The organism is Streptomyces sp. NPDC050416 (genome assembly GCF_044458845.1).
In the GTDB taxonomy this organism is placed as follows: Bacteria; Actinomycetota; Actinomycetes; order Streptomycetales; family Streptomycetaceae; genus Streptomyces.
In genome coordinates, this window is the sequence record NZ_JBITII010000012.1 from 1 (window position 1) to 55,189 (window position 55,189).

Sequence of the window (55,189 nt, forward strand, 5' to 3'; positions counted from 1 at the left end):
GCCCGGTTACATTCCGAACCCGGAAGCTAAGCCTTACAGCGCCGATGGTACTGCAGGGGGGACCCTGTGGGAGAGTAGGACGCCGCCGAACAATTATTGAAAAGGCCCACACCTTACGGTGTGGGCCTTTTTGCGTTTCTCGAGCGTGTTTCATGACGGCTGTACCAGCTTTGTGTCGTACGCCAGGATCACCGCCTGAATGCGGTCGCGGGAGCCCGTCTTCGCGAGGATGCGGCCCACGTGCGTTTTCACCGTCGACTCGGCCAGGTGGAGGCGCGTGGCTATCTCCGTGTTCGTCCAGCCCTGGCCGATGACCGTGAGGATTTCGCGTTCCCGGTCGGTGAGGGAAGCGAGACGGGGATCCTCCTGCGGCGGGGCTTCGGTTCGCGACGGGTCCGTCGGCAGGTGGTGGACGTAGGCGTCGAGGAGGCGGCGGGTCAGGCTGGGGGCGACCACCGCGTCTCCCGTGGCGACCGCGCGGATGCCGGCCAGGAGTTCCTCGGGCTGGGCGTCCTTGACGAGGAAGCCGGAGGCTCCTGCGCGGAGGCCGGCGTAGGCGTACTCGTCGAGGTCGAAGGTGGTGACGATCAGGATGCGGGTGCGGTCGCCGGCGGCGGTGATGCGGCGGGTCGCCTCGATGCCGTCCAGGCCGGGCATGCGAATGTCCATGAGGACGACGTCGGGGTGGAGCTCGGCCGCCAGGCGGACCGCTTCGCTGCCGTTCGTCGCCTCGCCCACGACCGTCATGTCGTCCTGGCTCTCCAGGAGCATGCGGGAGCCGAAGCGCTGGAGGGGCTGGTCGTCGGCGATGAGGACCGTGGTCACTGCGGGTTTTCCTCCGGGAGGTGTAGGCGGACGCGCCAGCCCTGCTCGGGGTGCGGGCGGGGGCCGGCCTCAAGTGTGCCGCCGTAGAGGGATGTTCGCTCGCGCATTCCGGGTAGTCCACGACCGTCTCGGGATGGGCCGTGAGTTCGGGTGGCGGTGCCTGTGTCCGTGATCGTTACGGTCACGGCGCCCGTGTCCTCGTAGGACAGCTCTATCTGCGCTGTGGCGTCGGGGCCGGCGTGTTTGAGGGTGTTGGTGAGGGCTTCCTGGATGACGCGGTAGACGGTGAGCTGGCGGCCTGGAGGGAGGGTGGGGCTGCCGTGGGTGGTGGCGTGGACGGGGAGGCCTGCGGAGCGGACGCCGTCGAGGAGGTGGCCGAGGTCCGTGAGGCCGGGTTGGGGGGTCAGGTCCGCCTGGTTCCGTTCGTCCTCCCGCATGACGTCCAGGAGGCGGCGGAGTTCGGTGAGGGCCTGGCGGCTGGTGGTGGCGATGGCGTCGAGGGCCTGGGCGGCGCGTTCCGGGGACTTGGCGGCCGCGTATCTGCCGCCGTCGGCGAGGCCGGTGATGACGGAGAGGTTGTGGCCGATGATGTCGTGCATCTCGCGGGCGATGCGGGCGCGTTCCGCGGCGGTGGCGAGGCGGGCCTGCTGGTCGCGTTCGGTCTCCAGGCGGCGGGCGCGGTCCTCCAGTGCCTCGGTGTAGTTGCGTCGGGTGCGGACCGTGATGCCGATGAGGGCGGCCACGGTGAGGGACATCAGCTGGGAGCCCAGCTGCTGGTCCCAAGTGCCCTCACCGTGGCGGGCGACCGATACGAGGACCGGTGCGATCACCAGGGCGGTCACCCACCACAGCTCGCGCAGGGGCCGGCGCAGGGCGATGTGGTAGACGACGGCGAGCTGGAGCAGGGCTGCCTGGAGTGCCGCGCCTGTCCAGGCGTTGAGGAGGGCGAAGAGGGCCATCGCGGCGAGGACGGCCCGGGGGTGGGTGCGTCGCCACAGGAGGGGGACCGAGAGACCGAGGCTCAGGGTGAGGAGGAGCCAGTTGGGGACGTCGAGGTTGTGGGCGTTGTGGCGCCAGCCGCCGCCGACGTAGTCGATCAGGGCCGCTGTCACCCAGAAGCCGGTGATGTGCGCGTCCCACAGCAGGGGGTGGCGTCGGTCGAAGGCGCGCAGCCTGCGGGTGAGGCGGTGTGCGTACTCGGTGAGGGGCTCCGGCGCCCGGTCTTCCGTCACGGGGTTCATCGTGCGGGTTTCCGATGCCGCTTGTCAGACGTCTCGGCGTCGTAGGACCGCCGCGGCCAGCATGAGGGTCACCGTCGTCCAGAGGATCATGGCGAGGAGGGCGGCGCCGGGGGAGGCCGTGCCGGGCAGGGGCTGGGCGGTGGTGAGGGTTTCCAGGGCCTTGCCGGGGAAGTAGCGGACGGCGTCGTCGACGATCTCGTACGGGAGCATGGCCAGGACCTCCGGGACGATCATGATGAGGCCGGTGAACGCGCCGATGGCCATCGGGACCGAGCGGAGCAGGGCGCCGATGCCGAGGGCGAGGACGGCGAGGAGGGTGAGGCCGGCCGCGTTGCCGGCGAGGGCGCGCAGGACGCCGGGGTCGCCGAGGGAGGCCGCCTGGTCGGTGCCGGTGAGGAAGGACTGGGCCAAGGGGAAGGTGACGAGGTTCGTCAGCAGGGCGAAGGGAAAGGCGATCGCGGCCAGGACGGCCGCCTTGGACCAGAGGACGGGCAGGCGGCGCGGGACGGCGGTCATCGTGGCGCGGATCTGACCCGTGGAGTACTCGCCGGCCGTGGCGAGGATGCCGAGCACGCCGAGGTTGATCGTGGCGAACTGGGTCCCGAGGAGGATGAACAGGACCGTGTCCATCGCGCCTTCGCCGGTGCCGTCGTAGGCGGCGGCCAGGCCCATGCCCATGGCGACGGTCAGCAGGCTCGTGGCGACAAGGGTGATCCAGGTGGAGCGCAGGGTCCGGAGCTTGTGCCACTCGGAGCGCAGGACGCGGGCCGGGGTCACGCGGTAGGGGAGGGTCGCCGTGATCATGCTGTCGCTCCTTCGAAGGTCGCCGTGTACTCCACCGCGTCGCGGGTGAGGTCCATGAACGCCTCCTCCAGGGAGGCGGCGTTGGGGGTCAGTTCGTAGACGGGGATGCCGTGGGCGGCTGCCGTGCGGCCGATGTGCTCGGCGTCCGTGCCGCGGACCTGGAGGGTGCCGGGGGTGTCGGTCGTGATGTCGACACCGGGCGCAGTGAGGAGGCGTAGGAGGTCGGGGGCGCGCGGGGTGACGACCTTGACGGTGCCCGTGCCGGAGTCGCGGACGAAGTCGGTGACCGTGGTGTCGGCGAGGAGGTGGCCGCGGCCGATGATGACGAGGTGCTCGGCGGTCAGGGCCATCTCGCTCATCAGGTGGGAGGAGACAAGGACCGTGCGGCCCTCGGCGGCGAGGGACTTCAGGAGGGTGCGGATCCACAGCACGCCCTCCGGGTCGAGGCCGTTGACCGGCTCGTCGAGGATGAGCGTGGCCGGGTCGCCGAGGAGGGCGGCGGCGATGCCTAGGCGCTGTCCCATGCCGAGGGAGAATCCCTTGACGCGGCGGTGGGCGACGTCGGTCAGGCCGGTGAGGGCGAGGACCTGCTCGACCCGGGTGCGGGGGATGCCGTGCGTGAGGGCGAGGGCGCGCAGGTGGTGGTAGGCCGTGCGGCCGGGGTGGACCGAGCGGGCCTCCAGCAGGGCGCCGACCTCCGTGAGTGGCGCGGGGTGGGTGGCGTAGGAGCGTCCGGCCACGGTGGCGTGGCCGCGGGTGGGGGCGTCGAGGCCGAGGATCATGCGCATGGTCGTGGACTTGCCGGCGCCGTTGGGGCCGAGGAAGCCGGTGACCGTTCCGGGGCGGACGGTGAAGGACAGGTCCGTGACGACCGTCCGGTCGCCGTAGCGTTTGGTCAGTTCGTGTGCCGTCAGCATGCTTCGATGCTCGTGCGTGCGGGGGCGGCGGGCGTCGGACCGGCGGTGGTAATCGGGGTGAGGGGTGTCGTACCCGGGTACTACCGTTGCCGGCATGAGCTATGTGATCCGGTCCGTCCGTGCTGATGAGTGGCCTGCGGCGAAGGAGCTGCGGCTCGCGGCGCTGCGGGATCCGGTGGCGCACCTGGCGTTCCTGGAGACGTACGAGGAGGCCGAGGCCCGGCCGGACTCCTTCTGGCAGGAGCGGACGGCGGGGGGTGCCGAAGGGGCCGATCAGGCTCAGCAGATCATCGCGGAGGGGCCCGACGGGCGGTGGGTGGGCACGCTGACCGTGCTCGTGGAGGAGCCCGGGACGACCGACTGGGCCGGGTTTCCGGTGGAGCGGAAGCAGGGGCACGTCGTCGGCGTGTTCGTACGGCCCGAGGAGCGCGGGAGCGGGCTGACCGAGGTGCTGTTCGACGCGGCCCTGGAGTGGGCGTGGGGGCGGGGTCTCGAACGGGTGCGTCTCATCGTGCACGAGGAGAACGGGCGGGCGCAGCGGTTCTATCGCCGGGCGGGGTTCCTGCCGAGTGGGCTGACCGTTCCTCTGGGGGACGCCCGGGAGCTGGAGTTCGTGCTGGAGCGGAGCTCCGCTGGGGTGCCGTTCTCAGACCGGTAGTTCGTCGTGCGGCCAGCGGGCGCGGCCCTGTTCGCGGGAGCGGAGCAGGGCCAGGGCCGGCATGCCCCGGTCCGCTCCGGTGGCCAGCAGCTCCGGGAGCTGCGGCAGCGGGGCCACGGCGGCGACGTCGTCCAGGACGAGGGTGAATGGTGGGTCGAGGCGACCGGAGGATGACCGTTCGGCCATGCGCCGGCCGCGCTCGACCACGCTGGAGACGAGGGCCGTCAGGAGGGGCATCGCGCCCGGGTTCGTCCTGGGGTCCTCGATGGATTCACCCACCACATAAAGCGTGCCCCCTTCGTCGACGAAGGAATCCAGGGCGAGGGCATCATTTCGGTTGGGAGTGCAGGCCTCGCGGATGTTGACCGTGGAGAGGGCCGCGAGGGCACGGGTCGTCAGATGCTGGGCCATGTCCCGGCGTTCGGGGTGTGCGGTGAGGGCGCCCTCGAGTTCGCCCGCGGAGCCGGGGGCGGCCTTGGGGTTGGTACGGAGGATGCGTACGGCGTCCTGGATCTGGGTGCCCTGGGACCAGCGGTGGACGTGTCGGATGGTGCGGCCGTCGATGGCTGCGGCGTGCAGGTAGCTCCGCAGGAGTGTCTCGGCGGTGTCGCTGAGGGCCTGGTCGAGTTTGGCGGTGGGGCGGACGGGGGCGAGGAGGGCGGTTGCTCTTCCCGTGGCTGTGGCCTTGTCCTCGCAGCCGGCGGTGGGGGACCAATGGAGGCGGGCGGGGGTGGCGCAGAGGTGGGTGGGGTCGTAGAGGTGGGTGGGGCCGAGTTTGGCGCGGGCGTCCTTGGTTTCCTGCCAGACGGCTGGGTTGGAGGTGACGATGAGGGCCGGGCCCTCGGCGTCGCGTACGGCCTGGGTGGCGGTGGTTTGGCGGGCTTCCCTTGGGGCTACGAGGATTTTTTCCCACCCGCCCACCCGTTCCTGCCCGAATGGAGAAGCAGGGCTCGCGGCCGCCGGCGTCGGAGCGAGGGGTGCCGTCGGCTCCGGGAGGTGCGTGGGTGCGGGGTCGGGGGCTGCGCGGCGGGGGGTGGGGACGTCGTGCTGCGCCGGCATGGGGGTGGGGTGCTGCGTCGATGCGGGGGTGGTGGTGTGCTGCGCCGGGGTCGGTACGTCGTGCGGCGTGGGTGTTGGTGCCGTGTGCTGCGTCGGCGCGGGGGCGTCGTGGTGCGTGGGTGTCGGCGCCATGTGCTGCGCCGATGCGGGGGCGTCGTACTGCGCCGGCGTCGGTGCCCTGTGCTGCTGTGCCGTCGGCATCTCGTGGTGTGTGGGGCCACCTGCCCCGTACGCGACCCCCGTCGGATCCGGCGGGGCCATCCTCTCCGCCCGGCGCCTCGCGCGGACTGCTCGCCATCTGGCCAGCGTGCCCATCACGAACACCGTCACGACGATCAGGATCATCAGCTGGCCGATGAACAGGCCCCAGAACAGGCCGTAGCCCGAGAGTTCGCCGGGGGGTGTGTCGGGCCAGGCGCCGGGGATGTCGTGGGGCTGGGCGATGAGGCCGCGCATGGCCAGGGGCGTGCGGGTGAAGGTGACGCCGGACGGCCAGGAGCCGTGGGCGAACAGGGCGGCGAGGCCGGTGGCCGTCCACACCAGCAGGGTCATGCCGAGGAGGAACGCGAGTATGCCGACCAGCAGGCCGTCGGGGATGCCTCCCTGGCTGTCGCGCTGTGTGCGGCGGTCGTCCGGTCTCACGCGTCCTCCCCCTATGCCACCGTCGATTCGGAGTCGCCCAGGTGGTGCTCCACGAAGGCCGCCGCCCGTTCCTCCGCCTCGAGTTCGGCGGCGCGCAGGGCGTCGTCCTCGAGTTGGGCGGAGGACTCGGTCATCGCACGGTCGGTGAAGACCAGGGGGCGTTCGGTCTCCGTGACCAGGTGTTTGACGACCTGGACGTTGCCGTTGACGTCCCAGACGGCGATGCCGGGGGTGAGGGTGGGGATGATTTCCACCGCCCAGCGGGGGAGGCCCAGGACGCGGCCCGTGGCTCTGGCCTCGTCGGCTTTCTGGGCGTAGATCGTTCTCGTCGAGGCCATTTTCAGGATCGCCGCGGCCTCCTTGGCCGCCGCGCCGTCGACGACGTCGGAGAGGTGGTGGACGACCGCCACGAAGGACAGGCCGAGCCGGCGGCCGAACTTCAGCAGGCGCTGGAACAGCTGGGCGACGAAGGGGCTGTTGATGATGTGCCAGGCCTCCTCGACCAGGAAGATGCGCTTCTTCCGGTCGGGGCGGATCCAGGTGTGCTCCAGCCAGACGCCGACGATCGCCATGAGGATGGGCATGGCGATGGAGTTGCGGTCGATGTGGGAGAGGTCGAAGACGATGAGCGGGGCGTCGAGGTCGATGCCGACCGTGGTCGGGCCGTCGAACATGCCGCGCAGGTCACCGTCGACGAGTCGGTCCAGGACCAGTGCGACGTCCAGGCCCCAGGCCCGTACGTCGTCTATGGCGACGTTCATCGCCTCGGCCGACTCGGGCTCGGGGTGACGCAGCTGCTCGACGATGTCGGTGAGGACGGGCTGGCGGTCGACGATGGTCTCGTTGACGTAGGCGTGCGCGACCTTGAGGGCGAAGCCGGAGCGTTCGTCCAGGCCGTGGCCCATCGCGACCTCGATGATCGTGCGGAGCAGCGCGAGCTGGCCCGTGGTCGTGATCGCGGGGTCGAGCGGATTGAGGCGGATCCCCATGTCCAGGGCGGCCATCGGGTCCAGGCGGATGGGAGTTATCCCCAGCTCCTGGGCGATGAGGTTCCATTCGCCCACGCCGTCCTCGCCCTGGGCGTCCAGGACGACGACCTGGCGGTCGCGGAAGCGGAGCTGGCGCAGGACGTACGTCTTCTCCAGCGCCGACTTGCCGTTGCCGGACTCGCCGAGGACCAGCCAGTGGGGGGCGGGGAGCTGCTGGCCGTAGAGCTGGAAGGGGTCGTAGATGTAGCCCTTGCCGGAGTACACCTCGCGGCCGATGATGACGCCGGAGTCGCCGAGGCCGGGGGCGGCGGTCGGGAGGTAGACCGCCTGGGCCTGGCCCGTGGACGTGCGCACCGGGAGCCGGGTCGTCTCGACCTTCCCGAAGAGGAAGGACGTGAAGGCGTCGGTGAGGACGGACAGCGGGTCCCGCATCAGGTCCTACCTCCGAATGCCGGTGGCGAAGGGAAGGGTGTTCACGAAGGCGCGGTGGTGCTCGCGGTCGCACCATTCCAGCTTCAGGTACGACTTGCCTGCTGAGGCCCTTATCGTGCGCTTGTCGCGGGCGAGGGCCTCGGGGGAGCGCGAGGAGCGGTGATGTAGCCGACGAGGTTCACCCCGGCGGCGCCGCTGGCGAGGTCCTCGCCGCGCTGGTCGAGCCGGGAGTTCGCGGCCACGTCGCGCGGGTCGATGGTGCGGTTCATCTTGGCGGCGCGGGACGCCTCGGCCTCGTCGTTGGTCTTCTCCGTGAGCATGCGCTCGATGGCGACCTCGGTGGGTTCGAGGTCCATGGTGACGGCGACCGTGCGGATGACGTCCGGGGTGTGGACGAGCAGCGGGGCGAGGAAGTTGACGCCGACGGGGGTCATCGGCCACTCCTTCACCCAGGCCGTGGCGTGGCACCAGGGGGCGCGGGTGGAGGACTCGCGGGTCTTGGCCTGGAGGTAGGTGGGCTCCATGGCGTCCAGCTCGGCCGGCCAGGCATTACGTTTCGTCATGGCCTGGATGTGGTCGATCGGGTGGTCCGGGTCGTACATGGAGTGGATCAGTGAGGACAGTCTGCTCTGGCCGAGGGGCTGCCGTACGCGGATGTCGGCCTCCTGCAGGCGCGAGCAGATGTCGGTGAGCTCGCGGGCCATGACGACGGCGAGTCCGGCGTCCCGGTCGACCTTGCCGCCGTGGGCGCGGGCGGCCCGGGCCATGGCATTGGCCTCGGCGGCGAGGTCGCGGGTGTAGTGCATGCAGGCGACGAGGTAGGCGCGGTGCTGCTCGCTGCTGGTGGACACCATCGACTGGAGCTGGTCGTACGACTGCTGCAGCCATGCCGGGGCTTTGTCGTCCCCGCGTACGGAGACGTCCTTGGCGTGGGCGTCCGGGTCGGCGGGGAGGGTGCGGGCGAGCATCTGGAGGCGGGTGACGAAGCCGTCGCCGTTGGCCACGTGCTTGAGCAGGGTGCCGAAGCGGTCGACGAGGGCCTCCTGGTCCTCGCTGTCGCGCAGGCCGACGCCGGGGCCCTCGATCTCGATGGCGGCGGTGACGGTCTTGCGGTCGGCGTGCAGCAGGACGGCGATCTCGTCGGGGCCGAAGGGGGCGGCCAGCCAGGTGATGCGGCCGATGCCCGGGGGCGGTCCGACCTCGATCTCCCGCCCGTCGAGCCGGGTGCCGGCCTCGATGACGGAGGAGCGGTAGGTGGCGCCCTGCTTCAGGGTGCGCTTGTAGCTGCGGTTGATCTCGAACCACTTGTAGAACGTGCGGTGCTTGTACGGCACGTACACGGCGGCCAGCGCCAGCATCGGGAATCCGGCGAGCAGCACGATGCGCAGGGACAGTACGGGGACGAGGAGCCCGCACATCATGCCGAGGAACGCGCCGACGACGATCAGGGCGATCTCGCCGGTCTCGCGGTTGCGGCCGATGATCGCGTTCGGCCGGGCGCGGCCGATCAGATACGTACGGCGGGGCGTGACCGGATGGGACACGTGGGACTCGGTCGTCAACGCCCTTCACCTCCCGTGCGGTTGGTACTGCTGTTGCGGGTGCTGCTGGCGTGGGGAGTGTTGACGGGGCTGCTCGAACGGGGTGCGGGTGCGGCGGAGGGGATAGATCCGCCGCCGCCGTCCGAGGGGCGCGCGCTGTGCGCGGCGACGCCGCCGGAGGCGGGGTTGCTGGGGCGGGGGGCGGAGGACTGGCTGCCTCCGCCGTTGTTGTCGGCGCGGGTGCTGTGGGTCTTGATGCCCTGCGCGACCAGGGACGCCGGGGAGCTGATGACGGCCGCGGCCTTGCCCTCGGCGCCCTGCATGATGCGGTTGTTGCGGGAGCCGGCGATCTCGTCGCCGAAGCCGGGGACGAAGCGGTAGATCATCGCGCTGGCGAAGATGGCGAGCAGGATGATGGCCAGGCCGGAGACGACGGCGGAGAAGGCGTCGGGGCCGTCGTCGGCGGAGAGCGCGCCGGCGAGGCCGAGGACGATGACGATGACCGGCTTGATGAGAATGACCGCGATCATGATGCCCGCCCAGCGGCGGACGTGGCCCCAGAGGTTCTTGTCGACGAGGCCGGCGTAGACGACGGTGCCGAGGAGGGCGCCGACGTAGAGGAGCGCCGCCCGGATGACGAGCTCCAGCCACAGCACTCCGGCGGCGAGGATGCTGACCAGGGAGACGACGATCAGCATGATCGGGCCGCCGCCGATGTCCTCGCCCTTCTTGAGGGCCTCGGAGAACGTGCCGAAGAAGGCGTCGGTCTGGTCGCCGGTGGCTTTGGCGAGGACCTCGGTGACGCCGTCGGTGGCCGATACGACCGTGTAGAGGATCAGGGGGGTGAAGGCGGAGGCCAGCACCGTGAGCCACAGGAATCCGATGGCCTCGGACAGGGCGGTGGTCAGGGGGACGCCGCGGACGGCTCGCTTGGCTACGGCCAGGAGCCAGAGCAGGAGCGTGAGGATGGTCGACGCGGCGAAGACGACGGCGTACTGCTGGAGGAACTTGGGGTTCGTGAAGTCGACGTTCGCCGTGTCCTTCACGGCGTCGCTGAGTTTGTCGACGGTCCAGGAGGCGGCGTCGGCACAGCCCTTGGCGAGGGAGGAGAGGGGGTCGAGGGTGGAGGTGGGGTCCAGGCGGGAGGTGCCGCCGGATCGATTGGCGCCGCTTCCGGTGTCTCCTTCGCAGATCTCCCTGGCCCTGCCGGAGAGCAGGGAGCAGTTGTCGTTGCTGGGTGTGGGCGACGGCGTGGGGGCGGCGACGGCTCGGCCGGCGAGCAGGACGACGGAGGCCTGTACGGCTGTGAGGGTCGCGGCGAGCTTGGCTGCGCGGCGTGGGCTACCGGGCATACGTGAACCCTCCGAACTCCTCGACGGCCTTGGAGATGTCGTCCGACGTCGACACCTTGTTGTCGCCGTTGACCGGCGCGGGGCCTTCCTTCTGGGAGAAGCTGTCGACCTTCCAGTCGCCGTCGGTCCAGCGCAACTGGAGGGTCATGGTGAACCAGTCGCTGGTGACCGGGTTCTGCGAGCTCTCCCCCGTCATCCCGTAGACGCCCGTGCACCAGACCTCGACGGTGGCGGTGCTGCCCCCGTAGTCGGTGACCTTGGTGCCGACGGGCATGGTGCGGGAGACATAGGTGCTGCCCTTCGGCGCGTTGCCGTTCGCGTCCAGGCCGACCTTGTCCAGGAACGCCTTGTCGTACACCTGGTCGAGGTTTCTCTCCAGCTCGGAGACTCTGCCGGCGTCGAACACCTGACGGACGATCTCGGGACGCCGTGCGGGCTTGAGGATGTCGGCCGAGACGAGCACCACCGCATAGTTCGCCGCCGCGCTCTCCGCCCCCTCCTGGTCCTGGGCGAAGCCCGACGGGATGCCGGCTGCCGACTTGGACCGGACGGGGCGTTGGCCGGAGGGGGCCGTGGCCGTCGTCTCCGGCTTGTCGGCGTTGGTGCCTGCTGATGAGGAGCCGTCGTCGCCGCGGTTCGCGAAGGCGATCGCGGCGATGAGGAGGACCACTACGCCGACCACCGTGACCAGGCTGCGGGACGACGAGCGGGGACGGCGGGTGCCGTAGGGGTCGGCTCCGGTGTCGGGCAGGCGGGTGCGGGTCTGGCCCGTGCCGCCGTAGCCGCCGGAGGCCTCGTGCTCGTCACCGAGACTCATGCCGCGTACGCCCCTTCGACGTCGTACCGCTCGTACTCCTCGTACGACGGTAGCCGTGCTGGTTCCCGCGCGGACGCGGTGTGGTGACTCGACATCAGGGAAACGCAACCTTCGCCGGTGGGCACGACGGGCGGGTGGGATGGAGGGGGAGCCGGGCGTGCCCGGCCGGGGCGGGTGGGGCCCGGCCTACACGGCCATGCCGTACACGATGGTGAAGAGCGTGCCGAGCGAGCCGATGATGAAGACTCCGGTGAGGCCCGCGATGATGAGGCCCTTGCCCTGCTCCGCGCTGAAGGTGTCCCGCAGGGCGGTGGCACCGATGCGCTGCTTGGCGGCGCCCCAGATGGCGATGCCGAGGCAGAGCAGGATGGCCACCGCCATCACGACCTCGATCATCACCTTGGCCTCGTTGCCCAGGCTGCCGAAGGGGCCCCAGTCCGGAGCGATCCCGCCGATGATCGTGTTGATGTCTCCCTTGTCGGCCGCAAAGAGCATGTAAGTCACCGCCCCTGTTGGGTAGTTCCGCATCCTCTGCGGTCGTGCAGAGGTCAGGCCTCATTCTCGCCGACAATGACGCTGCCGGATGTCGACTTGGCGTCATTGATTGGCGGGTTTCGTACGAATACCTTGCCACCGTTCCGCGCCGGCCCCTAAGGGAGGCGACGGACGGTGTACGAAGGATCGTATGGTCACTCTGTGTATCACGGCGTGTCACGCCGGGCAATGAGGCCTGAGCGAAACCTGTCGTGAGGTTCCGTCGTTGTGCCCTTCTACTGCCTGCGTCACCTTGCCGGGCCGTTTCTGACGGTCGGTCGGGTGGGCGGTCGTCCCGGTGTTCTCCGGGTGAAGGCTACCTGGCGCGGTGAACGGGCCGCGGCTGGGCTGCCGTGGCCCGTTCCTCCCGCGTTACGTCCGTGACGGTCTGTCACGAGGGGGAGGCCTCGGCAGGAGACGTCTGACGTTTCTCTCACCTTCGTCGGACACAGTGGCGCCGATGAAGCGCGTCCTCTCCCTTGCCGTGGTCCTGGTCGCCCTCGTCTCCGCGTCCAGTGCGGTGGCCGATGACGGGGCCGGGCCCTTCGGGGTGACCGTCGCCGCGGGGGCGGATGCGGGGAGCGTGCGGGTCGGGGTGTTCGTCCCCGCCGGGCGGGCCGCCCGGCCGGCCGGTGCGCACTTCTGCACCGCGTCCGTGGTGCGGGCGCCGCATCGCGATCTCCTCGTCACCGCGGCGCACTGTCTGGACGGGCGCGGGGCGCTCGTGTTCGTGCCCGGGTACCGCGAGGGGCGTGCGCCGTACGGGGTGTGGAAGGTGAAGCGGCGGTTCATGCCCCGTGGGTGGGTCCAGGGGCGGCGGGAGGACAGTGACGTGGCGTTCGCCGTGGTCGCGCCGCGGGGCGGGAAGGGTGTCGAGGATGTCGTCGGCGGGTACCGGTTCGCCGCCGGTACGGCCACCGGGGCGACGGCCGTGACCCTCACCGGATACCCCGACTCCCGCGAGACGCCCGTGAGCTGCACCAACAAGCCGACGGCGCACAGTCCCACCCAGCAGCGCATCGCCTGCCCGGGGTTCGCGGGCGGCACCAGCGGAAGCCCCTGGGTGAACGGGGACGGGCAGGTCGTGGGGGTCCTCGGCGGCCATGACGACGGCGGGACGACCCCCGACGTCTCCTACAGCGTGGTGCTCCGTGCGGAGGCGGAGCGGCTGTACCGGGAGGCGGCGGGCGGTGACGCGTGACGGGTGACGGGTCGGTGCGCCGGGTGCCCCCGGCGTGCGGACCCGTGCTGTCGGCCGTCCCCCCTCCGCCCCGACTCTCCTCCCCGTGATCATTCCGGCGTACGGCGGCCGCCTCTACACTGACCAGGCGACGGACTCCTGGCCGGCGAGGGGCGGTTGACGGTGCGTAAGGCATGGATCGTGGCGAGTGTTGCGATCAGCTCCGCCCTGGCCTTCGTGATGCTGCTCGTCGTCGGGGTCTACATCGTCGCCGGGAACCTGGTCAACGGGGCCGCCGGTGGGGCGAAGGCGCTGGCCAAGGGGGCGGTGCCCGCCGCGTACGCGGATCTCGTGAGGAAGTGGGGCAATCTCTGTCCCGCCATCAGTCCGGCCCTGCTCGCCGCCCAGCTCTACCAGGAGAGCGGGTTCAACCCGAGGGCCCAGAGCCACGCGGCCGCCCAGGGCATAGCGCAGTTCATCCCCGGCACCTGGGCCTCCCACGGCATCGACGGCGACGGGGACGGCGACCGGGACGTGTGGGACCCGAAGGACGCGATTCCCTCCGCGGCCTCGTACGACTGCGAACTCGCGTCGTACGTGAAGAAGGTGGGCGGGAATCTGACTGAAAACATGCTGGCCGCGTACAACGCGGGGGCATACGCGGTGATCAAGTACGGGGGCGTGCCGCCGTACACCGAGACCCGGAACTACGTGAAGAGGATCACGACGCTCTCGGAGAGCTTCGCGGCGCCCGTCGGGCGGGTCGACCCCTCCGAGCAGGCCGCCGGTGCCATCGAGTACGCGCAGAAGAAGCTGGGCACGCCCTATCTGTGGGGCGGCACCGGCACCGCTGAGCAGGGCGGACGCTTCGACTGTTCGGGACTGACCCAGGCCGCCTACGAGACCGTCGGCATCAAGCTGCCGCGCGTCGCCAACGACCAGTACAACGCCGGGCCGCACCCCGCGCGGGACGAACTGCTCCCCGGCGACCTCGTGTTCTTCTCGGACGACCTCACCAATTCGCGTGCCATCCGGCATGTCGGCATTTATGTCGGAGGTGGGTACATGATCGACGCGCCGCGAACGGGTGCGGTGATCCGGTTCGACCCGATCGACACCCCCGACTACTTCGGGGCCACCCGGGTCACCGAAGATGGCGCGAAAGCACTGCCCACAACGGTGTGAGCCGAGCGTGAACCCGCCCCCTGAGCTGCGAAGACGTGTCTCTCTTCGATAACGTCTGCGTGATCATTCGGTGGAGTGTGGAACGTATCGACGGGGACCATGCGTTCCTGGTGACGTAGCCGAGCGGACGTGAGTCGGCACGTGTCAGGGACGCGTGCAGCGGAAGCGGATCTACAACCACGGGGGTGGGAGGAACGGCGCACACTCAGGTGCGCCGGGAGAGACGACGAAGGGGCCGCAGCATCATGGCTGGACTCGCCGCATCCGGGTCGAACCCCGACGTCGACCTGCTCTATGACATCAATGGCCTGGCCAAGGACGCGCCGCCGTGGTTCGACCGGGTCATGGAGTTCGTCGGCGAGTACGGGTTGTTGTTCGCCATCGTCCTGCTCGTGCTCTGGTGCTGGTGGTCCGTGCGGCGCCGGGGCGAGGAGGACGCGGCGTCCTCCGTCGCGGCGCTGGTCTGGGCGCCGCTCGCGGCGGGGATCGCCGTGCTGGTCAACGTGCCGATACGGGGGTTCGTGGAGCGGCCCCGGCCGTTCCTCGACCATCAGGGGCTCGAGGTGCTCGTCAGCGGCAAGAACGACTACTCGTTCGTGAGCGACCACGCGACGATCGTCATGGCGATGGCGGTCGGACTGTTCGTGGCGAACCGGAAGTTCGGGCTGGTCGCGTTGGTGCTGGCCGTGTTCGGCGGGTTCATTCGCGTCTACATGGGTGTGCATTACCCGACCGATGTGGTGGGCGGGTTCGCGCTGGGGACGGCTGTGGCGTTGCTGTTGTCGCCGGTGGCGATGGCGTTGCTGACGCCGGTTGTCCGGGCTGTTGAGCGGTCGCCTCGGGTGGGGTGGCTTGTGCGGAGTCGTGGGCGCGGCGACGCCGGTGACGGGCCGGACGCGGTAGCTCCTGGGGCTCGCAGTGAGCGGGCCGGGGCTTCTGAGCGGGACCTTGCCGCTTAGTTCTCGGCGTTGGTGCCGGGGCGGGGTGCGCTCCCACCCCGGCCGCCTGGGGGCACTTCCCAGGCCCTTAAGGCACTGGGGGAGGCACGACTGCCCGCAGCTCAGCGGGTCCTAGAGCGCCTGCGGGTACGTGAAGAAGCGGGTCGGGTCGTACTGCTTCTTCAGTTTTGTCAGGCGGGTTGCCGCGTCGCCGTAGTACGCCTTGCGCCAGTTGGTCAGGGTCGGGTCCGTGTAGTTCTGGTAGGCCGCTCCTGAGGCGTACGGGCGCATGGACTTGTGGGCAGAGGCCAGCCAGTCGCGGGCCGTGGTGCCCGTCGTGCCCGGGCGCCAGGCGGCGATGTACTGGGCCAGCATGCGGGAGCGGCGGTGGACGAAGGCCGTGGAGGTCGGGGAGACCCGGTTCACCGCTCCGCCGAGGGCCGTGAGGGCGATGCTGCCCGTGCCGCCGCGTACCGACCTGATCTGGGACAGCAGGGTGCGGATGCCGGCCGCGGACAGGGAGCGGTCGAAGAAGTCCGACGCCGCGGCGTACGTCTCGCGCCCCAGCGCGCCCTGCGGGGAACGGCCCGGGGTGGAGCCGGGCAGATGGCACTGGGCGTCCGTCGGGAACGAGGAGCAGCCGGCGTACACCTCCATCGACTCCTCGTACGAGCGGCGCCGCAGGGAGACGCTGCTCGCCGGGGCGCCGACGCGGTCGGCGAGGCGGTCGACCGCGTTCTTCAGCTCGCCGTAGGTGCCCAGGGAGAAGGCCGCGACGGAGACGGTCGGGTTGCCGCCGGCGGCGTTCGCCAGGTGGAGGGAGGACCAGATCTCGTCGGGCTGTGAGGGGCCCCACTCCTGCCAGGCCTTCACCACCGCGGCCGCCTTCGACCCCGGCCAGGACAGGTACGCCGAGACGCCCTGCGGGGCCGGGTGGGTCTTGAAGTGCAGTTCCGTCACCACGCCGAAGTTGCCGTTGCCGGCGCCGCGCAGGGCCCAGAAGAGGTCCTTGTGCTCGCGGGCGTCGGCGGTGAGCTGCTTGCCGTCCGCGGTGATCAGGGTGGCGCGGGTGAGGCTGTCGCAGGTCAGGCCGTAGGCGCGGGAGACCACGCCGTGTCCGCCGCCGAGGGTGAGGCCGGAGACGCCGACGGTGGGGCAGGAGCCGGCGGGGATCGTGACGCCCTTGGCGGCCAGCGCGCGGTAGACGTCGATGAGTTTGGCGCCGGCGCCGACCACCGCCGTGTTGCCGGAGGCCCGGACGCGGTTGAGCTTCGAGACGTCGATGATCAGACGGCCGTCGCCGGAGGACCAACCGGCGTAGGAGTGGCCGCCGTTGCGGATCGCCACGCGCAGGGAGTGGCCGCGGGCGTAGGCCAGAGCGGTACGGATGTCGTCCGGGTGGGACACGTACGCGACCGCGGCGGGCTTGAGCGTGTCGAAACGGGTGTTGTAGAGCTGCCGGGCCGTTTTCCAGTCGGCGTCGCCCGGCCGGACGAGGGGGCCGTCGAGGTCGCGCGCGAGGGCGGACCAGTCGGCGGCGGTGCTCTTGGTGGCGGCGGTTCTGGCGGTGGCCGTGGTCCTGGCGCGGGTGTCCGATGTCGTGCAGGCGGCGGTGAGGGGGGTTGCGGCCGCGGCGATGCCCGCCGTGCCGACTGCGAGGAATGTACGCCGTTCCATGGGGCCTCCCGGTGGTTCCGTCGTGGGAGACGGGGTGGTGGGGGCGAGGGTTCCATACGGAGCCCGTCGCCCGGTGACGACCGCGTCAGCCGGACCGGTGGTTCTCCGCGTCCGTGCGTGCCTGGCTTCTCGCTCGTCTGGCCGGGCCGTACCAGCCGCAGGTGCAGCGGGCCATGCAGAAGCGGCCTTTCTCCTGTGTCGTCGTGCGGTGTTCCGGGAGGTTGGGGGGAGCTTCCAGCCCTTCCTGCTGCGCCACGGCGACCACGTTACCCAGCGCGGGTAAAGGCTTCGTATGCCGGCTGCCGCGGGCTCGCGTGACGGGGGCACATACCGGTCGTTAACCGGAACAACAAGGGGGCCCGTGACGGACGTACCGGCTGGGGGTAGGCAGGCGATGACTGGGCGGCAGCGGGAACGGCGGCGCGGGCGGACGGGTGCGGCGGTCGTCGCGGCCGGCGTCGTGGCCGGGGTGGGGCTGGGGGCCGGAGGGTGCGCGAGCGGTGACGCGCTGGCCGGTGACGCCCGGGGCGGGGACGCGGTCGTCGTACTGCACCGGGCCGCGGACCGGCTGGTGGAGGCGGGGAGTTCGAAGGCCCGGACGTCGATGGAGATGGCCGCCGGCGGGACCCGGGTGACCATCCGGGGCGCGGGGGGCTACGACTACCGGCAGCGGATGGGGCGGCTGAAGGTGCTGCTGCCGCAGGATCCCGCGGGGGCCGCCGAGCGCCGGCCCATCACCGAACTGCTCGCGCCGGGAGCGCTCTTCATGAAGAACCGGGGCGCCGGTGTGCCCCCGGACAAGTGGGTGCGGGTGGAGACGCGGGCCCTGTCCGACGGGAACCTCGTCACCGGCGGGGCCACCGATCCGTTCACGGCGGCCGAGGTGCTGCGCGGGACGCGGGCGGCGAAGTTCGTGGGCCGGACCGAGGTCGCGGGCACCGGGGTGCGGCACTACCGGGGCACGGCGGATCTCGGCGCCGCCGCGAAGAAGGCCTCCGACGGCAACAAGGCGTCCCTGAGCGCGGCGGCGAAAGGGTTCGCCACGGCCGAAGTGCCGTTCGACGTCTACCTCGACGACGAGGGACGGATCCGCAAGGTCCGGCACCGGTTCAGCTTCGTGAGCGGGCAGCAGAAGAGCCCCGTGGCCGTCGCCTCGACCACGTTGCTCTACGATTTCGGGGCCCCGGTGCGCGTACGGCTGCCGGACACCGACGACATCTACACGGGCAAGATCGCCGAGGAGTGACCGGCGCGAACTAGCCCGTCCGTGCCATGCGCGGTGTGTAGGCCGCTCCCTACTCTAGGAAGTCGGTAACGGCAGAGACGAGGTGATGCACGTGGCTCCGGTCGGCGGTACGGCAGTTCAGGACCACGTGGCCCTCGCCGAGATCGAGCTGTGCGGAGAGCTGATCATCGCGGCATCGGCCGCCGACGAGGAGCGGCTCAGCCTGGAGAGCATCGACGAGGTGCTGAAAGTGGCCGAGGAGCGCGACACCTCCAGGCGCTGAACGGGGAGAAGCCCGGCTCAGGTCCGCAGCATGCGGGCGATCGCCTGGGTCGCCTCCTTCACCTTCGCGTCGATCTCGTCGCCGCCCTTGCTCGCTGCGTCGGCGACGCAGTGGCGCAGGTGCTCCTCCAGCAGTTGGAGGGCGAAGGACTGCAGGGCCTTGGTGGAGGCGGAGACCTGGGTGAGTATGTCGATGCAGTAGACGTCCTCGTCGACCATCCGCTGCAGGCCGCGGATCTGCCCCTCGATGCGGCGCAGGCGCTTGAGGTGCTCGTCCTTCTGCTTGTGGTACCCGTGCACGCCCCGGTCGTGGTCGGTCACGACATCCGCTGCGGCGGTGACATCCGTGACATCCCCGGCATTCGTAACGTCGGTCACGTCCGTCATCGCGTCCTCCTGGTGGGCTGTGCGCCGACATATGTGGGCTGTGCGCCGACATATACCCCTAGTGGGTATATGGTACCGAACTTTGCGGGGTATACGGCCCTTGGACCGCCCCCGTGCTCATCACTGTGCCTGATGGGCGACACTGGTGGGCGGCCCGATAGCCGTGGCCGAATGATGCGCCTAGCATCAGCCTGACCGAAACCGAAGCAAGCCGAGGACCCCACGTGCGCTTTCGTCTGACCCCCAGGGAGACGAGCTTCTACGACATGTTCGCCGCATCCGCGGACAACATCGTCACGGGCTCGAAACTCCTGATGGAACTGCTCGGGGCGGACGCTTCCGCCCGGGCCGAGATCGCAGAGCGTATGCGGGCAGCGGAACACGCAGGTGACGACGCCACGCACGCGATCTTCCACCAGCTGAACTCCTCGTTCATCACGCCGTTCGACCGCGAGGACATCTACTCCCTCGCCTCGTCCCTCGACGACATCATGGACTTCATGGAGGAGGCCGTCGACCTGGTCGTCCTCTACAACGTCGAGGAACTGCCCAAGGGCGTCGACCAGCAGATCGAGGTGCTGGCGCGCGCGGCCGAACTGACGGCCGAAGCGATGCCGCACCTGCGGACGATGGAGAACCTCACCGAGTACTGGATCGAGGTCAACCGGCTGGAGAACCAGGCCGACCAGATCCACCGCAAGCTGCTCGCGCACCTCTTCAACGGCAAGTACGACGCCATGGAGGTCCTCAAGCTGAAGCAGATCGTGGACGTGCTGGAGGAAGCGGCGGACGCGTTCGAGCACGTGGCGAACACGGTGGAGACCATCGCCGTCAAGGAGTCCTGAGCCCTTCATGGACACCTTTGCTCTGGTCGTGACCATCGCGGTCGCGCTCTTCTTCACGTACACCAACGGTTTCCACGACTCGGCGAACGCGATCGCCACGTCCGTGTCGACGCGGGCGCTGACGCCGAGGGCCGCGCTGGCCATGGCCGCGGTGATGAACCTCGCCGGTGCGTTCATGGGCTCCGGGGTCGCCAAGACCGTCAGCGAGGGGCTGATCCAGACGCCCGTGGGGTCGAAGGGGATGGGGATCCTCTTCGCCGCGCTGGTGGGTGCGATCACCTGGAACCTGATCACCTGGTACTTCGGGCTGCCGTCGTCCTCCTCGCACGCGCTGTTCGGCGGCATGGTGGGGGCGGCGCTCGCCGGTGGGACGACGGTCTACTGGCACGGGGTGCTGGAGAAGGTCGTCATCCCCATGTTCATATCCCCGGTGGTCGGTCTGCTGGCCGGCTATCTCGTGATGACCGCGATCATGTGGATATTCCGGAAGGCGAACCCGCACAAGGCCAAGCGCGGGTTCCGCATCGCGCAGACCGTCTCGGCGGCCGGGATGGCGCTGGGGCACGGCCTTCAGGACGCGCAGAAGACGATGGGCATCGTGGTGATGGCGCTCGTCATCGCGGATGTCGAGGACTACGGCGATCCGATTCCGGTGTGGGTGAAGATCGCCTGTGCGGTGATGCTGTCGCTGGGCACGTATGCCGGTGGATGGCGGATCATGCGGACGCTGGGGCGGAAGATCATCGAGCTGGATCCGCCGCAGGGGTTCGCGGCGGAGACGACGGGGGCGTCGATCATGTTCGCCACGGCGTTCCTGTTCAAGGCGCCGATTTCTACGACGCATGTCATCACGTCGGCGATCATGGGGGTCGGGGCGACCAAGCGCGTGAATGCCGTGCGGTGGGGTGTCGCCAAGAACATCATCCTGGGGTGGTTCATCACGATGCCGGCTGCGGCGGCGGTGGCTGCGGCTTCGTACGGGATCGTGAGTCTGGCGTTTCTGTAGGTGCTGCTCGGCGTTGGTGCTGGGGGCGGGGCGTTGCGCAGCTCGGCGCGACGAGGTTCCGCTGCGCCCACCCGTGCCGCCTGGGGGCACCTCCCAGGCCTTTAAGGCACTGGGGAGGCACGTATGCCCGCAGCTCAGGAACACGAACGGGCCCGCCCCTGGGAGAGGGGCGGGCCCTTTTCGGCCTCGCGGTGGCACCGCCATGCAGCACCGCGAGGGGTCTCGGCGAGGGGCGGCTCAGCCGAAGCGGCCGGAGATGTAGTCCTCCGTGGCCTGGACCGACGGGTTGGAGAAGATGCGCTCCGTGTCGTCGATCTCGATGAGCTTGCCGGGCTGGCCGACCGCCGCGAGGTTGAAGAACGCCGTGCGGTCGGAGACGCGCGCCGCCTGCTGCATGTTGTGCGTCACGATGACGATCGTGAAGCGTTCCTTCAGTTCGCCGATCAGGTCCTCGATGGCGAGGGTGGAGATCGGGTCCAGGGCCGAGCAGGGCTCGTCCATGAGCAGGACGTTCGGCTCCACCGCGATCGCCCGCGCGATGCACAGACGCTGCTGCTGACCGCCGGAGAGGCCCGAGCCGGGCTTGTTCAGGCGGTCCTTGACCTCGTTCCAGAGGTTCGCGCCCTTGAGCGACTTCTCGACGATGTCGCTGAGCTCGCTCTTCTTGTAGTTGCCGTTCAGGCGCAGGCCCGCCGCCACGTTGTCGAAGATCGACATCGTGGGGAACGGGTTCGGGCGCTGGAACACCATGCCGACCTCGCGGCGCACCGACACCGGGTCGATGCCCGTGCCGTAGAGGTCCTCGTCGTCGAGGAGCACCTTGCCCTCGACCCGGCCGCCGGACGTCACCTCGTGCATACGGTTCAGCGTGCGCAGGAACGTCGACTTGCCGCATCCGGACGGGCCGATGAACGCCGTCACCGAGCGCGGCTCCACGGTCATCGAGATGTCCTCGATCGCCTTGTGGGCGCCGTAGTAGGCGGTCAGTCCGCTTACGTCGATTCGCTTGGCCATGATTACTTCACTTCCAGACAGTCAGATCGGTCGCTGTGGTCGCCACGCGGCGGTAGCCGCACATGGATGCTTTAGCGACCGGTCTTCGGGGCCTTCCAGCGGGCGATGCCGCGGGCCACCAGGTTCAGGATCATCACGAAGGCGATCAGGGTGAGCGACGCCGCCCAGGCGCGGTCGTACGCCGTGACCTCGCCCGATCCGTACTGCTGGTAGATGTACAGCGGGAGCGACGCCTGCGCGCCCTCGAAGGGGTTGGCGTTGATGAACTTGCTGCCGAACACCAGCAGCAGCACGGGCGCGGTCTCACCGGCGATGCGGGCGATGGACAGCATAATGCCGGTGGTGATGCCGCCGAGCGAGGTCGGCAGGACGACCTTCAGGATGGTGCGCCACTTGGGCACGCCGAGCGCGAGGGAGGCTTCGCGCAGCTCGTTCGGGACGAGCTTGAGCATTTCCTCCGTGGAGCGGACGACGACCGGCATCATCAGGATCGCGAGGGCGAGTGACCCGGCGAAGCCGAAGGGCTCCAGATCGAACATCAGCATGAGGCTGAGGATGAACAGGCCCGCGACGATCGACGGGATGCCGGTCATGACGTCGACGAAGAAGGTGACGGCCCGGGCGAGGTTGCCGCGCCCGTACTCCACCAGGTAGATCGCGGTGAGCACGCCGACCGGCGCGGCGATCAGCGTGGCGAGGCCGACCTGCTCCAGCGTGCCGAGAATGGCGTGGTAGATGCCGCCGCCCGTCTCCGAGTCGGCGACCACGCCCATGGAGTGGGTCAGGAAGTAGAGGTCGAAGACCTTCAGGCCGCGCTTGACGGTCGACCACACCAGCGAGGCCAGCGGCACCACGGCGAGCAGGAACGCGACCCACACCAGCGAGGTGACCACGCGGTCCTTGGCCTGGCGGCGGTTCTCGACCCGGGCCGCGATGACGTACGTACCGAGGACGTACACGATCGCGGCGATCAGTGCCCACTGGACGCTGCTGTGCAGGCCGGCGGCGGCGCTGACGCCGAGTCCGAGGGCGACGGATCCGGCGGCGATGGCCCACGGGGCCCACTTGGGCAGGTGGCCGCCGCGCAGGGTGCTGGGGCGCTTGGCGGCGAGGGAGGGTGTGGTGCTCATGCGTTGGCCCCCGAGTACTCCTTGCGGCGGGCGATGATCGCGCGGGCCGCGCCGTTGACCAGCAGGGTGATGACGAACAGGACCAGACCGGAGGCGATCAGCGCGTCACGGCCGAACTCGGTGGCCTCGCTGAACTTGCTGGCGATGTTCTGGGCGAACGTGCCGCCGCCCGGGTCGAGCAGGCTGGTGTGGATCAGGAAGTCGGGCGAGAGCACGGTGGCGACGGCCATCGTCTCGCCGAGGGCGCGGCCGAGGCCGAGCATCGAGGCCGAGATGACACCGGAGCGGCCGAAGGGAATGACCGCCATGCGGATCACTTCCCAGCGGGTGGCGCCGAGCGCCAGGGCGGCCTCCTCGTGCATCTGCGGGACCTGGCGGAAGACCTCGCGGCTCACGTTGGTGATGATCGGCAGGATCATGATCGCGAGCAGGATGCCCACGGTGAGCATGGAGCGCGGGGCGCCGTTCTGCCAGGAGAAGATGCCCGTCCAGCCGAGGTAGTCGTTCAGCCAGCCGAAGAGGCCGTTCATGTGCGGGACGAGGACCAGGGCGCCCCAGAGGCCGTAGACGATGGACGGCACGGCGGCCAGCAGGTCGATCACATAGGCGATGGGGCCGCGCAGCCGGCGCGGGGCGTAGTGCGTGAGGAACAGCGCGATGGCGACCGAGACCGGGACCGCGATGACCATGGCGATGACCGAGGAGACGATCGTGCCGTAGGCCAGGACCGCGATGCCGAAGACCGGCGGGTTGACACCGGTGTTCCACTCGAAGGTGGTCAGGAAGTTGCCGTCGTCCTTGCTGATGGCGAGGACGGCGCGGTAGGTGAGGAAGCCCGCGATCGCGGCCATGATCACCAGCAGCAGGATGCCCGAGCCACGGGACAGACCGAGGAAGATCCGGTCTCCGGGCCGGGTGGCGCCACGGGCCGCGCGCTTCTGCTCGGCCGTGGGCGGCTGCGTGGGGGGAGGTGCGTCAGCTATCTGTGTTGTGTCCATCGGGTTCTCCGGTCTGCGGAACCGCACGTGCTGTGCGGCCCTTGGCGGCGGTGCACCGGACGGTGCGGTCCGGTCCCGCTGGGGGGACCGGACCGCACTCAGGTCAGCTCAGGCTCTCGACAGTCGTGCGAACCTTGGTGATGATCTCTTCGGGCATGGGCGCGTAGTCGTTCTCGGCGAGGATCTTCTGGCCGTCCTCCGAGGCCGCGTAGCGCAGGAACGCCTTGACCGCGGGCAGGGTGTCGGCCTTGTTGCCCTTGTCGCAGACGATCTCGTACGTCACCAGGACCATCGGGTAGGCGCCGTCGGCCTTGGTCCCGTAGTTCAGCTTCAGCGCGAGGTCCTTGCCGGTGCCGACGACCTTGGCCTCCGCGATCGCCTTGGTGGCGTTGTCGACGGTCGCCTCGACCGGCTTGTCGGCGCCGGTGTCGATGGCGACGGTCTTGATTCCGTCCTTGGCGTACGACAGCTCGAAGTAGCCGATCGCGCCGGCGGTCTGCTTGACCTGTGCGGCGACACCGGAGGACTGCGGAGCGGACTGGCCGCCCTGGGCCTGCCAGGCCTTGCCGCCCTCGTAGGGGAAGTCCTTCTTGGCGGTGGCGATCAGGTACTTGGTGAAGTTGTCCGTGGTGCCGGACTCGTCCGAGCGGTGGAACGCCTGGATCTTCAGGTTGGGCAGCTTCGCGTCGGGGTTCAGCCTCGCGATCGCCGGGTCGTTCCAGTTCTTGATCTTGCTGTCGAAGATCTTGGCGATCGTCGCCGAGTCCAGGACGAGCTTGTCGACGCCCGGGACGTTGTAACCGACGGCGATGGGGCCGCCGACCATCGGCAGGTCGATGCCCTGGCCGCCGGAGCAGATCTTCTTGGAGGCCTCGACCTCGTCGGGCTTCAGCGCCGAGTCCGAACCGGCCCAGGGGACCTGGCCCTGCGTGAACGCGGTGACACCGGCACCGGAACCGCCGGCCTTGTAGTTGATCTCCACCTTGCAGGCCGCCGAGAACTGCTTGACCCACGCGTCGACCGCGTTCTTCTGCGCGGAGGAGCCGTCGGCGAGTACCTGGCCCGAGGCGTCGTCACACTTGATGTTGCTCGGCGCGGCGGCGTTGGAGGAGCCTCCGCCCGGGTTGCCGGTCTCGTCCGAGCCGCACGCCGTGAGGGCCAGGGCGCCGGAGACGGCGAGAGCACCGAGAGCGAGGGCCCGCCGGTTCATGCGCTGAAGCTTCACTTGAGTTCCTTCCAGGAGCCGCCGTCCTGATCGGCGGCGTGCGAAGTCTGGGTGTGGCTGGACGAGCCCGCGCACAGCAGGCGCGGCTCGCATCTGTTACGGCCGAAATTAGGCAGATCAGATGAAGGCGCCGAAGGACACAAATGAACTAGGGGTGAACCCCTGCCTAAGGTGCGGTTAGGTCACGGAATGCTCACGGGGAGAGCACGTGCGGGTTCCGCTTTCCGGAACTGAGGGGTTCAGTCCGCTTTTCCGGCCTGTTGCGGCCGGTCCAGCACGGCGAGCAGCGCGTCGACCAAGGTGCGGTCGTGGGGCTGGGTGAGGCGGGCGCGGGCGGCGACAGGTGTCAGCCACAGCACGCGGTCCACCTCGTCGGTCGGGGTGAACGCGCAGGACACCGCCTCGGCCGCCCAGTAGCGGACCTGCTTGGGGCGGCCGTCCGCCCGATAGCGCTGGGTGGGCAGCTCGGCGCCCGGCTGGGCCCGGCAGCCCGTCTCCTCGGCCACCTCGCGCAGGGCGCCGGCGAGCGGCTCCTCGCCGCGCTTCAGCTTGCCCTTCGGCCAGGACCAGTCGTCGTACTTCGGCCGGTGTACGAGGCAGAGCTCCAGCTCGCCGGTGGCGGGGGAGCGGCGCCACAGGACGCAGCCGGCCGCCTGCACGGTGGTGTCCCCGGACCCGGGGGAGCCGGAACTCGGACTCACCGCGTGCTCACCGCCTCCGCCGCCTCTTCCTCCTTCTGCCAGGCCTGCTGGAACGCGAAGCGCGCCGCCTCCACCTCGTGCCGCTGGTCGGCGTGGAGCACGCCGAGGGCGTAGGCCGTGGCCGGGGCGATCCGGGGCGTACGGGCCGCCTGGGCCGCCGCTGCCGCCGCCTCCGAGGCGTCGCGGTGGCGGTTCAGGGCCTGGCCCGCGGAGAGCAGGCGCAGGTCGACGACGGCGTTGCCCTTCGGGCCGCTGACGGCTTCGCGGGCGTAGCGGTGCAGGCGCAGGAGCAGGCGGACCTGGTGCCAGGGGGCGTCCTGGGGGTGCGGGACCGTGTCCGGGGACAGGCCGTGGATGAGCGCGGCGGCGTTGTACGGGTGGCCCGCGGTGACGAGGGGGAGGGCGGTTACGGCATCGGCGAGGCGGTCCTTCGCGGCGGTGGCGAGGGGGCGGAGGTCTGTGGTGGCCGCGGATGAGTTCAGCGGGACCTCGCTGGCCAGGACGGCGACCTTGTCCGCGATGGCGTGGAAGCGGCTGGAGCCGAGGGCTTGCAGGGCGGTGGAGTGGGCTCGGGTGCGGGCGAGGGTGAGCTGGCGGTCCAGTAGGGCGCCTGCTTTTGCTGCTCCGACTGTCAGGTTGCTGCGTTCTTGTGCTGGGGGCGGGGGGGTGCGCAGCCCGGCATCGCGGGGTGCCGCTCTCGTTGGGACGGGTGCCGCCCCAGCGGCACGACTGCCCGCAGCTACGTCGGCACGGCTGCCCGCGGCTGCGTCCGCGCGCGCGCCCGCGGCTAGGTCGCCCCGCGCGCCCGCGGCTGCGTCCGCATGCGTGCCCGCAGCTCGGTCGGAGCCCGACAAGCGGTGCAGAGCGCTCAGCAGGCGTTCCAGGCGGGCCGTGTACGCGTGTTCCATGGCCAGGGTGCCCGAGACCCAGGCCAGTTCGGGGCGCATGCCCTCGCACCAGTCCGTGTCGAGGAGGGGCTGGAACGTGTGCAGGCCGGCGCTGATGCGGCGGGCCGAGCGGCGCAGCGCGCGGGCCGCCTCGACGGACCCCTCCGAGCCGTTCGCCCCGGAACCGGTCTCCCGGTGCAGGCGCAGCGCGCGGAGGAACTCCGTGGCCTGGGCCCGCAGGTAACCCGCGAGGGTGTCCCCGGTGGGGGCGGGCCCGGCCAGGGGGTCCGTCGGGTCAAGGTGTCGCTGTGCCACGCCGGCGCCTCCGGGCGTCTATGAGCATCTCCTGGACGTTGCGCAGGGGCTGGCCGTCCGCGTCGGTCGCATGCCGGGTCCAGTCGCCGTCCGGGCCGAGGTGCCAGGAGGCGGTGGCGTCGGACATGCCGGTCTCCAGCAGCCGGCTCAGGGCCGCCCGGTGGGCCGGGTCGGTGACCCGGACCAGGGCTTCTATCCGGCGGTCGAGGTTGCGGTGCATCATGTCGGCGCTGCCGAACCAGATCTCGGGCTCTCCGCCGTTGCCGAAGGCGAAGACACGGGAGTGCTCCAGGAAGCGGCCGAGGATGGAGCGGACCCGGATGTTCTCCGACAGGCCCGCCACGCCCGGGCGCAGCGCGCAGATGCCGCGCACCCACACGTCCACCGGCACGCCCGCCTGGGCCGCGCGGTAGCAGGCGTCGATGATGGCCTCGTCGACCATCGAGTTGACCTTGATGCGGACGTACGCGGGCCGTCCGGCGCGGTGGTGCTGGATCTCCTTGGTGATCCGCGAGACCAGGCCGTCGCGCAGCGACTTGGGGGCCACCAGGAGGCGGCGGTAGGTCTCGCGGCGGGAGTAGCCGGAGAGGCGGTTGAAGAGGTCCGAGAGATCGGCGCCGACCTGCGGGTCGGCCGTGAGCAGGCCGAGGTCCTCGTAGAGACGGGCCGTCTTCGGGTGGTAGTTGCCGGTGCCGACGTGGCTGTAGCGGCGGAGCGTCTCGCCCTCCTGGCGGACCACCAGCGACAGCTTGCAGTGGGTCTTCAGGCCGACCAGGCCGTAGACCACGTGGCAGCCGGCCTCCTCCAGCTTGCGCGCCCACTTGATGTTGGCGTGCTCGTCGAAGCGGGCCTTGATCTCGACCAGGACGAGGACCTGCTTGCCGGTCTCGGCGGCCTCGATGAGGGCGTCGACTATGGGCGAGTCGCCCGAGGTCCGGTACAGGGTCTGCTTGATCGCGAGGACGTCCGGGTCGCCGGCGGCCTGCTCCAGGAAGGCCTGGACGGAGGTGGAGAACGAGTCGTACGGGTGGTGCAGCAGGACGTCACGCTCGCGCAGGGCGGCGAAGATGTCCGGCGCGGACGCCGACTCGACCTCGGCGAGGTCGCGGTGGGTGCCGGCGACGAACTTGCGGTACTTCAGCTCCGGCCGGTCCAGGGAGGCGATCCGGAACAGGCCCGTGAGGTCCAGCGGGCCCGGCAGCGGGTACACCTCGGCCTCGCTGATCTTCAGCTCCCGGACGAGCAGGTCCAGGACCTCGCGGTCGATGGACTCCTCGACCTCCAGGCGCACCGGCGGCCCGAAGCGGCGCCGCATGAGCTCCTTCTCCAGGGCCTGGAGCAGGTTCTCGGCGTCGTCCTCCTCGACCTCCAGGTCCTCGTTCCTGGTGAGGCGGAAGGCGTGGTGCTCCAGCACCTCCATGCCCGGGAACAGCTCTTCCAGGTGGGCGGCGATGACGTCCTCGATGGGGACGTAGCGGCCCGGGGAGCTCTCCAGGAAGCGGGACAGCAGCGGCGGCACCTTGACGCGGGCGAAGTGCTTGTGGCCCGTGACCGGGTTCCGTACGACGACGGCGAGGTTCAGGGACAGGCCGGAGATGTACGGGAAGGGGTGGGCCGGGTCGACCGCGAGCGGGGTCAGCACGGGGAAGATCTGGTGCCGGAACAGGGTGAACAGGCGGGCCTGCTCCTTCTCCTGGAGCTCGCTCCAGCGGACCAGGTGGATGCCCTCCTCCGCGAGTGCGGGGGCGACGTCCTCGTGGTAGCAGGCGGCGTGCCGGGCCATGATCTCGCGGGAGCGGGCCCAGATCATCTCCAGCACCTCGCGGGGCTGGAGGCCGGAGGCGGAGCGGGTGGCCACGCCGGTGGCGATACGGCGCTTCAGGCCGGCCACCCGGACCATGAAGAACTCGTCCAGGTTGCTGGCGAAGATCGCGAGGAAGTTGGCCCGCTCCAGCAGGGGCGTGTTCGGGTCCTCGGCGAGTTCGAGAACGCGTTCGTTGAACGCGAGCCAGCTTCGCTCCCGGTCGAGGAAACGGCCCTGCGGCAGCTGGGGGCCGTCGTGCGGCGACTCCTCGTACGCGTCGAGGTCGGCGTCGATGTCGGGTTCGAGGTCGGAGACGGCCGCCGCGATGGTGTGCGGGCGGTGCGCTGCGATGGAGCCCACGGAGGGCTGCGCGTGCTGGACCTGTGCCTGGGTGTTCGGCTGGCTCATGGCCCCATTCTTCCGCGCCGCGAGCATCACGGGCGCGTCGGAAAGCGCGGGCGGGATCGGGGGCGTCACATGAGTGGTCCCATTCCCCCCAGGCCCCTGTGGGGGCGGTGAAGGCTCTGGCACGGCGGGAGTCATTGGCCGAGCCTCGCAAGCTCGTCTGAATCGATGGTTACGGAGACATGACGTGTGGGATAGCGCGGGGCGGCTCGCGGGGGTTTCGGAGAGGGCGGCCGGGCCATGGACGGGCCGTCCACAGGCTGTGGACGCGGTGAGCGGCGCGGAAAAGTCGGGCGTGCTTTCGTGAACCGTTCGAGCCGGGCGGTCCGATGAGGAGACGTGAGCGAAACGAGAAGCGACGGGGAGCTGCTGCGGGCCGTCGCCGCGGACGCCGACCGGCGTGCCTTCGAGGAGCTGTACCGGCGGTACGCGCCGTGGCTCCGTGCCCGGCTGCGGGGCCGGTGCGCCGATCTGGGTGTCGTCGACGACGTCGTGCAGGAGACGTTCCTCGCGGTGTGGCGGGGCAAGGCCCGCTACCGGGAGGAGGGCGATGTGGCCGGGTGGCTGTGGCGGATCGGGTCGCGGCGGCTGGTGGACGCGCTGCGGGGGGACGGGGCGCGCGGGCGGCTGCGGCAGGCGCTGGCGCGGCTGCGGCACCGGGACGAGGTGTCGGCGGAGGAGCGCGTGCTCGCGGGGGTGGAGCACGGGGACCTCGCCGTCGCGCTGGTCCGGCTGTCGCCGGAGCTGCGGGCGGTGCTGCAGGCGACCGTCATCGACGGCCTGACGACCCGGGAGGCCGCCGTGCTGCTGGGGATTCCGCCGGGGACGGTCAAGACGCGGGCGATGCGGGCCCGCAAGCAGCTGCGGGAGGCGTTGGCATGAGCTGGCACGTGCCTGAAGAGGATCTGCGCGCCTACGCGCGCGGCGAGCTGGCGGCACCGGCCCTGTGGTCCGCCGACGCGCACCTGGGCGCCTGCGCCGCGTGCCGGGGCGTGCTCGCCGAGGTGAGCGACCCGGTCGCGCTCGACGCGGGGTGGGAGCGGCTCGACGCCGAACTCGACGCGCCCCGGGCGGGGCTGCTGGAGTCGCTGCTGGTGCGGGCCGGGGTGGCCGGGCACACCGCGCGGCTGCTGGCGGCGGCACCGGTGCTGCGGCGGTCGTGGCTGGGGGCCGTCGTCCTCGTGCTGCTGCTGAGCGTCGGGGCGGGGCATGTCGCACGGAACGGGGAGTTCCCCACGCTGTTCCTCGCGCTCGCGCCGCTGCTGCCGCTCGCTGGCGTGGCACTGTCGTACGGGCCCGCGCTGGACCCGACGTACGAGATGGCCGTCGTCGCGCCGATGCACGGGTTCCGGCTGCTGATGATCCGGACGGTGGCCGTGCTGGGCGTGGTGCTGGGGCTGAACGGCCTCGCGACGCTCGCGCTGCCCGAGTACGGGCTGCGTGCGCTGGCCTGGCTGCTGCCCGCACTCGCGCTCACCGCGACCGGGCTGGCGCTGACACCCAGGCTGGGGCCGGTGCTCGCGCCGTCGCTGGCCGGCGGGGCGTGGGTCGGGCTGCTGGTGCTGGCCCAAGGCCTGCGGGCCGGCCCCGACGTGCCGCTCGCGCCGTTCACCGCCGCCGGGCAGGGCGTGGCGGCGCTGGTCGCCGCGCTCGCCGCCGGGCTGCTCTTCCTCTTCCGTGACCGCTTCGACCTCTTCCAGGGACGTGCCGTATGACTCCGACCGTGTCCGCCTCCGGGCTCAGCCTCCGCTACGGCGGCACCCGGGCCCTCGACGACGTGTCGCTGCGGCTGACCGGCGGCGTCACCGGGCTGCTCGGCCCCAACGGCGCCGGCAAGACCACACTGCTGCGGGTCCTCGCCACGGCCCTGCCCGCCGACCGGGGCGCCTTCACCGTGCTCGGGCACGACCCCGGCACCGTGCGCGGCAGGCAGGAGGTGCGGCGCAGGCTGGGCTATCTGCCGCAGACGCCGGGGTTCCACCCGGACTTCACCGCGTTCGAGTTCGTCGACTACGTGGCGATCCTCAAGGAGATGACCGACCGGGCCGCCCGGCACCGCGAGGTGCGGCGCGTGCTCGACGAGGTGGGCCTGGCCGACGTGCGCGGCAAGCGGATCCGCAAGCTGTCCGGCGGCATGCGGCAGCGGGTCGCCCTGGCCGCCGCCCTGGTCGGTGACCCCGGCTTCCTGGTGCTGGACGAGCCCACCGTCGGGCTGGACCCCGAGCAGCGCATGCGGTTCCGGGAGCTGATCGCGGGCGCCGGGGAGGGCCGCACGGTGCTGCTGTCCACCCACCAGACGGAGGACGTGGCGATGCTCTGCCACCGGGTGCTGGTCATGGCCGGGGGCCGGGTGCGGTTCGAGGGCACTCCGGCTGAACTGACGGCCCGGGCCGCCGGGCGGGTGTGGAGCAGCACGGAGCGCGATCCGGGCGCCAAGGCCGGGTGGCGTACGGGGACCGGCACCTTCCGGAACGTCGGGGATCCGCCGGACGGCGCCGAACTGCTCGAACCCACCCTGGAGGACGGCTACCTGCTCACCCTCGACGGCGACGCCGTGGAGGTGGCGGCATGACGACGGTGGTGGAGAGGCCGGTCGTGTCCGAGGTGCGGCCCGGGTCCCCGGGAGCGGCCGTGGCGGCCCTGGCCCTGTTCGAGACGCGCCGGCTGCTGACGAGGCTGCCGGTGGTCATCGCCTTCGTCGTGTACATCGGCTGGACCGTGTGGCAGGGCGGGAAGAACTGGGACGGCTACCCGGCCCTCCAGGACGTCGACCGCGCCACGCAGAGCGCACCGATGCTGGTCGGCCTCGCGGTCCTGCTGTCCGTCAACCACGCCGCGCTGCGCTCGCGACGGCACGGGACGGAGCATCACCTCTCGGTGCTGGTCCTCCCGCCGTGGCGGCGCACGGTCGCCCACGCGCTGTCGGTCGTGGCCGCCGCCCTGCTCACCGCCGTGTGCGTGGCAGCGGAGTTCGGCCGCGAGGCGCTCAGGCCCGGGGCGATCGGGCACGGTTCGGTGGCCGAACTGCTCGTGGGGCCGCTGGTCGTGTTGCTGTCCGGGCTGGTCGGACTGCTCATGGCCGCGCTGGTGAGGTCGGCGATCGCCGCCCCGCTGACGGTCGTGTTCTTCCTGTTCTTGTTCATGTTCTTCACAGGCGGCCCGAGCGACGGCGTGACCCGGTGGCTCATGCCGGTGGTCGTCGAGCCGACCGCCGACACGCTGCCGTCCGACCTCATCGGCCGGCCCGCCGCCTGGCACGCGCTGTACCTGGCCGGGCTGGCGCTGTGCGCGGGCCTGGTGGCGGTGCTGGTCGCCGGTGGCCGCAAGCCATCGGTGATGGCCGGGGTCGCCGGGGCGGTGGCCATGACGCTGGTGGGCGGAGTCGCCCAGGCCGGCGGCGACTCGCCCGAGCTGGTCAAGGCCCGGGAGCGGGCCACCGCGCACCCGGACCAGGTGCAGACCTGCGTCCGGCGGAACGGGGCGACGTACTGCGCGTTCCCCGAGTGGGGGCCGCGGGTCGCGGACTGGGCCGGGGTCGTGGACCGGGTGCGGTCCCTGGCGGGGGGAAGCGCCCATGAGCGGAAGGTCGTCGTACGGCAGCGGATCGAGGCGAGTTACGGGCTCTCCGGCGATGCCGCGCTGACGCCCCTGGAGCGGCCGCACGAGGTGACCGTGGGCACCCGGTGGGGCGGGAACCGCGTCCCCGAGTTCTCGGCGGCCGTGGCCGGCGTGCTGGTCGCGGGGAGCGAGAAGGCGTCGACGACGATGTGCGACGGCCGCATGGTGACCGTCATGTGGCTGGCCCTGGGCTGGGAGTCCGACCCGGTGGCGTCCCTGCGCCGCGTCCGCCTCGACGACAGGGTGACCGGCTCGGGCTACGTACTCCAGCCGACCGACGGGATGTACATGACGGCCGCCCAGACGGAGGTCCTGCGCGAACTGCTGGACCGGCCCCGCGGCGAGGTCACCGCCCGCGTGAAGTCCCACTGGGCCGAACTGACCGAGCCGAAGGTGACGGCGGCCCGGGCGGCGCGGCTGCTGGGCGTGAAGGCACCCCAGGGGGACGACAAGTGCTCCGAGTGACACGGGAGTTGATCCTCCCGGTCTGCCGGACCCTGCCCCTGGGCGTGGTCGGCACGGCCGGCGCGGCGGGACTGCTGCTCGCCGCGCTCTCCCGGATCACCGGCGAGACGGGCGAGCGCCTCTCCCTGCACCTGCTGCGCGCCGCGGTCCTGGCCTTCGCGCTGGGCCTGGTCTTCCTCCTGGACGACCCGGCCCGTCACACCACGGCCACCGTGCCGACCCCGCGCCCGCTCCGCATCGCGCTGCGGGTGTCCCTCGCCGTCCCCGCCGCGGCGGCCTGGTGGACGGCAGCACTGCTGCTCGTGCCGCCGGAGCTACGCCCGCCGGTCGCCGACATCACGCTGGAGGCCGGGGCGGCCCTCGCCCTGGCGGTGGCCGGTGGGGCGGTAGCGGTGCGCTGCAGCGAGGCCACACGCCCCGGCCCGCCGGTCGCGGCCGGCCTGCTGACCTCGGCGGTACTGACCGCGCTGTTCTGGCCCGGACGCTGGGCGCTGTTCGTACCGGTGGAGGACGACCGGTGGGCGGCGGCACACGACAGGTGGGCGGTGGTGCTGGCCGGGGCGGTGCTCGTCGGGGCGCTGGGGTCGGTGGAGCCGTTGCGGCGACGGGCCGGCGGCCTGCGGCCGGCGGGAGACGTGCGGCGGGTGGGTGGCGAAGGCGCCTCCCGATCCCGGCCCCAGAGCTGAGAAGCCCCTGGTCAGGTCATCCGCCGTGGCGTCTCCCGCACGGCACGGCGGTGATCGTCCGACGTCAGCCATGCCTCCGCGTCCCGCCGGATCCGCGCCGTGTCGAGGCTCTCGTGCTCAAGGATCACCGACCTGATCGTGCCTCGCCGACGGTACTGGTTCATGATCGCGACATGCTCCGGCAGGCGTACGAACTCCGCCAGGGCCCGCCGCCCGGCCCACACCGAGACCGATCCGCAGCGCCGGGCCGAGGGCATGGTCCACAACCACATGCCGACCGCTCCGGCGAGCTGCGGCCAGCGGCGCCGCAGCGCGAAACCGCGACGCGCGATGCCGGGCAGGTCTCGGTACGCGTCGCTGGTGAAGTCGGTGACGCTGACGATCAGCGGGCCGCTCGGGCGACCGCGCTCGCTGCCGCCGCTGCCGGCGCCGCCGCTGTCGACGCCAGTCGCCGCGGCGCGGTCGCCGAGCCGTTCCCCGGCCGGACCCCGGCACCAGCGGCCCCTCAGCACGGCGCCGGCGTCCAGGACGGGTCGCGGCCGAGCAGGGCGAGCAGCCTCTCGCCCGGCGGGGCGTCGTCGGGTACGGCGATCCGTCGGCGGAACGCGGCACCGGCCCCCCGGCCCTCGTCCGGCACCAGGGCGGCGACGCGCAGCGCGGCGGCGGTGAGTTCGGCGTCGGGCTCCCACGGGGCGCCGATCGTCACCGCGATGTCCCAGGCGTGCACCACGTAGTCGAGCAGGTGGAAGCCGATCGCGATCCGTCCGGGGACGGCGAAGCCCTCGCCCACCTCGGGCAGCGCGAACCGCCGCTCCAGCACATCGTCCTCCGCGAACGCCGCGGTGACCTCGTCCGCCGACGCCTCGTACGCCGCGGCCGGGTCGTCACCGAGTTCGCCGTCGCGCCACACGGCCCACGGCTCACCCGCGCCGCGGGCGGAGGCGGCGAACCCCTCGTTCTGGCTGACCAGATGGCGCAGGAGGCCGTACAGGGTCCAGTCCGCGCATGGCGTCGCCAGCCTCAAGTGGTCGGTCTTGACCCGGGAGACCATCTCCCCGGTCAGTAACAGTGCCTGGTGGTCCAGTCGTCGTATGTCCATGGCCAGAGCGTAATTTCACTCAGCGGTTCAGCCCCAGAGCCAATAACCTGCCAACTGATTGAGCCAATTGCCGGTCAGACAGTCAGCAGCAGCGGCCGAGTCGAAGGAGCGGTGAGCCGGGATGGATGTGCACATCAGGCTCGACGGGCGGCGCGACCTGTCGGGCCAGATCTACCGCCGGCTGCGCACCGCCATCCACGACGGACTGCTGCGCCCCGGCGACCCGCTGCCCCCGACCCGGGAGTTGGCCCGTCGCCTCGAGGTGGCCCGCAACACCGTCGGCGTCGCCTACGAACGGCTCGTCGCCGAGGGCTACGCGGACAGCAGGGTCGGCTCCGGTACCTACGTGCGTACGACAGGCCTGCCCACGCCCGGGGCGGCGACCGCCACCGGCACCACCGCCTCGGGACTGCGCCCCCGCTCTGTGTGGGCGGGCCTGTTCCCCTGGGCGGGCCCGGAGTTCACGGAACCGACGACGGCGGCCCACGACTTCCGGATCGGCCTGCCGGACGCCCGGCTCTTCCCGTACGACACCTGGCGTCCCCTGATCGCCCGGGAACTGCGCCTTTCGGCGGACGGGGCGCTCGGGTACGGCGATCCGGCCGGCCACGCCGGGCTGCGGGCCGCGCTCGCCCGGCACATCGGACTCTCCCGCGGCGTGCGGACCGGTCCGGACGACGTGCTGGTGACCACCGGCACGCAGCAGGCCCTGGACCTCATCGGGCGGGTGCTGCTCGAACCGGGCGACCGGGTGGCCGTGGAAGAGCCCGGCTACCCACCGGCCAGGCTGCCGTTCCTGGCGCAGGGCGCCGAGGTCACGGGCGTACCGGTGGACGCCGAGGGCCTGCTGGTGGACGCCATCCCGCCGGACACCCGCGCCGTGTACGTCACCCCCGCCCACCAGTTTCCGCTCGGGATGCCGATGTCCCTGCGGCGCAGAGCGGCGCTGCTGCGGTGGGCGCGACGGCACGGCACGGCAGTGATCGAGGACGACTACGACAGCGAATTCCGGTTCAGCGGGCGGCCGGTCGAGACACTGCACGGTCTGGACCGGGACGGACACGTCATCTACGTGGGGTCGTTCTCCAAGGTGATGCTGCCCTCCCTGCGCATCGGCTTCCTGGTGGCGCCCGCCCCGCTGCGCACGGCACTGCGCACCGCCAAGTACACCGCCGACTGGCACACGGCGGTCCCCACCCAGGCGGCCCTCGCCCGCTTCGTCGACGACGGGTTGCTCGCCCGGCACATCCGCCGGATGCAGCACACGTACGCGAGCAGACACCGAGCCGTCACCCACACGCTCGCCGACCACTTCGCGGACGTGTCCGAGCTGGTGCCGTCCGCCGCGGGCCTGCACGTGACCGCGTTCACCCGAGGCCGCCTCGCCGACCCCGACGCCCTCGCGGACCGCGCCCGCCGGGCCCGGGCGTCCGGCGTGGCGGTCCACACCCTGGCGGAGATCGCCGCGAACCGTTCCGCACGCCCGGGCTTCGTCTTCGGCTACGGCGGGATCAGCGCCCCGGACGTCGAGCCGGGCCTGCGCCGCGTACTCGGTCCATGAGTGGAAGGCTGTCTCCGTGGACCTCAAAGCCGTACGGGCATTCGTCGCGATCGCCGATGCCGGGCAGTTCCAGAAAGCCGCCGTGGACCTGTCTCTCACCCAGCAGGCGGTCTCCAAGCGGATCGCCGCGCTGGAGAAGGACCTGGGGGTACGGCTGCTGGTGCGTACGCCGCGCGGCGCGGAGCTCACCATCGACGGGCAGGTCCTCCTGCCGCACGCCCGGGCCCTGCTCCAGGCGGAGGAGCGGGCGGTGGCGGCCGTGCGCCCCGGGGAGCGCGCGCTACGAGTGGACGTCCTCGGTCGCCGGGCCGCCCCGGCCGGGCTGGTACGGGACTTCCACCGGGCGCACCCGGAGATCGCCCTGGACGTCGTCACGCTCTTCGACGCGGACACGGCGGTGGCCGCCGTGCGGGACGGGGCCGTCGACGCCACGTTCCGTGCGGTCACCATGCCCGGGCGCCGGCTCCCCGACGGCATCGAGGCCGTCCCCGTCCTGGACGAGCCGATGCGCCTGTGCGTCGGCCCCGACCACGAGTTCGCCCGAGCCGCCTCGGTGACACCCGCGCAACTGGCCGGGCAGCGGATCTGGATGCCGGGCAACGCGCCCGGCACGGAGTGGTCGGCCTACTACGACGAACTCGCCGAGACTTTCGGCCCGGACATCGACACCATCGGCCCCAACTTCGGCATCGAGGCCCTCCTCGACACGATCGCGGGCTCCCCGAACCTGGCGACCTTCCTCAGCGAACGAACACCGCTGGTCTGGCCGGCCGACCACGACCTGCGCCTCGTCCCCCTACGCGACCCGACCCCGGTCTACCCGCACTCCCTCCTGTGGCGCACGGACAATCCGCATCCCGGCCTGGCGGCCCTGCGCGACCACCTGCTGGCGACACGCCCACGGCTGATTGAGGGGGAGGTCTGGAAACCGAGTTGGGTTAGGTGAGCCGGGGAGTCGCGAGAAACTGTCGGGGCTGCCCGCTTCTCACCCGTGCTGGAACGGCCTGGGTCAAGGGTGGCCCGCAGGGCCATCGCCGAAGGCGACGCGAAGCGCCCTTGAGGCAGGCCGTGGAAGCACGACACTGGCAAAGAAGCGGGCGGCCCCGACAGTTACTTGGTGACGTACGTGAGGAACGACGCCCAGGGGCTCGCGCCGAACACGAGTATCGGGCCGTCCGGCTGCTTGCTGTCGCGGACGGGGACGATGCTGGGGTGGTTGTCGGCGACCTCCAGGCAGTTCGAGGCGCCCCCGTCGCTGTAGGACGACTTACGCCACGCCGCGGTGGTGAGGTCAGGGGTTCGGTTCATGGTCTGCACTCCTCCAGAAGGCGCTTGATGAAAGCCGTCGACTCCGCCGGGCTCAGCGCCGCATCCCTGACGAGATCGTAGGACAAGCGGTAGGACAGGACCCTGTCCGGATCATCGATCAACTGCCCGATCCCGTTGCCCTCCACGTAGGCAACGGGGTCACCGACGCGCTGCCACAGCAGGATGAGGTCGCTGTTCATAAGGTCGTGCACACCGGCCGTGTAAGGCAGCACGTGAATTGCGACATTCGGCAGCTCCGCAGCGTCCACCAGGTGTGACAACTGGTCGGCCCAGACCTTCGGGTTGGGAACCGGTCGTCGTACCGCACCCTCGTCCAGAATCACGCGCACGCTCGGCGCCGACTGGCGATGCAGCAACTCCTGCCGCCCCATCCGCGCAGCCACCTGTTCCTCGACTTCCTCGCTGTTGCCTGCTGTTGTCTGGGCGCCAGACAACCCTGACAACACCGCTCGGGCGTAGTCCTCGGTCTGCAAGAGACCCGGCACGCGCAGCTGGAACATCCACATGATCTGGGCCGTGGCTTCAAGGTCCATGAACGCCTTGTACTTGTCCTTGATGACTTCGCGCCGCGCGTCCCGCCACTCACGAACCAGCAGGTCACCGGACCCGTAGTAGCTGTCCAGGTCCTCCATGACCGCCCGCTTGGAGAGCCGCTCCCCCTTCTCCAGACGGCTCAAGTAGCTCTTGTCGTACCCCGTGTCCTCGGACAACTGCCCGAGCGACTTACCCGCCTGCTCACGCAGGAACCTCAGCGTCCGGCCGAGCGCGACCCGCCCCGATTCCCGCTCCCCGTCAACCACTTCGCCCACGTCACCCCCAACCGTTGCCAGGACCGCCAGGCAACACCTGGCCCCTTCCGCAGCGTACGCGCGACCAGTGACGATGAAGGCACGAACGGTAATCACCGCTCGTCACACCCCCGTCGCCTGCCCTGAGAAGGGACGCTTCCGTGCGCCTGCACATCGCTGAACTCTGCGAGGCGGTCCTGCTGCTCCTCGTGCGGAGTCTGCTGCCCGCCCGAGGGCGTCACCGAGCCACGGCGGCCCCACCCGCGCCGACACCCGCTGCCCGACCCCTCGCCACGGAGGAGCCCTTGGTGATCGACACCCCGCTCGTACGGCCGTACATGAACACCGTGGAGGTCTTCGCATGAGGCTGCTCCCCTGGACCGGCACCGACGGCAAGCCCTGTTACCTCTCCACCGACGACCCGGACAGCCTCCTCTCACGGCTCGCCGACGAGGTCGAGGACGCTCAACTCGCCTCCGCCGAGCAGGTGCTCGCGGGCGCCAAGGCCGTACTCGGGGACCCCAAGGCCGGTGAACGCGCCGTGCTTTTCGCACTGACAAGGGCGGTGGAGTCGCTGGAAGACCTGCTGCGCGTCGCGGTCAGTCGCGGGGAGCGCCTCGACCTCAAGTCCCCTACCAAGTAAGGCTCGTACAGCGGCAACCTTTCCACCCCCAGCGGCGACCCACCCCCGGATCATCCCCCCGCACGGAACGGATTCGCCGCATGAGTGAGCTGCGCAGCAAGCCCCGGCACCGCAGAAGCCGCACGGCCCTGGCGGTCGGTGTGCCGCTGGCCCTGACCGCCGCCGGCACCCTCGCCTACGGCACCGACCTCGGCGTCCTCGGCTCCACCGCCCAGGAGGCCTCCGCCGCCGCCCCGTCCTGGGCCACCGACACCGCCGACGGGTTCGCCTCCGTCAACTCCCTCGGGCAGAACGGGACGTACGGCGGGCGCGGCGGCCAGATCGTCACCGTGAAGACGCAGGCCGAGCTGGAGAAGTACGCCACGGCCGCCGAGCCGTACGTCATCGTCGTCGCGGCGACGATCAAGATGAACCCGGTCGGCAAAGAGATCAAGGTGCAGTCCGACAAGACCATCGTCGGGTCCGGGACCTCGGGGCACATCGTCGGCGGTGGGTTCTTCCTCGGGTCCGGGGTCCACAACGTGATCATCCGGAATCTGACCATCCGGGACTCGTACCAGGGTGTGTGGAACGACAAGGACCATGACTTCGACGCCGTTCAGATGGACGGCGCCCATCACGTCTGGATCGATCACAACGATCTGCGGCACATGGCCGACGGGCTCATCGACGTCCGCAAGGACAGTACGAACGTCACCGTCTCCTGGAACAAGCTGAGCGACAACAACAAGACCTTCGGCATCGGCTGGACCGAGAACGTCAAGACGGACATCACGATCCACCACAACTGGATCCGCGAGACCGAGCAGCGCAACCCGTCCACCGACAACGCCGCCCACGCGCACCTCTACAACAACTTCCTCGAGGACGCCCCCGGCACGGACATCAAGTCGTCGTACGGCAACTACTCGCGCGGCGCGACGAAGATGGTCCTGGAGAACTCCCTGTTCCAGGGCGTCAAGAACCCCGTCATCAAGGACAGCGGCGCGGCCATCGTCCAGCGCGGGAACTCCTTCTCCGGCACCAGCGGGCGCAACGAGAGCGGCGGGACCGCCTTCGATCCGAAGGCCTACTACCCCTACTCCCTCGACAAGGCCGCCGACCTGCCGTCGATCCTCAAGTCCGGTGCCGGGCCCCGCGCTTCCGTCGGGAAGACCGCCGCCGCCTCCACCAAGGCCGTCGCCGCGACGACCCTCACCGTGGCCAAGGACGGCAGCGGGCAGTACACGTCCGTGCAGGCCGCCGTGAACGCCGTACCGGCGAACAACCCGTCACGGGTCGTGATCGCCGTGAAGCCGGGGACGTACCGGGAGCTCGTCAAGGTGCCGTCCAACAAGCCGCACGTCACCATCCAGGGCACCGGCGGCAGCCGCAAGGACACGACGATCGTCTACAACAACGCGTCCGGTACGCCCAAGCCCGGCGGCGGCACGTACGGCACGGGCGGCAGTGCCACCGTCGCCGTCGAGGCCGACGACTTCCAGGCGCGCAACCTGACCATCTCCAACGACTTCGACGAGAAGGCCAACCAGCAGCTCAGCGGGCATCAGGCCGTCGCGCTGCGGACCGCCGCCGACAAGGTGTTCCTGGACGGGATCATCGTCAGCGGCGACCAGGACACGCTGCTGCTCGACACCGCCGCCAAGGACCGGCTGGGCCGGGTCTACGTCGGCAACTCCTACGTCATCGGCAACGTCGACTTCATCTTCGGGCGGGCCACGGCCGTCGTCGACAAGTCCGTCATCACGCTGAAGAAGCGCTGGGACGGCACCTCGGCCGGCTACGTCACCGCCCCGAGCACCGCCGCGAACCGCAAGGGCATCCTGATCGCCAACTCCACCGTCAACGGCGATGTGTCGGGCGGCAGCTTCTACCTCGGCCGGCCCTGGCACGCGGGCGGTGACGCCTCGCTCGACCCGCAGACCACGGTCCGCAACACCAGCCTGAGCGCCGCGATCAAGTCCACGCCGTGGACCGACATGAGCGGCTTCTCGTGGAAGGACGACCGGTTCGCCGAGTACAAGAACACCGGTGCGGGGGCGGGTTCGGCGGGCTCCAACCGGCCGCACCTGACCGACGCGCAGGCCGCGAACCAGGAGGTCGCGGACTGGCTCGCGGGCTGGACGCCCTCGGCGTCCTGAAAGCTCCCTTCCGGGTCCGGCTGACGAGCGGCGCCGGACCCGGAAGGGCCACCATGCCTACTGCTTCCAGGCGTAGTGCAGCCGGTCCAGGCCGCTGGAGTTGTTCACCGTCAGGCTGAGGTTCGTGCCCGTGCCCTGGAGCGTGGTGAGGGAGTAGGTGTCACCGTTGCGCAGGCCGGGCCAGTAGACCGAGCCCAGGCCCAGTTCGCGGATGGTGTCGGTCGCGGCCTGGATGTACGCGACCTCGTTGGAGCCGTTGACCGGGCCGTTGTAGTCCAGGCCCGTCGTCATGGACGCGCCGAACTCGTCGAGGATCGTGCGCGAGGCGCAGTCGCCGATACGTGCCTTGAAGTCCTGCTTCCACTGGTCGACGCTGGTCCAGTCGGTGTGCCAGAAGCCGTAGTTGTGCAGGGCGATCCGGGTGCCGTTGAGACGCGGGTCGGCGCAGACCGGCTTGACGTCCTCGCTGTACTTGTACCCGCCGATCACCATCCGGTCGCGGGGCACGTTGCCGTGGGAGGCCACCCACTTCGCGGCGATGTCGGTCCACTCCTGGGCGGTGTAGCCGAACGGCTCGTTCATCGGCTCGAAGTACACCTTGGAGTTGCGGGCGTAGGAGGACGTGATCCGCGCCCACATCTGGTTCCAGGACGCCTGGTTGTCGATCTTGCCGTCCTTGGCGTTGTCGGCCTCCCAGTACCCCAGGATGACCTTGAAGCCCTTGGCGGTGGCGGCGTCGATCGCGCCCCGGTACGACTTCCAGAACGGGCCGTTCACGGAGGTGGGGTTGACCGGGAGGCGGACGGTGTTGGCGCCCAGCTTGGAGAATCCGCCGATGATCGCCTTGGACTTGGCGTAGGTGGTGGCGTAGCTGTCGGTGGTGGACAGGCCCGAGGGCACGACCGCGTCGTGGGCGTAGTTGTCCCGCGGGTCGGCCCAGTTGACGCCCTTGAAGTCGCTGACGGGCGGCGGGGCGGTGGGGGAGGCGGCTGCGGGGGAGGCCAGGGCCCCGCCGAATGCCGTGGCGCAGGCGAGCAGCGCCCCCAGACTGGCTGTCCCCCGGTGAGTCTTTCGTGACACGACGTCCCCTTCTGAGCAGTACTTTCGAGCGAACCTCGCGTACAGATCGGCGGCTCGTTGGCTCCCGCAAACTAGAAGAGGAGTCGAACAGAGGTCAACACATCTGCACACCAAATCTCATCAGGAACGCAGGTTGCTGACGCGCGGCGCTACGACCCCACGTTCAGCCCCGAGCCCGACACCCGCACCCGGATGCCGTCCTCCTCCACGCGTACGTCGTCCAGCCGTACGTCTCCCTGCTCCGGCTTCGGCAGTTCGAACGCGAGCGCCAGCCGGTCGGCCAGGACCGGGCGGGTCAGGCCGGACAACTCGTCGAGGAGGTCGGGATCGAGGCCGATGCGGCGGAGCACCTGGGGGTTGTCCAGGGCCAGGTCGATGAGGTTGAGGCGCTCGGCCTGGCGGGCGAACTTCGGTGAGCCGGTCAGCTCGGTGAGCTTGCCGTCGTCGGCCAGGGCGTCGCGCACGGTCGCCTCGGGGACGCCCATCCGCTGCACGATGGCCGGGACCGAGAGCAGCGCCTTGGCCTTGCGGGTCTCCCGGGAGAGGTCGGCGGCCCCCTTGGGCGTCAGGTGCAGCCCCTCGGAGGCGCGGGTGCCGGGGCGGTAGGTGGCCAGGTTCCCGATGTCGAGCCGCATGCCGCCGATCTCCGTGGCGATGCCCCGCTCGCCCTGCCGCTGGATCCGGGCCTCGGCGCGCAGCCGCAGGTCGTGTCCGGCGACGGGCAGGGTGCCGTCGGCCCGGACGCGGTCGCGACCCTCGCCGGTGAACGTCACCTGGGAGGCGCCGAGTTCGCGGTTGAGGTCCTCGAAGGACAGCAGGACGTCCCCGTCGAACCGGGGGACGTGGGCGCCGCGCACGGACGTGAGGCCGTCGGCGTCCAGCCGGATGTCGTGCGCCGTGGCCGACACCTTCGCCAGGGAGACCCGGTCGGCGGCGACGTCCGGGACGGTCACCTTCACCGACTCCAGCCGCTCGTCGGCGAGTTGGGTGAGGAAGGGGAACCCGCCGATCTCCACCTCGGGCGCGGCCGCGAGGTCCAGCCGGTCTTTGAGCGTGTCGGCGGCCCGGTGCTCGGCGTACAGCACGGCCCAGCGGTCGCCGAGGGCGAGGAAGGCGGCGAGCACGACCAGGCCCACCACCGCCTTCACCGCGAGCGGCAGCCCGGCGAAACGATTCCGCCGGCGCCTGCCGCCACGCCGGTGGTCGGGCGGCGACCACTCCCGTTCCGCCTCGTCCCGCTGCTCGGCCTCCGCGCCGAGGAAGTCCTCCAGAGGGGTCTCCTCCAGCGGGCCGTCATCGAGTGCGGCGAGCTCCTCGTAGGGGTTGCGGGGCTGGTCGGAGGGGCCGTGAGGGTGCTCGGAGGGGTCGTGGGACAGGTCTTGCATGTCCATGCGGTGGGGGGTGCGCATCGTCTCATCCGACCATGCGCACCGCCCCTGGCCGCAACTTGAATCCCCTGTATGCGATTTACTTCACGATCGCGATACGGTCCGCCTTCGGCGGGGCCAGCGGGTTCGTGGCCGAGGAGTTGGCCGTGAGGTACTGCTCCAGCGCGGTCAGGTCGTCGGCGCCGACGACGTCGTTCGTGCCCTGGCCGAGCGTGGGGAAGCCGTCACCGCCGCCCGCGAGGAAGCTGTTCGTCGCGACGCGGTAGGTGGCCGCCGGGTCGATGGCCTTGCCGTCCAGCAGAATCGAGTCGGTGACGACCCGGTCGGCGCCGGACTTGGTGAGGTCGAGCGTGTACGTGAGGCCGGACGACACCTGGAGGACCTTCGGCGCCGCCGCGTTCGGGCCGGTGACCTGCTCCTTGAGCACCTGGATCAGCTGCGCGCCCGTGAAGTCCTGGAGGTTCACGGTGTTGGCGAACGGCTGGACCGTGAAGCCCTCGGCGTACGTCACGACACCGTCGCCCTCACCGGCCTTGGCCGTGTAGGTCAGCGGTGCCCGGATGCCACCGGGGTTCATCAGCGCCAGGTCGGTCTCCGGGTCTAGCTGCTTGCCGTGGGCGAGCTGGGCGTCGGCGATGAGGTCGCCGAGCGGGGACTCGGTGCCGGTGTTGCCGATGTCGCCGGAGATGTGGCCGATCGCCCGGTTGCCGATCGGGGCCGCCAGGGTGTTCCACTTGCCGATCAGCTCGGTCATGTCGGGCGCCTTGGGGACGTCCCGGGTGACCACGTGGTTCGCGGACTTCACGGCCGTACGGGCGATGTCGCCGGTCAGCCGGTCGTACGTCAGTGTGGTGTCGGTGTAGAGGCGGCCGAAGGACGCGGCCGAGGTGACCATGCGCGGCTTGCCCGCCGGGTCGTCGATCGTGCACACGTACGCGCTGTGGGTGTGACCGGTGACCAGCGCGTCCACCTGCGGCGTGATGTTCTTGGCGATGTCGACGATCGGGCCGGACACACCGTCGCCCGCGCCCGGGGCGTCGCAGTCGTAGTTGTACGACGTCGACGCCGGGAAGCCGCCCTCGTGGATGAGCGCGACGATCGACTTCACGCCCTGCTTCTGGAGCACCTTGGCGTACTTGTTGATCGTCTCGACCTCGTCCTTGAAGGACAGGCCCTTGACGCCCTCGGCGGAGACGATGTCCGGAGTGCCCTCCAGGGTCACGCCGATGAAGCCGACCTTGACGCCGTTCTTCTTCCACACCCAGTAGGGCTTGAGGATCGGCTTCTTCGTCTTCTCGTCGAGGACGTTGGCGGCCAGGTAGGGGAAGTCGGCGCCCGTGAACTTCTGGTCCGCGTAGCAGCCGTCCTTCGGGTGGCAGCCGCCGATCTGAAGGCGTGCCAGTTCCTTGGCGCCCTCGTCGAACTCGTGGTTGCCGACGGACGTGACGTCGAGGTCGAGCTTGTTCAGCGCCTCGATGGTCGGCTCGTCGTGGAAGAGGCCGGAGATCAGCGGGGAGGCGCCGACCATGTCGCCGCCGGCCGCGGTGATGGAGTACTTCTCGCCCTCGCGGGCCTGGCGCAGATGGGTGGCGAGGTACTCCACACCGCCCGCGTCGATGGTCTTCGTCGTGCCGTCGGCCTGGTGTTCGGTGACCCGGCCGGAGGAGCCGGCGGGCGGCTCCAGGTTGCCGTGCAGGTCGTTGAAGGACAGCAACTGGACGTCCTGGTAGCGGCCCGGCCAGTGGCCGCCCCCGCCGTGGTTCTCTCCGGCCGACGCCGACCCGGGCACCGTCGCCGCGGCCAGCGCGCCGACGGTGGCGACACCGGCGGCGAGAGCGACGAGACGGTTCGTACGACGTCTGCGGCGCTCCTGGTGCGCCGGTGCCGGTGAAGTGGCTGGCATACGCCCCCCTGTGGGTCTGCTGGGACAGTGATGTCGTCCGGCGCAGCCTAGAGTCAACGCGCGTAGCGCGACAGAGCTTTCGGGTCACATCCTGGTTGCTTCTTGCCGCCGATTTCCCGGCACCGACCCGTACCCTCGTACGCATGACCAGCGACGACACCGCACGGCCCGGACGCACCCGCTCGATCGACACATATGCCGCGCTCTCCCCGGAGCAGACCGAGGCCGTCCTCGCCCTGCTCGCCGACGCCGCCGGCACCGACGGACAGCAGGCGGTCTCCGAACAGGGCCGGTTGCAGCTGCGCGGCGGCGAGCGCGCGGGCGTCGCCCATCTGCTGCTCACCGTCGACGGCGAACTCGTCGGGTACGCCCAGCTGGAGGACACCGACCCGGTGGAGCCGCCGGCCGCCGAGCTGGTCGTGCACCCGGGGCACCGGGGCCAGGGGCACGGGCGGGCGCTGGGCTCCGCACTGCTGGCCGCGTCCGGCAAGCGGCTGCGGGTGTGGGCGCACGGCGGCCACTCCGCCGCCCGGCACCTCGCGCAGGTCCTCGGCCTGACCCTGTTCCGCGAACTGCGCCAGATGCGCCGCCCCTTGACCGGCTTCGACGCGCCCGAGCCGGTCCTCCCCGAGGGCGTCACCGTCCGCACCTTCGTCCCCGGCCGGGACGACGCGGCCTGGCTCGCCGTCAACGCCGCCGCCTTCGCCCACCACCCCGAGCAGGGCTCCCTCACCCAGCGGGACCTCGACGACCGCAAGGCCGAGCCGTGGTTCGATCCGGCGGGGTTCTTCCTGGCCTTCCGCGGCGACGAACTCATCGGCTTCCACTGGACCAAGGTCCATGCCGAGGAGGGCCTGGGCGAGGTGTACGTCCTCGGCGTCGCCCCCGGCGCCCAGGGCGGCGGCCTCGGCAAGTCCCTGACGACGATCGGCCTGCGGCACCTGGCGGACCGGGGGCTGCCGACCGCGATGCTGTACGTCGACGCCGACAACACGGCGGCGGTGTCGGTGTACGAGCGGCTCGGGTTCGTCACGCACGAGGTGGATCTGATGTACCGGACGGAGACGTGACCGTGCCCGCCCCGGCCGGTGCCGGCCTCAGCCCACGGTGGCGCCGGCATCGGCCGCGACGCGTGCGACGGACTCCCTGACCGCGTCCAGCCCCGCGGCCCGTTCCTGGTCGGTCATACGGGCCGGGCCGTACGTGATGACGGGCTCCAGGACCTGGTAGCCGACGAACTCCAGCATTCCCCGGTGGATGTGGAACAGGAAGTCGTCCATCGGGCCGAAGGCGCCACCGGGGCGGAACGACTCGCCAGGCCCGCCGGTCGTGAACAGCAGCATCGCGCGCTTCCCGGCGAACGCCGCGTCCCCGAAGAGTCCGTGGTCGCCGCCGAAGGCTCCGCCCATCACGAAGACCCGGTCCACCCATCCCTTGAGGACGGCCGGCAGCGAGAACCACCACATCGGGAACGACAGCACGAGCAGATCAGCGGCGAGCAGCCGGTCCAGATGGGCCCTGACGGCCGCGTCGAGCGTCCCCTCCCGGACCGCTCGCAACTGCTCGGCCTGCGGCTTGAACGGGCCCTCCACCGGTGCGAACTCCTCGCGGCCGAGCACCGGCGCCCAGCCGTCGGCGTAGAGGTCCAGGACATCGACCCGGTACCCGGCCTCGCGCAGGGACTGAGCCGCGGCGCCCATCTGGGCGGTGCTGAACGACCGGGGCTCGGGGTGGGCATGAACGATCAGGGCAGTGCGCGCAGCAGTGGAGGTCGACATGAGGAGATCATATCGACGTATCGCGATTCGTCAATCAGAGGGTGGTGCCGATCGCCCGCGCCAGCCGGGCCAGCCGCTCTTCGTCACGCCGGTAGTGGGTCCACTTGCCCACCCGGGTGGGACGTACGAGTCCCGCCCGTTCGAGGGTGCTCATGTAGCTGGAGACCGTCGACTGGGCGAGTCCCGCCTTCGCCTGGATGTGCGTGACGCACACGCCGACCGCCCGGCGGTCCGCGATCGGTTCGTACTCACCGAAGTGCGCCTCAGGATCTTTCAGCCACTGCATGATCTGCAGACGGGCAGGGTTGCCGAGGGCCTTGAACACCTCGATCAGATCGCCCGCGTCCAGTTCCGCCGTCGCGGCCATGTGCCACCCTCCTCGCCGTCAGTGCGACACACCACGATATATCGATATCGGGCTAGGCGTCGGCGAAGGTGAGGCTGTCTGGCGGTGGCACCGCCGCCCCCGGCAGTCGTACCGTCGCCACCGTGCCGCCCCCCTCCGCCGGGGACAGTGACACCTCGCCGCCCGCCTGCTGCACCGTGCGGGCCACGATCGACAGGCCCAGGCCCGAGCCGGGCAGGGCTCGGGCGCTCGGGGAGCGCCAGAAGCGGTCGAAGACGTGGGGGAGTTCGTCGGCGGGGATGCCCGGGCCGTGGTCGCGGACCGTCAGGGTGCCCTCGGACAGGCGTACCTCGATCGTGCCGCCCCCCGGGCTGAACTTCACCGCGTTGTCGAGGACGTTGACCACCGCCCGTTCCAGGGCGGAGGGTTCCGCCCGCACGTACCACGGCTGGATGTCCGCCGTGATCGTCAGTTCCGGGCCGCGCAGCCGCGCTCGCCGCAGCGCCGAGTCGACGATGTCGTGCCAGGCGATGATCTGCGTCCGTCCCGCGTGCTGGCCGGTGTCCGGCCGGGACAGTTCCTGCAGGTCGCCGATGAGCGCGGCCAGCTCCGTCATCTGCGCCTTCACCGACGCGAGGAGCGCCTTGCGGTCGGCCTCGGGGAGGGGACGGCCCGTCTCCTCGCTGCGGGTGAGGAGCTCGATGTTGGTGCGCAGGGAGGTGAGCGGCGTGCGGAGTTCGTGGCCGGCGTCGGCGATGAGCTGTTGCTGGAGGTCGCGGGAGCTGGCCAGCGCGGAGGTCATCGAGTTGAACGAGTGGGACAGCCGGGCCACCTCGTCCTCGCTGTCCTGGTCCACCGGGATGCGGATGCCCAGATCCTCCGTACGGGCCACGTGCTCGACGGCCTCGGTGAGTTTGTCGATCGGGCGCAGTCCCGCCCGGGCGACCGCCAGCCCGGCGGCTCCGGCGCCCAGGACCCCCACGCCCGAGACCAGCAGCAGGATCAGCGCGAGATCGTTGAGGGTGGACTGGGTGTTCTTCAGGGGCAGGGCGAGGATCAGCGCGGCGTTGGGCGCGTCGGGCTGCTCGGACGCCAGCCGCACGGTCATCACGCGCAGGGCGTTGCCGTGCTCGTCGGTGCCGTTGCGGACGATGCCGCGCCCCACCGGGGAGTTCTTGATCACGTCCCGGTCGGCCCCGGTGACATTGACCAGGCCCACGGAACTGGAGTGGACACAGATGTCCCCGTCCGCCTTGACGACCTCGAAGTAGGAGCTGTTCCGGAAGCTGTTGCCGCCCGGCGGGGTCTGCGTGCAACTGTCCACCGCCTGCTGAATGGCGATGTTCTGGCCCGGCTTCTGCAGCATCTTCTCCAAGTCGCCGTCCACCTGGTCGTACAGCTTCCCCTGCACGATGAACCAGCATGTCACCGACACCGCCGCCACCGCGAACGCCACCGCCGCCGCCACCAGCAGCGCGAGCCGGGACCGGATCGGCAGCGAGCGGAACCGGCGTACGACCTTGTTCACTCCGCGCCGCCCTGCCGCAACACGTAGCCCACACCCCGCACCGTGTGCACGAGGCGCGGCTCGCCGCCCGCCTCGGTCTTGCGGCGCAGGTACATGACGTACACGTCGAGGGAGTTCGACGACGGCTCGAAGTCGAAGCCCCAGACCGCCTTGAGGATCTGCTCCCGGGTGAGGACCTGGCGCGGGTGCGCCATGAACATCTCCAGCAGCGTGAACTCCGTACGGGTCAGCTCCACCTGGCGGCCGCCCCGCGTGACCTCGCGCGTCGCGAGGTCCATGCGCAGGTCGGCGAAGGCGAGGACGTCCTCGTCGTCCGGCGAGCCCGCGCCGACGGCCGCCGCGTAGGAGCTGCGGCGCAGCAGCGCGCGGATGCGGGCGAAGAGTTCGTCCAGTTCGAAGGGCTTGACCAGGTAGTCGTCGGCGCCCGCGTCGAGGCCCGTGACCCGGTCGCCGACCGTGTCACGGGCCGTGAGCATGAGGATCGGGGTCGTGTCGCCGGTGCCGCGGATGCGGCGCGCCGCCGTCAGACCGTCCATGCGGGGCATCTGGATGTCCAGGACGACCAGGTCGGGCCGGTACGCCGCCGCCTTCTCCAGCGCGTCCGCGCCGTCGACCGCGACCTCTGTCCCGTACCCCTCGAAGGCGAGGCTGCGCTGGAGTGCTTCGCGTACCGCCGGCTCGTCGTCGACGATCAGGATGCGCTGGGGGTCACGGTCGCCGTCTGCGGGGCTCATGGGTCGGGGTCCTCGGGTGTGGTGTGGTGGGACGGGACGGGGTGTCGCTGACGCTCTCAGCCTCGCACGTCGGCGGGCCGGGCCGGGAGCAGGTTCAGCCCCGGATCAGCCCCGTACCTTGCGGCGCCGGGCGGCGGCGGCTCGGCGGGCGGCGGCCTTGCGCGCGGGCCGGGCCTTGGCCGTCGCCACCTCGGGGGCCCGCGTCGCAGACACCGACGCCGACGCCGACGCCGTCGCCGGTGCATGCAGTTCGTGCACCACCGCCAGTGCCAGCGCGAACCCCGCCGGGTCGGCCCCCGGCACCGTGTGCGGAACCTGCTGGATCATCGCCGTACTCCTCGCATCCGGTGGACCTCAGTCCGTGGCGCCGGCCCGCAGCTTGGCGAGGTCGGCCTTGACGGTGTTGATCGGTATGGCGAAGCCCAGGCCGACACTGCCCGCGTCGGAGGACGAGGAGGCGCTGCCCGCCGGCGAGTACATCGCGGAGTTGATCCCGATGATGTTGCCGTTCATGTCGATCAGCGCGCCGCCGGAGTTGCCCGGGTTGAGGGACGCGTCGGTCTGGAGCGCCTTGTACGTCGTGGTGTCCGAGCCGGTGTCACCGTTGAACTGCCGCCCGCCGAACTCGAACGGCCACCCGTCGCCCTGCTGGGGCTGCTGGCCCTGGTCCTCGTCGGTCGGGACGGTGACGTCACGGTCGAGGGCGGAGATGATGCCGCTGGTGACCGTGCCGGACAGGCCCTCGGGGGAGCCGATCGCCACGACCTGGTCGCCGACCTGGAGGCCGGAGGAGTCGCCGAGCGTCGCCGCCTTCAGGCCGGAGGCGTTCTCCAGCTTGATCAGCGCCAGGTCCTTCTTGCTGTCGGTGCCGACGACCTTGGCGGAGTACGACCTGCCGTCGTTGGTCGTCACCTTGATCCGCGAGGCACCGGCGACGACGTGGTTGTTGGTGACGATCTCGCCGTCGCTCGTGATGATCACGCCGGAGCCGGTGGCGGAACCGGCGTTGGAGTCGGCTCTGATCTCGACGATGCTCGGGCTGACCGCCTTGGCGACGCCGGCGACCGTGCCCTTCTGGGCGGATGGCACCACGTTGGTGCTGGTGGAGCTGGAGGCGACAGAGTCGTTGCCCGTCAGCTCCTGGATGCCGTAGGCGGTGCCGCCGCCGATCGCCGCGGCGACGATCGCCACGGCGGCGAGCAGGGCGACCGGGCCACGCTTGCGCTGCTTCGGAGCGGGTGCCGGGGCGTACGCCGGCGGAGGCGGCCACTCGGGGTTCACCGGGGCCTGCTGCTGACCCTCGTAAGGGTTCTCGTACTCGCCACTGCGGTGGAAGCTCTCGGTCATGTCTCAGAGCTTGGAGCCCGACCATGAGAGCTTCCTGAGCGCACGCTGAGAAGCCCGACAGAACCTCGTATGCCCGATATAAAGGCGCCCCCGGGCCGCCCCCGGCCGCCCTTGCCAGGGTCAGCCGCAGCCGCAGGAGTGCCGTACGACCAGCCGCGACGGGAACACCTTCAGCCGCTCCCGGCGGGCCCCCGCCACGCGCAGCCCGTCGTCGAGGACGAGGTCCACCGCCGCGCGGGCCATGGCCGGCCGGTCCGAGGCGACCGTGGTGAGGGGCGGGTCGGTCAGGGCCGCTTCCTTGATGTCGTCGAAGCCCGCCACCGCGAGCTCGCCCGGCACGTCGATGCGCAGTTCGCGCGCGGCGCGCAGCAGGCCGATCGCCTGGTCGTCGGTGGAGCAGAAGATCGCGGGCGGGCGCTCGGGGCCGGAAAGGATCTTCAGGGCGGCCTGGTAGGCGTCGTAGCGGTTGTAGAGGGCCTCGAAGAGCCGGCCCTCCGTGGAGATCCCGGCCTCGTCCATCGCGCGGCGCCAGCCCTCGACGTGGTCGGAGACCGGGTCGCCGACCACGGGCGTCTCCGCTATGCCGCCCATACAGGCGACGTACTCGTACCCGTGCTCCAGCAGATGGCGTACGGCGAGCTGGGCGCCGCCCAGGTCGTCCGTGACGACGGCGACGTCGTCGATGGCCTCGGGCCGTTCGTGCAGCAGGACCACGCGGGCGTCCCAGGCGTCGATCTCGGCGGCCGCGAGGTCGTTCATGGCATGGCTGACCAGGATCAGTCCGGAGACGCGCATCCCCAGGAAGGCACGCAGGTAGTGGACCTCGCGCTCGGCGATGTAGTCGGAGTTGCCGACGAGCACCATCTTGCCGCGCTCGGACGCGGCCTGTTCGACCGCGTGCGCCATCTCCCCGAAGAAGGGCTGGCGGGCGTCCGGCACGATCAGGCCTATGAGGTCCGTACGCCGGGACGCCATCGCCTGGGCGACGCGGTCGGGCCGGTACCCCAGTTCCTTGATCGCGGCGAGGACACGCTCGCGCGTGGCCGGGGCGACCGGCCGGGGTCCGTTGTTGATGACATAGCTGACCACGGCAGTGGAAGTCCCTGCCAGCCGCGCCACATCATCCCGAGTCACCTTGGCCACGCGCGGAGTCTACGCGGATATACCCGCTCTGGGCAGGGCGTAAAGGAGCTTCCGTACGATATCCCGACCGCCGTCCGGGGGACGCCGGCGCGTGCCGTGCGGAAAGCGGTGCCCAAGTGGGCACCGCGATACGCCTCCTTACGCCTTGCTGCGCGACTCGGCGGCGTCCAGATCGGCCGACTCGTCCGCGGTGCCCGGAATTTCCTTGGCCGCCCTGGCCTTCGCCTCCTCGGCGGCGCGCTCCACCTTCTCCGGCGTAACGAATCGATAACCGACGTTCCGGACGGTGCCGATCAGCGACTCGTGCTCGGGGCCGAGCTTGGCGCGCAGCCGCCGTACGTGCACGTCGACCGTGCGCGTACCGCCGAAGTAGTCGTAGCCCCACACCTCCTGGAGCAGCTGGGCACGCGTGAAGACGCGGCCCGGGTGCTGCGCGAGGTACTTCAGGAGCTCGAACTCCTTGAAGGTGAGGTCGAGGACACGGCCCTTGAGCTTGGCGGAGTACGTCGCCTCGTCGACCGACAGGTCGCCGTTGCGGATCTCCATCGGGGAGTCGTCGCTGACGATCTGCTGGCGGCCCATGGCCAGACGCAGGCGCGCCTCGACCTCCGCCGGTCCGGCGGTGTCCAGCAGGACGTCGTCGATGCCCCAGTCGGCGGTGACGGCCGCGAGACCGCCCTCCGTGACGACGAGGACGAGCGGGCAGCCGGGCCCGGTCGAGCGCAGCAGCTGGCACAGGCTGCGGACCTGCGGCAGATCACGGCGGCCGTCGACGAGGATGACGTCGGCGCCGGGGGTGTCGACGAGGGCGGGACCCTCCGCGGGGGCCACTCGCACGTTGTGCAGGAGCAGACCGAGGGCGGGGAGCACCTCCGTCGACGGCTGGAGGGCGTTGGTCAGGAGCAGCAGAGAACTCATACGTCTGGTTCCTCCTCGGTCCCTGCGAGGACGTTTGTTGGCACAGCACAGCTCTGCGATCCCGAAGGCCCCGTACACCTGCGGTTTCCCGCGTCGTATACAACGCTTCCGAAAGCACAAAAGGACCCGGGGGCTACGCTGCCCGAGTCCTCTGCCCAGCAGAATAGCCCACATGAGCACTGGTCCGGCAGGTCATGTGGCGCGTTCCACCGTTCGTCCGCACTCCGAGACGACCCGGGGAACGCCTGCGCGGACGCGAACGCGGGCCTTTCTGCGCACGTCAGACGGCGTGGCCATCGACGCCGTATACGACCCGGGTGCGGTTGTATACGACACCTCACGATCGCCTGCCGATCACCCCGTGTTCGTCGTCGCCCACGGCTTCACCGGTGCGGTGGACCGTCCGCACGTACGGCGGGTGGCGCGGACCTTCGCCCGGTACGGGGCCGTCGTCACGTTCTCCTTCCGGGGCCACGGGGCCTCCGGCGGGCGCTCGACGGTCGGGGACCGGGAGGTGCTGGACCTGGCGGCGGCGGTGGGATGGGCCCGGGAACTCGGGCACGCGCGCGTGGGGACGGTGGGCTTCTCCATGGGCGGCTCGGTGGTGCTGCGGCACGCGGCGCTGCACCCACGGCAGACGGACGCGGTGGTGTCGGTGAGCGCGCCGGCCCGCTGGTACTACCGGGGCACCGCCCCGATGCGCCGGCTGCACTGGCTGGTGACGCGGCCGGAGGGCCGGGTGGTGAGCCGCTACGGCCTGCGCACCCGCATCCATCACCGCGACTGGGACCCGGTTCCGCTCTCGCCGGTGGAGGCGGTGCCGAGGATCGCGCCCACGCCCCTGCTGATCGTGCACGGCGACGCCGACGGCTACTTCCCCGTCGACCATCCCCGCATGCTGGCCGCGGCCGCCGCCGACCAGGGCGAACTGTGGCTGGAGCCGGGCATGGGGCATGCCGAGAACGCGGCGAGCGACGAACTGCTGGGCCGGATCGGGGAGTGGGTGGTGGGCCGGGCGGGCTAGCCTGGCGGGGTTCACCGACAAGCAGATCGAGGAAGCAGATGCCAAAGGTCACGGTGCGCTACTGGGCCGCCGCCAAGGCCGCGGCCGGGGTGGCCGAGGAGCCGTACGAGGCGGCCACGCTCGCCGAGGCGCTCGACGGGGTGCGTGCGCGACACCCCGGCGAACTCGAGCGCGTGCTGCGGCGATGCTCGTTCCTCGTCGACGGTGACCCCGTGGGCACCCGCGGGCATGAGACGGTACGGCTGGCCGACGGCGGCACGGTCGAGGTGCTCCCGCCGTTCGCAGGAGGGTGACGATGACCGACCAGCCGACCAACCAGCCGTACGACGGCTACGACCCCTACGGGCAGCAGGGGTACCCGCAGGGGCATCAGGGTTACCCGCAGGGGCACCAGGCGTACCCGCAGGGGCACCAGGGGTACGACGACCCGTACGCCGGTCAGCAGTACACGCAGCAGTGGCAGGGACAGACCTGGGAGACGCAGACGCAGTCGCCGGTGTCCGCGCAGGTGACGGCGGCGGAGGAGACGGCGTATCTGCCGCCGCAGGGGCACGGGACTCCTGCTCCCGCTCCCGCCCATGCTCCCGCCCCTGCTTCCTCCGCCGAGTACGGCCCGGCCACCGTCGCCGGGAACCCGCGGATCACGGACGCGCAG

The 55,189-nt window shown here is 70.8% G+C and carries 56 protein-coding genes, 1 rRNA gene and 1 pseudogene (1 of these 58 cut by a window edge); 23 read left to right on the forward strand and 35 right to left on the reverse strand.

The genetic code is table 11. The features are described 5' to 3' along the window. Positions 1–91 (forward strand): 5S ribosomal RNA (gene rrf / locus ACIBL4_RS31325); the annotation flags it as partial. Positions 92–150: 59 nt separating this feature from the next. Here the strand turns inward: rrf and ACIBL4_RS31330 are convergent. The 4 genes from ACIBL4_RS31330 to ACIBL4_RS31345 are packed head-to-tail and all read right to left on the reverse strand — an operon-like array spanning position 151 to position 3,787. Beyond that, positions 151–825, reverse strand: a complete 675-nt coding sequence (locus ACIBL4_RS31330; protein WP_399415157.1) for a response regulator — start codon at positions 823–825, stop codon at positions 151–153. Further along, entirely contained in the window at positions 822–2,066 is a 1,245-nt protein-coding gene (locus ACIBL4_RS31335; RefSeq protein WP_399415158.1) for a sensor histidine kinase, read from the reverse strand. The genes ACIBL4_RS31330 and ACIBL4_RS31335 overlap by 4 nt, the downstream gene beginning before the upstream one ends. 24 nt (positions 2,067–2,090) lie before the next feature. After that, a complete protein-coding gene (locus ACIBL4_RS31340; protein WP_399415159.1) occupies positions 2,091–2,870 on the reverse strand; it encodes an ABC transporter permease in 780 nt (259 codons plus the stop codon). Continuing rightward, the gene (locus ACIBL4_RS31345) at positions 2,867–3,787 is read right to left on the reverse strand and encodes an ATP-binding cassette domain-containing protein (RefSeq protein ID WP_399415160.1); all 921 of its coding nucleotides are present in this window, start codon (positions 3,785–3,787) and stop codon (positions 2,867–2,869) included. The genes ACIBL4_RS31340 and ACIBL4_RS31345 overlap by 4 nt, the downstream gene beginning before the upstream one ends. A gap of 94 nt (positions 3,788–3,881) precedes the next feature. Between ACIBL4_RS31345 and ACIBL4_RS31350 the strand changes: the two genes are divergently transcribed. Continuing rightward, positions 3,882–4,445, forward strand: a complete 564-nt coding sequence (locus tag ACIBL4_RS31350; protein WP_399415161.1) for a GNAT family N-acetyltransferase — start codon at positions 3,882–3,884, stop codon at positions 4,443–4,445. Here ACIBL4_RS31350 and ACIBL4_RS31355 read toward each other — a convergent pair. From ACIBL4_RS31355 to ACIBL4_RS31380, 6 genes and pseudogenes are all read right to left on the reverse strand, one after another. Beyond that, on the reverse strand, positions 4,434–6,146 hold the full coding sequence (locus tag ACIBL4_RS31355) for a TraM recognition domain-containing protein (protein WP_399415162.1): 1,713 nt from the start codon (positions 6,144–6,146) through the stop codon (positions 4,434–4,436). The two genes, ACIBL4_RS31350 and ACIBL4_RS31355, sit on opposite strands and share 12 nt — an antisense overlap. An 11-nt stretch (positions 6,147–6,157) precedes the next feature. Further along, positions 6,158–7,567: an ATP-binding protein gene (locus ACIBL4_RS31360; RefSeq protein ID WP_356927849.1), complete on the reverse strand. Its 1,410-nt coding sequence runs from the start codon at positions 7,565–7,567 to the stop codon at positions 6,158–6,160. Between the two features lie 6 nt (positions 7,568–7,573). Then, positions 7,574–9,129, reverse strand: a pseudogene (locus ACIBL4_RS31365) (SCO6880 family protein). Next, a complete protein-coding gene (locus ACIBL4_RS31370) occupies positions 9,126–10,460 on the reverse strand; it encodes a hypothetical protein (RefSeq protein WP_399415163.1) in 1,335 nt (444 codons plus the stop codon). Before ACIBL4_RS31370 ends, ACIBL4_RS31365 begins: the two are co-directional and overlap by 4 nt. After that, positions 10,450–11,277: a hypothetical protein gene (locus ACIBL4_RS31375; protein WP_399415164.1), complete on the reverse strand. Its 828-nt coding sequence runs from the start codon at positions 11,275–11,277 to the stop codon at positions 10,450–10,452. Before ACIBL4_RS31375 ends, ACIBL4_RS31370 begins: the two co-directional genes overlap by 11 nt. A 186-nt stretch (positions 11,278–11,463) precedes the next feature. Then, positions 11,464–11,772 carry a hypothetical protein gene (locus ACIBL4_RS31380; protein ID WP_003991275.1) on the reverse strand — a complete coding sequence of 103 codons (309 nt, stop codon included), beginning with the start codon at positions 11,770–11,772 and terminating at the stop codon, positions 11,464–11,466. A gap of 499 nt (positions 11,773–12,271) precedes the next feature. On the opposite strand from ACIBL4_RS31380, the gene ACIBL4_RS31385 reads away from it, so the two are divergent. The 3 genes from ACIBL4_RS31385 (at position 12,272) to ACIBL4_RS31395 (ending at position 15,135) form a co-directional block, all read left to right on the forward strand. Then, positions 12,272–13,012, forward strand: coding sequence for a trypsin-like peptidase domain-containing protein (locus ACIBL4_RS31385; RefSeq protein WP_399415165.1), 741 nt, complete (start codon positions 12,272–12,274; stop codon positions 13,010–13,012). A gap of 156 nt (positions 13,013–13,168) precedes the next feature. After that, the gene (locus tag ACIBL4_RS31390) at positions 13,169–14,176 is read left to right on the forward strand and encodes an NlpC/P60 family protein (protein ID WP_356927844.1); all 1,008 of its coding nucleotides are present in this window, start codon (positions 13,169–13,171) and stop codon (positions 14,174–14,176) included. A gap of 245 nt (positions 14,177–14,421) precedes the next feature. After that, complete coding sequence (locus tag ACIBL4_RS31395; RefSeq protein WP_399415166.1) at positions 14,422–15,135, forward strand: phosphatase PAP2 family protein; 714 nt, start codon at positions 14,422–14,424, stop codon at positions 15,133–15,135. A gap of 111 nt (positions 15,136–15,246) precedes the next feature. On the opposite strand, the gene ACIBL4_RS31400 is transcribed toward ACIBL4_RS31395, so the two are convergent. Both ACIBL4_RS31400 and ACIBL4_RS31405 read right to left on the reverse strand, forming a co-directional pair. After that, positions 15,247–16,791 carry an FAD-dependent oxidoreductase gene (locus ACIBL4_RS31400; RefSeq protein ID WP_399415167.1) on the reverse strand — a complete coding sequence of 515 codons (1,545 nt, stop codon included), beginning with the start codon at positions 16,789–16,791 and terminating at the stop codon, positions 15,247–15,249. Positions 16,792–16,876: 85 nt separating this feature from the next. Beyond that, entirely contained in the window at positions 16,877–17,047 is a 171-nt protein-coding gene (locus ACIBL4_RS31405; protein ID WP_399415168.1) for a hypothetical protein, read from the reverse strand. Between the two features lie 138 nt (positions 17,048–17,185). Between ACIBL4_RS31405 and ACIBL4_RS31410 the strand changes: the two genes are divergently transcribed. Continuing rightward, the gene (locus ACIBL4_RS31410; protein WP_399415169.1) at positions 17,186–18,037 is read left to right on the forward strand and encodes a hypothetical protein; all 852 of its coding nucleotides are present in this window, start codon (positions 17,186–17,188) and stop codon (positions 18,035–18,037) included. A 91-nt stretch (positions 18,038–18,128) separates the two neighbouring features. Next, on the forward strand, positions 18,129–18,299 hold the full coding sequence (locus tag ACIBL4_RS31415) for a hypothetical protein (RefSeq protein WP_399415463.1): 171 nt from the start codon (positions 18,129–18,131) through the stop codon (positions 18,297–18,299). A gap of 17 nt (positions 18,300–18,316) precedes the next feature. Here ACIBL4_RS31415 and ACIBL4_RS31420 read toward each other — a convergent pair whose 3' ends face one another. Beyond that, positions 18,317–18,685 (reverse strand): metal-sensitive transcriptional regulator, encoded by a 369-nt coding sequence (locus ACIBL4_RS31420; protein WP_399415170.1) that lies wholly within the window; start codon positions 18,683–18,685, stop codon positions 18,317–18,319. A 224-nt stretch (positions 18,686–18,909) separates the two neighbouring features. On the opposite strand from ACIBL4_RS31420, the gene ACIBL4_RS31425 reads away from it, so the two are divergent. Together ACIBL4_RS31425 and ACIBL4_RS31430 are read left to right on the forward strand one after the other, a co-directional pair. After that, positions 18,910–19,530, forward strand: a complete 621-nt coding sequence (locus tag ACIBL4_RS31425) for a DUF47 domain-containing protein (protein ID WP_059418711.1) — start codon at positions 18,910–18,912, stop codon at positions 19,528–19,530. A 7-nt stretch (positions 19,531–19,537) separates the two neighbouring features. Beyond that, a complete protein-coding gene (locus ACIBL4_RS31430; protein ID WP_399415171.1) occupies positions 19,538–20,536 on the forward strand; it encodes an anion permease in 999 nt (332 codons plus the stop codon). A gap of 237 nt (positions 20,537–20,773) precedes the next feature. Here ACIBL4_RS31430 and pstB read toward each other — a convergent pair whose 3' ends face one another. The 7 genes from pstB to ACIBL4_RS31465 form a co-directional block, all read right to left on the reverse strand. Then, entirely contained in the window at positions 20,774–21,550 is a 777-nt protein-coding gene (gene pstB / locus ACIBL4_RS31435) for a phosphate ABC transporter ATP-binding protein PstB (RefSeq protein ID WP_356927837.1), read from the reverse strand. A gap of 71 nt (positions 21,551–21,621) precedes the next feature. Further along, positions 21,622–22,680: a phosphate ABC transporter permease PstA gene (gene pstA / locus ACIBL4_RS31440; protein ID WP_399415172.1), complete on the reverse strand. Its 1,059-nt coding sequence runs from the start codon at positions 22,678–22,680 to the stop codon at positions 21,622–21,624. After that, on the reverse strand, positions 22,677–23,678 hold the full coding sequence (gene pstC / locus ACIBL4_RS31445; protein ID WP_399415173.1) for a phosphate ABC transporter permease subunit PstC: 1,002 nt from the start codon (positions 23,676–23,678) through the stop codon (positions 22,677–22,679). The genes pstA and pstC overlap by 4 nt, the downstream gene beginning before the upstream one ends. A gap of 103 nt (positions 23,679–23,781) precedes the next feature. Further along, positions 23,782–24,903, reverse strand: coding sequence for a phosphate ABC transporter substrate-binding protein PstS (gene pstS / locus ACIBL4_RS31450; RefSeq protein ID WP_399415174.1), 1,122 nt, complete (start codon positions 24,901–24,903; stop codon positions 23,782–23,784). Between the two features lie 239 nt (positions 24,904–25,142). After that, positions 25,143–25,604: an NUDIX hydrolase gene (locus ACIBL4_RS31455; RefSeq protein ID WP_399415175.1), complete on the reverse strand. Its 462-nt coding sequence runs from the start codon at positions 25,602–25,604 to the stop codon at positions 25,143–25,145. Further along, positions 25,601–26,806: a CHAD domain-containing protein gene (locus tag ACIBL4_RS31460; protein ID WP_399415176.1), complete on the reverse strand. Its 1,206-nt coding sequence runs from the start codon at positions 26,804–26,806 to the stop codon at positions 25,601–25,603. Before ACIBL4_RS31460 ends, ACIBL4_RS31455 begins: the two co-directional genes overlap by 4 nt. Further along, on the reverse strand, positions 26,787–29,153 hold the full coding sequence (locus tag ACIBL4_RS31465) for an RNA degradosome polyphosphate kinase (RefSeq protein ID WP_399415177.1): 2,367 nt from the start codon (positions 29,151–29,153) through the stop codon (positions 26,787–26,789). The genes ACIBL4_RS31460 and ACIBL4_RS31465 overlap by 20 nt, the downstream gene beginning before the upstream one ends. 201 nt (positions 29,154–29,354) lie before the next feature. On the opposite strand from ACIBL4_RS31465, the gene ACIBL4_RS31470 reads away from it, so the two are divergent. Genes ACIBL4_RS31470 through ACIBL4_RS31490 form a run of 5 tightly spaced genes read left to right on the forward strand, consistent with a single transcriptional unit; the run spans position 29,355 to position 33,784 of the window. After that, positions 29,355–29,897, forward strand: coding sequence for an RNA polymerase sigma factor (locus tag ACIBL4_RS31470; protein WP_399415178.1), 543 nt, complete (start codon positions 29,355–29,357; stop codon positions 29,895–29,897). Then, entirely contained in the window at positions 29,894–30,730 is an 837-nt protein-coding gene (locus ACIBL4_RS31475; RefSeq protein WP_399415179.1) for a zf-HC2 domain-containing protein, read from the forward strand. Before ACIBL4_RS31470 ends, ACIBL4_RS31475 begins: the two co-directional genes overlap by 4 nt. Next, positions 30,727–31,587 carry an ABC transporter ATP-binding protein gene (locus ACIBL4_RS31480; protein ID WP_399415180.1) on the forward strand — a complete coding sequence of 287 codons (861 nt, stop codon included), beginning with the start codon at positions 30,727–30,729 and terminating at the stop codon, positions 31,585–31,587. Before ACIBL4_RS31475 ends, ACIBL4_RS31480 begins: the two co-directional genes overlap by 4 nt. Further along, entirely contained in the window at positions 31,584–33,098 is a 1,515-nt protein-coding gene (locus ACIBL4_RS31485) for an ABC transporter permease (protein ID WP_399415181.1), read from the forward strand. The genes ACIBL4_RS31480 and ACIBL4_RS31485 overlap by 4 nt, the downstream gene beginning before the upstream one ends. Then, positions 33,086–33,784, forward strand: a complete 699-nt coding sequence (locus ACIBL4_RS31490) for an ABC transporter (RefSeq protein WP_399415182.1) — start codon at positions 33,086–33,088, stop codon at positions 33,782–33,784. Before ACIBL4_RS31485 ends, ACIBL4_RS31490 begins: the two co-directional genes overlap by 13 nt. A gap of 11 nt (positions 33,785–33,795) precedes the next feature. Here the strand turns inward: ACIBL4_RS31490 and ACIBL4_RS31495 are convergent, their stop codons facing one another. Beyond that, positions 33,796–34,296: a hypothetical protein gene (locus ACIBL4_RS31495; RefSeq protein WP_399415183.1), complete on the reverse strand. Its 501-nt coding sequence runs from the start codon at positions 34,294–34,296 to the stop codon at positions 33,796–33,798. After that, complete coding sequence (locus ACIBL4_RS31500) at positions 34,290–34,883, reverse strand: TIGR03086 family metal-binding protein (RefSeq protein WP_399415184.1); 594 nt, start codon at positions 34,881–34,883, stop codon at positions 34,290–34,292. The genes ACIBL4_RS31495 and ACIBL4_RS31500 overlap by 7 nt, the downstream gene beginning before the upstream one ends. Before the next feature lie 121 nt (positions 34,884–35,004). Here ACIBL4_RS31500 and ACIBL4_RS31505 point away from each other — a divergent pair, with 121 nt between their 5' ends. Then, positions 35,005–36,444: a PLP-dependent aminotransferase family protein gene (locus ACIBL4_RS31505; RefSeq protein WP_399415185.1), complete on the forward strand. Its 1,440-nt coding sequence runs from the start codon at positions 35,005–35,007 to the stop codon at positions 36,442–36,444. A 16-nt stretch (positions 36,445–36,460) separates the two neighbouring features. Beyond that, positions 36,461–37,390, forward strand: coding sequence for a LysR family transcriptional regulator (locus tag ACIBL4_RS31510; RefSeq protein WP_399415186.1), 930 nt, complete (start codon positions 36,461–36,463; stop codon positions 37,388–37,390). A 164-nt stretch (positions 37,391–37,554) separates the two neighbouring features. Here ACIBL4_RS31510 and ACIBL4_RS31515 read toward each other — a convergent pair whose 3' ends face one another. Further along, complete coding sequence (locus ACIBL4_RS31515; protein ID WP_399415187.1) at positions 37,555–37,752, reverse strand: DUF397 domain-containing protein; 198 nt, start codon at positions 37,750–37,752, stop codon at positions 37,555–37,557. Further along, positions 37,749–38,582: a helix-turn-helix domain-containing protein gene (locus ACIBL4_RS31520; protein ID WP_399415188.1), complete on the reverse strand. Its 834-nt coding sequence runs from the start codon at positions 38,580–38,582 to the stop codon at positions 37,749–37,751. The genes ACIBL4_RS31515 and ACIBL4_RS31520 overlap by 4 nt, the downstream gene beginning before the upstream one ends. 140 nt (positions 38,583–38,722) lie before the next feature. Here ACIBL4_RS31520 and ACIBL4_RS31525 point away from each other — a divergent pair, with 140 nt between their 5' ends. The 3 genes from ACIBL4_RS31525 (at position 38,723) to ACIBL4_RS31535 (ending at position 41,345) form a co-directional block, all read left to right on the forward strand. Next, positions 38,723–38,926: a hypothetical protein gene (locus tag ACIBL4_RS31525; protein ID WP_399415189.1), complete on the forward strand. Its 204-nt coding sequence runs from the start codon at positions 38,723–38,725 to the stop codon at positions 38,924–38,926. Further along, positions 38,923–39,204, forward strand: a complete 282-nt coding sequence (locus tag ACIBL4_RS31530; protein WP_399415190.1) for a hypothetical protein — start codon at positions 38,923–38,925, stop codon at positions 39,202–39,204. Before ACIBL4_RS31525 ends, ACIBL4_RS31530 begins: the two co-directional genes overlap by 4 nt. Before the next feature lie 80 nt (positions 39,205–39,284). Next, positions 39,285–41,345 carry a pectinesterase family protein gene (locus ACIBL4_RS31535; RefSeq protein ID WP_399415191.1) on the forward strand — a complete coding sequence of 687 codons (2,061 nt, stop codon included), beginning with the start codon at positions 39,285–39,287 and terminating at the stop codon, positions 41,343–41,345. Positions 41,346–41,402: 57 nt separating this feature from the next. On the opposite strand, the gene ACIBL4_RS31540 is transcribed toward ACIBL4_RS31535, so the two are convergent. From ACIBL4_RS31540 to ACIBL4_RS31550, 3 genes are all read right to left on the reverse strand, one after another. Further along, positions 41,403–42,425: a glycoside hydrolase family 5 protein gene (locus ACIBL4_RS31540; protein WP_399415192.1), complete on the reverse strand. Its 1,023-nt coding sequence runs from the start codon at positions 42,423–42,425 to the stop codon at positions 41,403–41,405. A gap of 149 nt (positions 42,426–42,574) precedes the next feature. After that, positions 42,575–43,834 carry a DUF2993 domain-containing protein gene (locus ACIBL4_RS31545; RefSeq protein ID WP_399415193.1) on the reverse strand — a complete coding sequence of 420 codons (1,260 nt, stop codon included), beginning with the start codon at positions 43,832–43,834 and terminating at the stop codon, positions 42,575–42,577. A 58-nt stretch (positions 43,835–43,892) separates the two neighbouring features. After that, a complete protein-coding gene (locus ACIBL4_RS31550; RefSeq protein WP_399415194.1) occupies positions 43,893–45,716 on the reverse strand; it encodes a bifunctional metallophosphatase/5'-nucleotidase in 1,824 nt (607 codons plus the stop codon). 143 nt (positions 45,717–45,859) lie between these two features. Here ACIBL4_RS31550 and mshD point away from each other — a divergent pair, with 143 nt between their 5' ends. After that, on the forward strand, positions 45,860–46,786 hold the full coding sequence (gene mshD / locus ACIBL4_RS31555) for a mycothiol synthase (RefSeq protein ID WP_399415195.1): 927 nt from the start codon (positions 45,860–45,862) through the stop codon (positions 46,784–46,786). 27 nt (positions 46,787–46,813) lie between these two features. Here mshD and ACIBL4_RS31560 read toward each other — a convergent pair whose 3' ends face one another. From ACIBL4_RS31560 to ACIBL4_RS31595, 8 genes are all read right to left on the reverse strand, one after another. Then, complete coding sequence (locus tag ACIBL4_RS31560; RefSeq protein ID WP_399415196.1) at positions 46,814–47,494, reverse strand: NAD(P)H-dependent oxidoreductase; 681 nt, start codon at positions 47,492–47,494, stop codon at positions 46,814–46,816. 34 nt (positions 47,495–47,528) lie between these two features. After that, complete coding sequence (locus ACIBL4_RS31565) at positions 47,529–47,861, reverse strand: ArsR/SmtB family transcription factor (protein ID WP_399415197.1); 333 nt, start codon at positions 47,859–47,861, stop codon at positions 47,529–47,531. A 52-nt stretch (positions 47,862–47,913) separates the two neighbouring features. Further along, the gene (locus ACIBL4_RS31570; protein WP_399415198.1) at positions 47,914–49,368 is read right to left on the reverse strand and encodes a sensor histidine kinase; all 1,455 of its coding nucleotides are present in this window, start codon (positions 49,366–49,368) and stop codon (positions 47,914–47,916) included. After that, positions 49,365–50,102: a response regulator transcription factor gene (locus ACIBL4_RS31575; protein WP_306965752.1), complete on the reverse strand. Its 738-nt coding sequence runs from the start codon at positions 50,100–50,102 to the stop codon at positions 49,365–49,367. The genes ACIBL4_RS31570 and ACIBL4_RS31575 overlap by 4 nt, the downstream gene beginning before the upstream one ends. 105 nt (positions 50,103–50,207) lie before the next feature. Continuing rightward, positions 50,208–50,429: a hypothetical protein gene (locus ACIBL4_RS31580; RefSeq protein ID WP_399415199.1), complete on the reverse strand. Its 222-nt coding sequence runs from the start codon at positions 50,427–50,429 to the stop codon at positions 50,208–50,210. A gap of 27 nt (positions 50,430–50,456) precedes the next feature. Continuing rightward, positions 50,457–51,449, reverse strand: a complete 993-nt coding sequence (locus ACIBL4_RS31585; RefSeq protein ID WP_399415200.1) for a S1C family serine protease — start codon at positions 51,447–51,449, stop codon at positions 50,457–50,459. Between the two features lie 120 nt (positions 51,450–51,569). Then, positions 51,570–52,592: a LacI family DNA-binding transcriptional regulator gene (locus tag ACIBL4_RS31590; RefSeq protein ID WP_399415201.1), complete on the reverse strand. Its 1,023-nt coding sequence runs from the start codon at positions 52,590–52,592 to the stop codon at positions 51,570–51,572. 138 nt (positions 52,593–52,730) lie between these two features. Beyond that, positions 52,731–53,510 (reverse strand): winged-helix domain-containing protein, encoded by a 780-nt coding sequence (locus ACIBL4_RS31595; RefSeq protein ID WP_399415202.1) that lies wholly within the window; start codon positions 53,508–53,510, stop codon positions 52,731–52,733. A gap of 172 nt (positions 53,511–53,682) precedes the next feature. Here ACIBL4_RS31595 and ACIBL4_RS31600 point away from each other — a divergent pair, with 172 nt between their 5' ends. The 3 genes in view from ACIBL4_RS31600 to ACIBL4_RS31610 are tightly spaced (at most 38 nt apart) and all read left to right on the forward strand, a layout consistent with a single transcriptional unit that may run on beyond the window. Then, positions 53,683–54,534, forward strand: a complete 852-nt coding sequence (locus tag ACIBL4_RS31600) for an alpha/beta hydrolase (RefSeq protein WP_399415203.1) — start codon at positions 53,683–53,685, stop codon at positions 54,532–54,534. A gap of 38 nt (positions 54,535–54,572) precedes the next feature. Continuing rightward, complete coding sequence (locus ACIBL4_RS31605) at positions 54,573–54,827, forward strand: MoaD/ThiS family protein (protein WP_037671193.1); 255 nt, start codon at positions 54,573–54,575, stop codon at positions 54,825–54,827. Between the two features lie 2 nt (positions 54,828–54,829). Next, on the forward strand, positions 54,830–55,189 hold the 5' end (the start) of the coding sequence (locus tag ACIBL4_RS31610) for a hypothetical protein (protein WP_399415204.1). The gene runs 735 nt beyond the window's last position; 360 of the gene's 1,095 nt are visible here — the first part of the coding sequence; the start codon lies at positions 54,830–54,832; its stop codon lies off the right edge, out of view.

Bases quoted from the DNA above. Each gene is read 5' to 3' on its own strand.
- ACIBL4_RS31335 (WP_399415158.1), bottom strand. From the start codon at position 2,066: ATGAACCCCGTGACGGAAGACCGGGCGCCGGAGCCCCTCACCGAGTAC.
- ACIBL4_RS31340 (WP_399415159.1), bottom strand. From the start codon at position 2,870: ATGATCACGGCGACCCTCCCCTACCGCGTGACCCCGGCCCGCGTCCTG.
- ACIBL4_RS31345 (WP_399415160.1), bottom strand. From the start codon at position 3,787: ATGCTGACGGCACACGAACTGACCAAACGCTACGGCGACCGGACGGTC.
- ACIBL4_RS31350 (WP_399415161.1), top strand. From the start codon at position 3,882: ATGAGCTATGTGATCCGGTCCGTCCGTGCTGATGAGTGGCCTGCGGCG.
- ACIBL4_RS31360 (WP_356927849.1), bottom strand. From the start codon at position 7,567: ATGCGGGACCCGCTGTCCGTCCTCACCGACGCCTTCACGTCCTTCCTC.
- ACIBL4_RS31370 (WP_399415163.1), bottom strand. From the start codon at position 10,460: ATGCCCGGTAGCCCACGCCGCGCAGCCAAGCTCGCCGCGACCCTCACA.
- ACIBL4_RS31375 (WP_399415164.1), bottom strand. From the start codon at position 11,277: ATGAGTCTCGGTGACGAGCACGAGGCCTCCGGCGGCTACGGCGGCACG.
- ACIBL4_RS31380 (WP_003991275.1), bottom strand. From the start codon at position 11,772: ATGCTCTTTGCGGCCGACAAGGGAGACATCAACACGATCATCGGCGGG.
- ACIBL4_RS31385 (WP_399415165.1), top strand. From the start codon at position 12,272: ATGAAGCGCGTCCTCTCCCTTGCCGTGGTCCTGGTCGCCCTCGTCTCC.
- ACIBL4_RS31395 (WP_399415166.1), top strand. From the start codon at position 14,422: ATGGCTGGACTCGCCGCATCCGGGTCGAACCCCGACGTCGACCTGCTC.
- ACIBL4_RS31400 (WP_399415167.1), bottom strand. From the start codon at position 16,791: ATGGAACGGCGTACATTCCTCGCAGTCGGCACGGCGGGCATCGCCGCG.
- ACIBL4_RS31410 (WP_399415169.1), top strand. From the start codon at position 17,186: ATGACTGGGCGGCAGCGGGAACGGCGGCGCGGGCGGACGGGTGCGGCG.
- ACIBL4_RS31420 (WP_399415170.1), bottom strand. From the start codon at position 18,685: ATGACGGACGTGACCGACGTTACGAATGCCGGGGATGTCACGGATGTC.
- ACIBL4_RS31430 (WP_399415171.1), top strand. From the start codon at position 19,538: ATGGACACCTTTGCTCTGGTCGTGACCATCGCGGTCGCGCTCTTCTTC.
- pstB (WP_356927837.1), bottom strand. From the start codon at position 21,550: ATGGCCAAGCGAATCGACGTAAGCGGACTGACCGCCTACTACGGCGCC.
- pstA (WP_399415172.1), bottom strand. From the start codon at position 22,680: ATGAGCACCACACCCTCCCTCGCCGCCAAGCGCCCCAGCACCCTGCGC.
- pstC (WP_399415173.1), bottom strand. From the start codon at position 23,678: ATGGACACAACACAGATAGCTGACGCACCTCCCCCCACGCAGCCGCCC.
- ACIBL4_RS31465 (WP_399415177.1), bottom strand. From the start codon at position 29,153: ATGACTCCCGCCGTGCCAGAGCCTTCACCGCCCCCACAGGGGCCTGGG.
- ACIBL4_RS31475 (WP_399415179.1), top strand. From the start codon at position 29,894: ATGAGCTGGCACGTGCCTGAAGAGGATCTGCGCGCCTACGCGCGCGGC.
- ACIBL4_RS31480 (WP_399415180.1), top strand. From the start codon at position 30,727: ATGACTCCGACCGTGTCCGCCTCCGGGCTCAGCCTCCGCTACGGCGGC.
- ACIBL4_RS31485 (WP_399415181.1), top strand. From the start codon at position 31,584: ATGACGACGGTGGTGGAGAGGCCGGTCGTGTCCGAGGTGCGGCCCGGG.
- ACIBL4_RS31500 (WP_399415184.1), bottom strand. From the start codon at position 34,883: ATGGACATACGACGACTGGACCACCAGGCACTGTTACTGACCGGGGAG.
- ACIBL4_RS31505 (WP_399415185.1), top strand. From the start codon at position 35,005: ATGGATGTGCACATCAGGCTCGACGGGCGGCGCGACCTGTCGGGCCAG.
- ACIBL4_RS31515 (WP_399415187.1), bottom strand. From the start codon at position 37,752: ATGAACCGAACCCCTGACCTCACCACCGCGGCGTGGCGTAAGTCGTCC.
- ACIBL4_RS31530 (WP_399415190.1), top strand. From the start codon at position 38,923: ATGAGGCTGCTCCCCTGGACCGGCACCGACGGCAAGCCCTGTTACCTC.
- ACIBL4_RS31535 (WP_399415191.1), top strand. From the start codon at position 39,285: ATGAGTGAGCTGCGCAGCAAGCCCCGGCACCGCAGAAGCCGCACGGCC.
- ACIBL4_RS31545 (WP_399415193.1), bottom strand. From the start codon at position 43,834: ATGCGCACCCCCCACCGCATGGACATGCAAGACCTGTCCCACGACCCC.
- ACIBL4_RS31550 (WP_399415194.1), bottom strand. From the start codon at position 45,716: ATGCCAGCCACTTCACCGGCACCGGCGCACCAGGAGCGCCGCAGACGT.
- mshD (WP_399415195.1), top strand. From the start codon at position 45,860: ATGACCAGCGACGACACCGCACGGCCCGGACGCACCCGCTCGATCGAC.
- ACIBL4_RS31560 (WP_399415196.1), bottom strand. From the start codon at position 47,494: ATGTCGACCTCCACTGCTGCGCGCACTGCCCTGATCGTTCATGCCCAC.
- ACIBL4_RS31565 (WP_399415197.1), bottom strand. From the start codon at position 47,861: ATGGCCGCGACGGCGGAACTGGACGCGGGCGATCTGATCGAGGTGTTC.
- ACIBL4_RS31575 (WP_306965752.1), bottom strand. From the start codon at position 50,102: ATGAGCCCCGCAGACGGCGACCGTGACCCCCAGCGCATCCTGATCGTC.
- ACIBL4_RS31580 (WP_399415199.1), bottom strand. From the start codon at position 50,429: ATGATCCAGCAGGTTCCGCACACGGTGCCGGGGGCCGACCCGGCGGGG.
- ACIBL4_RS31585 (WP_399415200.1), bottom strand. From the start codon at position 51,449: ATGACCGAGAGCTTCCACCGCAGTGGCGAGTACGAGAACCCTTACGAG.
- ACIBL4_RS31595 (WP_399415202.1), bottom strand. From the start codon at position 53,510: ATGAGTTCTCTGCTGCTCCTGACCAACGCCCTCCAGCCGTCGACGGAG.
- ACIBL4_RS31600 (WP_399415203.1), top strand. From the start codon at position 53,683: ATGAGCACTGGTCCGGCAGGTCATGTGGCGCGTTCCACCGTTCGTCCG.
- ACIBL4_RS31605 (WP_037671193.1), top strand. From the start codon at position 54,573: ATGCCAAAGGTCACGGTGCGCTACTGGGCCGCCGCCAAGGCCGCGGCC.